56 protein-coding genes, 9 tRNA genes and 2 pseudogenes (2 of these 67 cut by a window edge) are annotated in these 57671 nt (G+C 43.4%); 8 read left to right on the top strand and 59 right to left on the bottom strand.

Going from position 1 to position 57671, the window contains the following annotated elements; all coding sequences use genetic code 11:
- Positions 1 to 619, bottom strand: the 5' portion of a protein-coding gene (locus tag AB5213_RS07665) for a YncE family protein (RefSeq protein ID WP_008372774.1). The gene continues 572 nt to the left of window position 1, outside the view; only the first 619 of its 1191 coding nucleotides appear in the window; the start codon lies at positions 617 to 619; the stop codon falls past the left edge of the window.
- Complete coding sequence (locus tag AB5213_RS07660; protein ID WP_022220144.1) at positions 612 to 1487, bottom strand: YitT family protein; 876 nt, start codon at positions 1485 to 1487, stop codon at positions 612 to 614. Before AB5213_RS07660 ends, AB5213_RS07665 begins: the two co-directional genes overlap by 8 nt.
- Positions 1488 to 1681: 194 nt before the next feature.
- On the opposite strand from AB5213_RS07660, the gene AB5213_RS07655 reads away from it, so the two are divergent.
- Entirely contained in the window at positions 1682 to 2401 is a 720-nt protein-coding gene (locus AB5213_RS07655) for an NAD-dependent protein deacylase (protein WP_022220145.1), read from the top strand.
- A 64-nt stretch (positions 2402 to 2465) separates the two neighbouring features.
- On the opposite strand, the gene AB5213_RS07650 is transcribed toward AB5213_RS07655, so the two are convergent.
- The 46 genes from AB5213_RS07650 to murB form a co-directional block, all read right to left on the bottom strand.
- Positions 2466 to 2906: a MarR family winged helix-turn-helix transcriptional regulator gene (locus tag AB5213_RS07650; protein WP_008372762.1), complete on the bottom strand. Its 441-nt coding sequence runs from the start codon at positions 2904 to 2906 to the stop codon at positions 2466 to 2468.
- Positions 2907 to 2945: 39 nt separating this feature from the next.
- A complete protein-coding gene (locus AB5213_RS07645; protein ID WP_368276563.1) occupies positions 2946 to 4016 on the bottom strand; it encodes an NAD(P)H-dependent flavin oxidoreductase in 1071 nt (356 codons plus the stop codon).
- A 19-nt stretch (positions 4017 to 4035) separates the two neighbouring features.
- On the bottom strand, positions 4036 to 5718 hold the full coding sequence (locus AB5213_RS07640; protein WP_055261816.1) for an acetyl-CoA carboxylase carboxyl transferase subunit: 1683 nt from the start codon (positions 5716 to 5718) through the stop codon (positions 4036 to 4038).
- Positions 5719 to 5759: 41 nt separating this feature from the next.
- Positions 5760 to 7115: an acetyl-CoA carboxylase biotin carboxylase subunit gene (locus tag AB5213_RS07635; protein ID WP_173685663.1), complete on the bottom strand. Its 1356-nt coding sequence runs from the start codon at positions 7113 to 7115 to the stop codon at positions 5760 to 5762.
- The gene (gene fabZ, locus AB5213_RS07630; protein WP_008372752.1) at positions 7108 to 7554 is read right to left on the bottom strand and encodes a 3-hydroxyacyl-ACP dehydratase FabZ; all 447 of its coding nucleotides are present in this window, start codon (positions 7552 to 7554) and stop codon (positions 7108 to 7110) included. The genes AB5213_RS07635 and fabZ overlap by 8 nt, the downstream gene beginning before the upstream one ends.
- 20 nt (positions 7555 to 7574) lie before the next feature.
- The gene (gene accB, locus AB5213_RS07625; RefSeq protein WP_117557683.1) at positions 7575 to 8042 is read right to left on the bottom strand and encodes an acetyl-CoA carboxylase biotin carboxyl carrier protein; all 468 of its coding nucleotides are present in this window, start codon (positions 8040 to 8042) and stop codon (positions 7575 to 7577) included.
- A gap of 10 nt (positions 8043 to 8052) precedes the next feature.
- Positions 8053 to 9291 (bottom strand): beta-ketoacyl-ACP synthase II, encoded by a 1239-nt coding sequence (gene fabF / locus AB5213_RS07620; RefSeq protein WP_173685664.1) that lies wholly within the window; start codon positions 9289 to 9291, stop codon positions 8053 to 8055.
- A gap of 609 nt (positions 9292 to 9900) precedes the next feature.
- Positions 9901 to 10656, bottom strand: a complete 756-nt coding sequence (gene fabG / locus AB5213_RS07615; protein WP_368276562.1) for a 3-oxoacyl-[acyl-carrier-protein] reductase — start codon at positions 10654 to 10656, stop codon at positions 9901 to 9903.
- A gap of 27 nt (positions 10657 to 10683) precedes the next feature.
- On the bottom strand, positions 10684 to 11604 hold the full coding sequence (fabD, locus tag AB5213_RS07610) for an ACP S-malonyltransferase (protein WP_173685665.1): 921 nt from the start codon (positions 11602 to 11604) through the stop codon (positions 10684 to 10686).
- Entirely contained in the window at positions 11597 to 12535 is a 939-nt protein-coding gene (gene fabK, locus AB5213_RS07605; protein WP_008372744.1) for an enoyl-[acyl-carrier-protein] reductase FabK, read from the bottom strand. The genes fabD and fabK overlap by 8 nt, the downstream gene beginning before the upstream one ends.
- A gap of 35 nt (positions 12536 to 12570) precedes the next feature.
- Positions 12571 to 12795 carry an acyl carrier protein gene (locus AB5213_RS07600; RefSeq protein WP_008372743.1) on the bottom strand — a complete coding sequence of 75 codons (225 nt, stop codon included), beginning with the start codon at positions 12793 to 12795 and terminating at the stop codon, positions 12571 to 12573.
- A 36-nt stretch (positions 12796 to 12831) separates the two neighbouring features.
- Complete coding sequence (locus tag AB5213_RS07595; RefSeq protein ID WP_022220152.1) at positions 12832 to 13794, bottom strand: beta-ketoacyl-ACP synthase III; 963 nt, start codon at positions 13792 to 13794, stop codon at positions 12832 to 12834.
- A 285-nt stretch (positions 13795 to 14079) separates the two neighbouring features.
- A complete protein-coding gene (locus AB5213_RS07590; protein WP_173685666.1) occupies positions 14080 to 15054 on the bottom strand; it encodes a bile acid:sodium symporter family protein in 975 nt (324 codons plus the stop codon).
- Between the two features lie 3 nt (positions 15055 to 15057).
- Positions 15058 to 15897, bottom strand: coding sequence for a pantoate--beta-alanine ligase (gene panC, locus AB5213_RS07585; protein ID WP_347006683.1), 840 nt, complete (start codon positions 15895 to 15897; stop codon positions 15058 to 15060).
- A gap of 80 nt (positions 15898 to 15977) precedes the next feature.
- Positions 15978 to 16373 carry an aspartate 1-decarboxylase gene (gene panD, locus AB5213_RS07580; RefSeq protein ID WP_055156306.1) on the bottom strand — a complete coding sequence of 132 codons (396 nt, stop codon included), beginning with the start codon at positions 16371 to 16373 and terminating at the stop codon, positions 15978 to 15980.
- A 636-nt stretch (positions 16374 to 17009) separates the two neighbouring features.
- A tRNA-Leu gene (locus AB5213_RS07575) sits at positions 17010 to 17092 on the bottom strand.
- A gap of 89 nt (positions 17093 to 17181) precedes the next feature.
- Positions 17182 to 17655: an LURP-one-related/scramblase family protein gene (locus AB5213_RS07570; RefSeq protein ID WP_173692717.1), complete on the bottom strand. Its 474-nt coding sequence runs from the start codon at positions 17653 to 17655 to the stop codon at positions 17182 to 17184.
- A 9-nt stretch (positions 17656 to 17664) separates the two neighbouring features.
- Entirely contained in the window at positions 17665 to 18210 is a 546-nt protein-coding gene (locus tag AB5213_RS07565; RefSeq protein ID WP_055156301.1) for a histidine phosphatase family protein, read from the bottom strand.
- Positions 18210 to 19130, bottom strand: a complete 921-nt coding sequence (locus AB5213_RS07560; protein WP_347006682.1) for a glycosyltransferase — start codon at positions 19128 to 19130, stop codon at positions 18210 to 18212. The genes AB5213_RS07565 and AB5213_RS07560 overlap by 1 nt, the downstream gene beginning before the upstream one ends.
- Before the next feature lie 120 nt (positions 19131 to 19250).
- Entirely contained in the window at positions 19251 to 20795 is a 1545-nt protein-coding gene (locus AB5213_RS07555; protein ID WP_243273493.1) for an MATE family efflux transporter, read from the bottom strand.
- Between the two features lie 45 nt (positions 20796 to 20840).
- Positions 20841 to 21026, bottom strand: coding sequence for a DUF6472 family protein (locus AB5213_RS07550; protein WP_008372704.1), 186 nt, complete (start codon positions 21024 to 21026; stop codon positions 20841 to 20843).
- A 79-nt stretch (positions 21027 to 21105) separates the two neighbouring features.
- The gene (locus AB5213_RS07545; protein ID WP_195435034.1) at positions 21106 to 22062 is read right to left on the bottom strand and encodes a DMT family transporter; all 957 of its coding nucleotides are present in this window, start codon (positions 22060 to 22062) and stop codon (positions 21106 to 21108) included.
- A gap of 17 nt (positions 22063 to 22079) precedes the next feature.
- Complete coding sequence (locus AB5213_RS07540; RefSeq protein WP_347006681.1) at positions 22080 to 23246, bottom strand: MBL fold metallo-hydrolase; 1167 nt, start codon at positions 23244 to 23246, stop codon at positions 22080 to 22082.
- A gap of 216 nt (positions 23247 to 23462) precedes the next feature.
- Entirely contained in the window at positions 23463 to 24146 is a 684-nt protein-coding gene (locus AB5213_RS07535; protein ID WP_347006680.1) for a PHP domain-containing protein, read from the bottom strand.
- A 103-nt stretch (positions 24147 to 24249) separates the two neighbouring features.
- Positions 24250 to 25485 carry a glycosyltransferase family 4 protein gene (locus tag AB5213_RS07530; protein WP_347006679.1) on the bottom strand — a complete coding sequence of 412 codons (1236 nt, stop codon included), beginning with the start codon at positions 25483 to 25485 and terminating at the stop codon, positions 24250 to 24252.
- A gap of 467 nt (positions 25486 to 25952) precedes the next feature.
- Positions 25953 to 26033, bottom strand: a tRNA-Leu gene (locus AB5213_RS07525).
- Between the two features lie 39 nt (positions 26034 to 26072).
- Positions 26073 to 26145, bottom strand: a tRNA-Lys gene (locus tag AB5213_RS07520).
- A 4-nt stretch (positions 26146 to 26149) separates the two neighbouring features.
- Positions 26150 to 26221, bottom strand: a tRNA-Gln gene (locus tag AB5213_RS07515).
- Positions 26222 to 26421: 200 nt separating this feature from the next.
- A tRNA-His gene (locus tag AB5213_RS07510) sits at positions 26422 to 26495 on the bottom strand.
- An 8-nt stretch (positions 26496 to 26503) separates the two neighbouring features.
- A tRNA-Arg gene (locus AB5213_RS07505) sits at positions 26504 to 26577 on the bottom strand.
- Positions 26578 to 26599: 22 nt separating this feature from the next.
- Positions 26600 to 26670: transfer RNA gene (locus AB5213_RS07500), tRNA-Gly, on the bottom strand.
- 8 nt (positions 26671 to 26678) lie between these two features.
- Positions 26679 to 26753 (bottom strand) — tRNA-Pro (locus AB5213_RS07495).
- 167 nt (positions 26754 to 26920) lie between these two features.
- On the bottom strand, positions 26921 to 27403 hold the full coding sequence (locus AB5213_RS07490) for a metallophosphoesterase (protein ID WP_347006678.1): 483 nt from the start codon (positions 27401 to 27403) through the stop codon (positions 26921 to 26923).
- Positions 27400 to 28005 carry an RdgB/HAM1 family non-canonical purine NTP pyrophosphatase gene (gene rdgB / locus AB5213_RS07485; RefSeq protein ID WP_055156289.1) on the bottom strand — a complete coding sequence of 202 codons (606 nt, stop codon included), beginning with the start codon at positions 28003 to 28005 and terminating at the stop codon, positions 27400 to 27402. Before rdgB ends, AB5213_RS07490 begins: the two co-directional genes overlap by 4 nt.
- A gap of 19 nt (positions 28006 to 28024) precedes the next feature.
- A complete protein-coding gene (locus AB5213_RS07480; protein WP_022219968.1) occupies positions 28025 to 29185 on the bottom strand; it encodes a class I SAM-dependent RNA methyltransferase in 1161 nt (386 codons plus the stop codon).
- Positions 29186 to 29363: 178 nt separating this feature from the next.
- Positions 29364 to 29597 (bottom strand): hypothetical protein, encoded by a 234-nt coding sequence (locus AB5213_RS07475; RefSeq protein ID WP_022219969.1) that lies wholly within the window; start codon positions 29595 to 29597, stop codon positions 29364 to 29366.
- A 319-nt stretch (positions 29598 to 29916) separates the two neighbouring features.
- Positions 29917 to 30372: a DUF1700 domain-containing protein gene (locus tag AB5213_RS07470; RefSeq protein WP_055156286.1), complete on the bottom strand. Its 456-nt coding sequence runs from the start codon at positions 30370 to 30372 to the stop codon at positions 29917 to 29919.
- 455 nt (positions 30373 to 30827) lie between these two features.
- A complete protein-coding gene (locus tag AB5213_RS07465) occupies positions 30828 to 32942 on the bottom strand; it encodes a glutamine synthetase III (RefSeq protein ID WP_173686526.1) in 2115 nt (704 codons plus the stop codon).
- 205 nt (positions 32943 to 33147) lie between these two features.
- The gene (locus AB5213_RS07460; RefSeq protein WP_022219973.1) at positions 33148 to 35268 is read right to left on the bottom strand and encodes a glutamine synthetase III; all 2121 of its coding nucleotides are present in this window, start codon (positions 35266 to 35268) and stop codon (positions 33148 to 33150) included.
- 152 nt (positions 35269 to 35420) lie between these two features.
- Positions 35421 to 36287, bottom strand: a complete 867-nt coding sequence (gene fba / locus AB5213_RS07455) for a class II fructose-1,6-bisphosphate aldolase (RefSeq protein ID WP_022219974.1) — start codon at positions 36285 to 36287, stop codon at positions 35421 to 35423.
- 40 nt (positions 36288 to 36327) lie between these two features.
- Positions 36328 to 36399, bottom strand: a tRNA-Glu gene (locus tag AB5213_RS07450).
- Between the two features lie 86 nt (positions 36400 to 36485).
- Positions 36486 to 37382 carry a diacylglycerol kinase family protein gene (locus AB5213_RS07445; RefSeq protein ID WP_022219975.1) on the bottom strand — a complete coding sequence of 299 codons (897 nt, stop codon included), beginning with the start codon at positions 37380 to 37382 and terminating at the stop codon, positions 36486 to 36488.
- 121 nt (positions 37383 to 37503) lie between these two features.
- Positions 37504 to 37767 (bottom strand): HPr family phosphocarrier protein, encoded by a 264-nt coding sequence (locus AB5213_RS07440; protein WP_008372676.1) that lies wholly within the window; start codon positions 37765 to 37767, stop codon positions 37504 to 37506.
- Positions 37764 to 38723: a DNA-binding protein WhiA gene (whiA, locus tag AB5213_RS07435; RefSeq protein ID WP_022219976.1), complete on the bottom strand. Its 960-nt coding sequence runs from the start codon at positions 38721 to 38723 to the stop codon at positions 37764 to 37766. Before whiA ends, AB5213_RS07440 begins: the two co-directional genes overlap by 4 nt.
- Before the next feature lie 8 nt (positions 38724 to 38731).
- Positions 38732 to 39613, bottom strand: a complete 882-nt coding sequence (gene rapZ / locus AB5213_RS07430) for an RNase adapter RapZ (RefSeq protein ID WP_347006677.1) — start codon at positions 39611 to 39613, stop codon at positions 38732 to 38734.
- A gap of 2 nt (positions 39614 to 39615) precedes the next feature.
- On the bottom strand, positions 39616 to 40527 hold the full coding sequence (gene murB / locus AB5213_RS07425) for a UDP-N-acetylmuramate dehydrogenase (protein ID WP_195413059.1): 912 nt from the start codon (positions 40525 to 40527) through the stop codon (positions 39616 to 39618).
- 287 nt (positions 40528 to 40814) lie between these two features.
- On the opposite strand from murB, the gene AB5213_RS07420 reads away from it, so the two are divergent.
- Together AB5213_RS07420 and pckA are read left to right on the top strand one after the other, a co-directional pair.
- Positions 40815 to 42107, top strand: coding sequence for an HlyC/CorC family transporter (locus AB5213_RS07420; RefSeq protein WP_022219978.1), 1293 nt, complete (start codon positions 40815 to 40817; stop codon positions 42105 to 42107).
- 286 nt (positions 42108 to 42393) lie between these two features.
- Positions 42394 to 43998, top strand: a complete 1605-nt coding sequence (pckA, locus tag AB5213_RS07415; RefSeq protein WP_008372665.1) for a phosphoenolpyruvate carboxykinase (ATP) — start codon at positions 42394 to 42396, stop codon at positions 43996 to 43998.
- Positions 43999 to 44543: 545 nt separating this feature from the next.
- On the opposite strand, the gene AB5213_RS07410 is transcribed toward pckA, so the two are convergent.
- Positions 44544 to 45233 carry a hypothetical protein gene (locus AB5213_RS07410; RefSeq protein WP_347006676.1) on the bottom strand — a complete coding sequence of 230 codons (690 nt, stop codon included), beginning with the start codon at positions 45231 to 45233 and terminating at the stop codon, positions 44544 to 44546.
- Positions 45234 to 45416: 183 nt separating this feature from the next.
- Positions 45417 to 45542 carry a hypothetical protein gene (locus tag AB5213_RS07405; RefSeq protein ID WP_008372661.1) on the bottom strand — a complete coding sequence of 42 codons (126 nt, stop codon included), beginning with the start codon at positions 45540 to 45542 and terminating at the stop codon, positions 45417 to 45419.
- A 193-nt stretch (positions 45543 to 45735) separates the two neighbouring features.
- On the opposite strand from AB5213_RS07405, the gene AB5213_RS07400 reads away from it, so the two are divergent.
- Together AB5213_RS07400 and AB5213_RS07395 are read left to right on the top strand one after the other, a co-directional pair.
- Positions 45736 to 46734 (top strand): N-acetylmuramoyl-L-alanine amidase, encoded by a 999-nt coding sequence (locus AB5213_RS07400; protein ID WP_347006675.1) that lies wholly within the window; start codon positions 45736 to 45738, stop codon positions 46732 to 46734.
- 171 nt (positions 46735 to 46905) lie between these two features.
- Entirely contained in the window at positions 46906 to 47841 is a 936-nt protein-coding gene (locus AB5213_RS07395; RefSeq protein ID WP_173692427.1) for an Rpn family recombination-promoting nuclease/putative transposase, read from the top strand.
- A 161-nt stretch (positions 47842 to 48002) separates the two neighbouring features.
- Here the strand turns inward: AB5213_RS07395 and AB5213_RS07390 are convergent, their stop codons facing one another.
- From AB5213_RS07390 to AB5213_RS07380, 3 genes are all read right to left on the bottom strand, one after another.
- The gene (locus AB5213_RS07390; protein ID WP_055249476.1) at positions 48003 to 49652 is read right to left on the bottom strand and encodes a glycoside hydrolase family 43 protein; all 1650 of its coding nucleotides are present in this window, start codon (positions 49650 to 49652) and stop codon (positions 48003 to 48005) included.
- Positions 49653 to 49724: 72 nt separating this feature from the next.
- Complete coding sequence (locus AB5213_RS07385) at positions 49725 to 50891, bottom strand: glycoside hydrolase family 5 protein (protein WP_055249474.1); 1167 nt, start codon at positions 50889 to 50891, stop codon at positions 49725 to 49727.
- 72 nt (positions 50892 to 50963) lie between these two features.
- A complete protein-coding gene (locus AB5213_RS07380) occupies positions 50964 to 52334 on the bottom strand; it encodes an MFS transporter (RefSeq protein ID WP_347006674.1) in 1371 nt (456 codons plus the stop codon).
- A gap of 221 nt (positions 52335 to 52555) precedes the next feature.
- Here AB5213_RS07380 and AB5213_RS07375 point away from each other — a divergent pair, with 221 nt between their 5' ends.
- Positions 52556 to 53467 carry an AraC family transcriptional regulator gene (locus tag AB5213_RS07375; RefSeq protein WP_008372649.1) on the top strand — a complete coding sequence of 304 codons (912 nt, stop codon included), beginning with the start codon at positions 52556 to 52558 and terminating at the stop codon, positions 53465 to 53467.
- Positions 53468 to 53596: 129 nt separating this feature from the next.
- Here AB5213_RS07375 and eda read toward each other — a convergent pair.
- Positions 53597 to 54007: pseudogene (gene eda, locus AB5213_RS07370) on the bottom strand (bifunctional 4-hydroxy-2-oxoglutarate aldolase/2-dehydro-3-deoxy-phosphogluconate aldolase); the annotation flags it as partial.
- A 46-nt stretch (positions 54008 to 54053) separates the two neighbouring features.
- Between eda and AB5213_RS07365 the strand changes: the two are divergent.
- Positions 54054 to 54218: pseudogene (locus AB5213_RS07365) on the top strand (IS110 family transposase); the annotation flags it as partial.
- 352 nt (positions 54219 to 54570) lie between these two features.
- Here the strand turns inward: AB5213_RS07365 and AB5213_RS07360 are convergent.
- The 5 genes from AB5213_RS07360 to AB5213_RS07340 form a co-directional block, all read right to left on the bottom strand.
- Positions 54571 to 55368, bottom strand: a complete 798-nt coding sequence (locus tag AB5213_RS07360; protein WP_347006673.1) for a YhfC family glutamic-type intramembrane protease — start codon at positions 55366 to 55368, stop codon at positions 54571 to 54573.
- Positions 55369 to 55387: 19 nt separating this feature from the next.
- Positions 55388 to 55690: a hypothetical protein gene (locus AB5213_RS07355; protein ID WP_008372645.1), complete on the bottom strand. Its 303-nt coding sequence runs from the start codon at positions 55688 to 55690 to the stop codon at positions 55388 to 55390.
- A 9-nt stretch (positions 55691 to 55699) separates the two neighbouring features.
- Positions 55700 to 55906: a helix-turn-helix transcriptional regulator gene (locus AB5213_RS07350; RefSeq protein ID WP_003865061.1), complete on the bottom strand. Its 207-nt coding sequence runs from the start codon at positions 55904 to 55906 to the stop codon at positions 55700 to 55702.
- Positions 55903 to 56232: a DUF6442 family protein gene (locus AB5213_RS07345; protein ID WP_005608366.1), complete on the bottom strand. Its 330-nt coding sequence runs from the start codon at positions 56230 to 56232 to the stop codon at positions 55903 to 55905. The genes AB5213_RS07350 and AB5213_RS07345 overlap by 4 nt, the downstream gene beginning before the upstream one ends.
- Positions 56233 to 56446: 214 nt before the next feature.
- A complete protein-coding gene (locus AB5213_RS07340; protein WP_008372643.1) occupies positions 56447 to 56893 on the bottom strand; it encodes a GntR family transcriptional regulator in 447 nt (148 codons plus the stop codon).
- Positions 56894 to 57050: 157 nt separating this feature from the next.
- Here AB5213_RS07340 and AB5213_RS07335 point away from each other — a divergent pair, with 157 nt between their 5' ends.
- Positions 57051 to 57671: the 5' portion of an HAD family hydrolase gene (locus AB5213_RS07335; protein WP_008372640.1), read on the top strand. The gene runs 162 nt beyond the window's last position; the window shows 621 of its 783 coding nt (coding positions 1–621); its start codon is at positions 57051 to 57053; the stop codon falls past the right edge of the window.

Raw genomic sequence — 57671 nt, 5'->3', positions numbered from 1 at the left:
TTGCCTGCGCCCAGGTGGAACCCTGTCCTGTCACCCACAGGATCTGGTTCATCGTATCGTATGCCATTCCGCCCACATGGGCTTTGGTGTTCAGCACAATCTCTTTCACAAACCGTCTGCTTTCTTTGTCGATCACATAGATCACCGAATCATGTGCCTTTGTCTTACAATAAGCACTGACCAGAATATAATCCTCTGTAAATGCAAGTCCCTGTGGTGTCATGGATGTGCAGACTTCTGCTTCTCCGTCCCCTTTTACTTTCAGCGTCCTTGTTGACTTCAGTCCAGGCACAACATAAGTCCCGTAGTCATTGTCCACTTCGGCTTCATCGCACGCGTACTTATAAACAGTCTGGTTGCGCTTCAGCGTTTTCAGATACTGCTCCATCGTATAAACGGAATCCGTATTCGTCACCTTCCGGTTTGTCTCCGGCTCCACCTCGGCTCTGTACTGAAATGCGTAATACCAGTAGCTTCCTCCGATAATTCCCACAACCAGAAGAATACTGATGATACTGCGGATATGCCCAAACATGGTCTTCTTTTTCCGGACCTTTTTCTTCTTTGTTTTTTTCTCTTCCTGTCTTACTTCCTCATTCTCAAGCTCTTGTTTATTCATTCATGCCCACTTCGTTTTTATATACTTTCTGTGTTGAAAATCCCCGTCCTCTGACCTCATTTACATTGCCAATGATCATAAATGCCTGCGGATCTGTCTCCTGCACGATCTGGTTCAGCCGCATCAATTCACGGTTAGACACAACGGTAAGGATCATCGGCTGATCCTTTCTCAAATAACCGGTCTGCGTGTAGACCAGTGTAGTTCCTCGGTCAAGCTTCTCCTGGATCAGATGGTTCAGCTTCTCATACTCTCCGGAAATGATCTTGACCTGTGTTCTGGTCGATCCCATCAGAAGCACTTTATCCAGCATCACCGTGTAAATCAATACCAGAAGGATACCATAGATGATCTCTTCTTTATTGGTAAATACCATCTGGAAGATCAGAATCGCAAAATCAAATACATAGAGCATAACAGATACCGGAAGTCCGAATTTCTTATTCAGTACCAGCGGCGGGATATCCATACCTCCTGTTGATGCTCCGCATCTTATAACAACTCCGATTCCAAGTCCGATCATCAGACCTCCACAGATCGTTGAAAGCATCTTATCGTCTGTGACGTTCTGTAATACCGGAACATTCTCCAGTATTCCCAGAATGATCGGATAATAAAACGTACTGACCAGTGTAGTAAGTGCAAATTTCATACCAAGCACTGCAGCCCCCAGAAGAAACATCAGTGTGTTGAAGATCAGTACAAATGTATGGATCTGTAATCCAAAATAATGATTCACGGCAATTCCAAGCCCCGTGGTCCCTCCGGTAATGATATCATTCGGCAGGATAAACATTACAATTGCAAGTGCATATACTGTATTCCCCAATAAAATCAGACACAGATTCCTCATATTTGACATTTTCATATTACGCTCTCCTTGACATATGTATTTTGTCTGCAGATTTCCCCAATTTTCCACAATCCAATACTTTATAGTATACTCGGTGCATGTTTTTGGGACAAGGAATTTTTTTATTTTATTCTCTTTTTTCGTTTCATTTGGTATACTGTGATTAAAAAGACAGGTTTTGATTTTCCAGGAAAAGAGGTTATCAAATTATGGACAAGATCAGACAGTTACAGGACATGATTAACGAGAGCAACCGAATCGTCTTTTTCGGCGGTGCCGGCGTCTCTACCGAGAGTAATATTCCGGACTTCAGGAGTGCAGACGGACTCTACAAACAAAAGTACCGCTACTCACCGGAGCAGATTGTAAGCCACAGCTTTTTCATGCAGCATACGGAAGAATTTTATGATTTTTATAAAGAGAAAATGATGTTCCTTGATGCGAAACCAAATAAAGCACATCTGAAGCTTGCCGAGCTGGAAGCCGCCGGAAAGCTGACCGCCGTTATCACACAGAATATCGACGGACTCCACCAGGCTGCCGGAAGCAAAAATGTACTGGAGCTTCATGGAAGTATCCACCGCAATTACTGCATGCGTTGCAAAAAGCAGTACAGTGCACGTTTTGTAAAAGAATCGAAAGGAATCCCAACCTGCGATTGCGGCGGAACTATCCGCCCGGATGTAGTTCTCTACGAAGAAGGACTGGATAATCAGATTATCCAGAAAAGTATCCGCGCCATCTCAGAAGCAGATATGCTGATCATCGGCGGTACTTCTCTTGTAGTCTACCCTGCTGCCGGATTTATCGATTATTTCCACGGCAAATATCTGGTACTCATCAACAAGGATGCAACTGCCCGTGATGTAGGCGCAACTCTGACGATCCATGAGCCGATCGGAGAAGTATTAGACCGGATCCATGTATAGCCGGAGAATCCAAAAATCCTCTGCCTGCCCTTTCTAATGAAAGAGTGACAGAGGATTTTTCATTTTAACCGTTATACGTCTTAAAAAACTGATACAGATTGTCCAGTGCCTTTGTCAGAACCGGAATCTCTTCTTCATCCAGCGTCTCAACAACAGCTTCTACCATCTTCTTATGAAAATTCGCATGATGATGATATGCCTTCTCCCCTTTTTCCGTCAGCTGGATATTGACGATCCTCCGGTCTTCTTCGCTCCGGTGGCGGACTGCATACTTTTTATTGACCAGACTGTTCATCGAAGTTGTCAGTGATCCGACCGTGATTCCGAGCTTCTTCGCGATCGTGGACATATTATTCCCGGTCCCAAGTCCGATTGCTTCAATAATATGCATATCGTTATTCGTCAGATCCTTGAATTCTTCTGTGATCACTGCCTTTTCTTCTAATTCCCATATATCATTAAAAAGATGTACCAATATCTTATTGATGCTTTCGTATGCGTCCAATTCCCCTTCTTCTCCTTGCTGTGTCTTTTTCTAGTTCAATTATACACAGTCACCTAACAAAGAATCAATCACTTCTTTCACAGTTTCTATTTTTTCTGCTTTCCACACATCCGCTCCGCAGAACAGAAGTGCCTCCCCAATCTCACCTTTTGCCGCTTTGATCAGCGCTTCCGTGATACAGTATGGCACTTCCGCCGGGTTACAGTTTTTCAGACACCCAAGACATCTCTTAGGCTTCACCCTCTCTCCTGCCATTACATGACTGATAAATGGATTCTTAATTGCCCTTCCCGGCATTCCAACCGGACTTTTCACCAGAATGACATCCTCTTTCTTCGCATTCAGATAACTCTGCTTGTAACTAAGATCCGCATCGCACTCCCATGTCGTGACAAATCTTGTTGCCGCCTGGACTGCATCTGCTCCTAATGAAAAGGCATGCTCTGCCGCATCTTTATCCGAAATTCCTCCGGCTACTGCCACCGGGATATGCACCTGATATTTTTGGGCGTACCTTCTGACCACTGCCATGATCCTCTCGATTTCATTATCATAGCTTTCCTGTGTGTAAGTTTCCAGCTGCTCCCGGTCAAACCCCAGATGTCCTCCGGCTTTGGGGCCCTCGATCACAACCAGGTCTGCGGTTCTGGAAAATTTTTTATCCCAGTATTTTAAGATAACTTTCGCCGATTTTTCAGTCGATACGATCGGAGCGATCTTGGTACTGCTGCCCTCCACAAGTCCCGGCAGCTCGATTGGAAGCCCTGCCCCGGATACGATCAGATCTGCTCCGGCGTCCACTGCTGCTTTCACATGCTCGTCATAATCCTTCAGTGCAACCATGATATTAAATCCGATCACGCCATCCGGAGCCGTCTCTCTTGCTCTTTGAAATTCAGATCCAATTGCACGGATATTTGCCGCCCTTGTATTCGTTTCAAAATCCGGTTCACGAAATCCGATCTGTGCGGTTGAGATGATCCCGACTCCACCTTCTTTTGCAACCGCTCCGGCAAGCTGCCCAAGGCTCACACCGACTCCCATTCCCCCTTGAATGACCGGTCTTTTTACTTTCAAATCACCAATCACAAGTTCCGGTAATCCTTTCATTTTTCTTCTCCTCTTTCTATTACATCCTGCGGAATCTGTCATACCGCTTTTCGGTAAGTTCTTCCTTTGTCATTGCACCATATTTTTTCAAAAAAATACTGATATAATCATCCATCGGATCTGTCACTTCTGTAAATGTTTCCAGATTGAAGTTTTCCGGCTCCGGAATCACCCGTTCTACGATACCGGCTTTCAGGAGACGATCTGCTGTCAGCTTCATCACACCTGCCGCCTCTTTTGCGCGGCTGCTGTCCTTCCACAGGATACTTGCAAATCCTTCCGGCGAAAGAATGGAGTAAATCGAATTTTCAAGAAGCCACACTTCATCTGAAGTTGCCATCGCAAGAGCTCCCCCGCTTCCACCTTCTCCGATCACAACTGACAGGATCGGAACCTGAAGATTTGACATCTCAAATAAATTTCTTGCGATTGCCTCACCCTGTCCTCTCTCTTCTGCTTCCAGCCCACAGAACGCTCCCGGCGTATCTACAAAACAGATGACCGGACGGTTAAATTTCTCTGCCTGTTTCATCAGACGAAGGGCTTTGCGGTATCCGTCCGGTGACGGCATTCCAAAGTTACGCTCGATATTTTCTTTTGTCGTGCGACCCTTTGCCTGCGCGATCACCGTCACCGGCATTCCGTGAAATCTTGCAATCCCGCCAATGATCGCCTTATCATCCTGGTAATAACGGTCTCCATGAAATTCCATAAAATCTGTAAATAATTCTTCAATGTACTCCGCACCTACCGGACGAGCCTTGTCTCTGGATAACTGCACCCGTTCCCATGGTGTCAGATTCCTCTGTACCGCCTGTGTTTCCTTTTCTTCTACTTCTGGCAAATCGTATGTACCCTGCTTATGCATTGCTACAATTTCCGCCAGTGTCTCCCTAAGACGCGGACGCTCCACAATCTGATCCACAAATCCGTGCTCCTGAAGAAATTCTGCCCTCTGGAATCCTTTCGGAAGCTTCTGCCCTATGGTCTGTTCAATCACACGCGGACCCGCAAAACCGATCAGCGCCCCCGGCTCGGCAAGAATGATATCTCCAAGCATGGCAAAACTTGCCGTTACCCCGCCGGTTGTCGGATCGGTCAGCACACTTACATATAAACAGCCTGCATCATGGTGTCTTTTCAGTGCCGCTGAAGTCTTTGCCATCTGCATCAGAGAGTGGATCCCCTCCTGCATTCTGGCGCCTCCTGAACAGGCAAATATAATAATCGGAATCCTCTCACTGGTTGCCTTTTCTACTGCACGGGTAATCTTTTCGCCGACCACCTTTCCCATGCTCGCCATCATAAACCGCCCGTCACAGACTGCAAGAACTACTTCATTTCCCGCGATCCTTGCTTTTCCGGTTACAACCGCCTCATCAAGCCCGGTCTTTTCCTGCAGTGCTTCTACCTTTTCTTCATAGCCTTTATAATGCAGCGGATTTCCTGAAGTCAGTCCCTTGTCCCACTCTTCAAAGGTGCCCGCATCTGCTACCATTTCAATCCGGTGCATCGCATGCACACGGAAATAATTCTGACATTTTGGACAAATATAATATCCATTCTTCACATCTTCTGTCAGAATGGCAGATTTGCAAACGTTACATTTTTTCAGAAGTCCCTCCGGAACTTCCGGTGCCATATGGGCAGGCTTTCCTTCGCCAAGAGATATATACCCTCTTCTGCTTGTTTTTTTAAACATATTTGACAGTTTCAAATTGCTTTACCTCCGCTTTTGTAGAGCTAACCTTGCCGATTCTTTGCTTCTTTTTCGGCAATAAATTCAATATCAAAATCTCCTGCCTGATACTTTGAATCATGCAAAATATCATATTGATAATCCACATTGGTATCAATGCCTTCTATAATTACCTCACCAAGTGCACTCTGCATCTTCCGGATCGCTTCAGTACGGTTCTTTGCAAATACGATCAGCTTTGCCAGCATATTATCATAATATGGCGGTACGGTGTATCCACTGTAAATTGCTGAATCAATCCGCACACCCTTTCCTCCCGGAAGGTACATATCGGTGATCGTTCCCGGACACGGACGGAAATTCTTTTCCGGATTTTCCGCATTGATCCTGCACTCAATGGCATGACCGGTCAGTTTTACATCTTCCTGCGTAAAGGAAAGCCGCTGACCGTCTGCGATCCGGATCTGTTCCTTGATCAGATCGATCCCCGTCACCCATTCTGTGACCGGATGCTCCACCTGGATTCTGGTATTCATTTCCATAAAATAAAATTTTCCACTCTTTTCCAGCAGAAATTCAATGGTTCCTGCATTTTCGTAATGCGCTGCCTTTGCCGCTTTTACTGCTGCTTCGCCCATTCTCCGGCGAAGCTCATCCGAAATCACGGCACATGGGGATTCTTCGATCATCTTCTGATGATTTCTCTGCACCGAACAGTCCCGTTCTCCTAAATGCACCACATTTCCATACTTATCCGCCATGATCTGAAATTCAATGTGCTTCGGATGCTGCACAAAATGCTCGATGTACATAGTGTCATCTCCAAAAGCTGCCTTGGTCTCTTTCTGTGCAGTACGGAATGCCATGTCAAATCCGGCTTCATTTTCCGCCACACGCATTCCTTTTCCGCCTCCGCCGAGAGCCGCCTTTACGATCACCGGATAGCCGATCTCTCTTGCAACTTCTTTTCCTTTTTCTGCATCATAAATCGCTTCCCGGCTTCCCGGAATGATCGGAACCCCGGCATTTGCCATGGTATTTCTCGCCTCGGATTTATTTCCAAGCCTGCTGATCACTTTCGAATCCGGTCCAATAAAAATGATGTTGCACTTCTCACAAAGCTCTGCAAATTTCGTATTTTCAGAAAGGAAACCAAATCCCGGATGGATCGCATCTGCTCCCGACACGATGGTCGCGCTGATGATCTGCTCCATATTCAGATAGCTTTCCGAAGATGGTGCAGGTCCAATACAGATTGCTTCATCTGCAAGCTGTGTATGCAATGCTTCTTTATCTGCTTCTGAATAAACTGCAACCGTCTCGATCCCCATTTCCCGGCAGGCACGGATGATCCGAACTGCGATCTCTCCACGGTTTGCGATCAATACTTTCTTAATCATCTGTTTCCGCCTTCCCGATCATCAGAGACAACTCTGCCTTTACTGCAACTTCTCCATCCACTGATGCAACAGCTTCTCCGATTACCAGTGGTCCCTTCTGACGAATAATTCTTGCTTCCAGTTTTAACTTGTCACCCGGAACAACTTTTCTGCGGAACTTGCAGTTCTTAATCCCACCAAAATAACCGAGCTTTCCTTTATTTTCTTCCTGCATCAGAACCGCTACTGCACCGACCTGCGCCAGTGCTTCTACGATCAGCACTCCCGGCATCACCGGCTCCTGTGGAAAATGTCCGGCAAAAAAGTCCTCTCTGTAAGTCACACATTTATAGCCAACTGCATATTCCCCCGGCTCGTAATCTTCGATATAATCTACCAGCAAAAACGGATGTCTGTGCGGAATGATTTTCTGAATTTCCTTGATTCCCAAATGTTTCATGCTTTTCGCCCTCCATCCAGCTATGCGATTCGGAATAACGGCTGTCCGTATTCCACAGTTTCTCCATTTTTCACGAGTACTTCCGATACCACACCGTCAAAATCACACTCAATATCATTCATCAGCTTCATCGCCTCTACGATGGCAACCGTCTGTCCTTTTGCCACATGATCGCCAACTGCCACAAATGGTGCTGCCTCTTCCGACGGTGCTGCATAAAAGGTTCCAACCAGAGGGGATTTGATCAGCTGCCCTTCTGCTTCTTTCCCTTTTTCCGGTCCATCCTCCGACTTCAGTGCCGATACTGCATTACTCTGCGCTCCTGGCACGTTTTGTACTGTCGTCAGCTGTGCTGCCCCTGTACTGACAACCATCTGTTCTTTTTCTTTCTGTATTTTCAATTTCACACCGTTTTCTTCATACTGAAATCCTGTCAGGTCCGAATCTGAAACGGTCTGAATCAGTTTTACCAGATTTTCTAATTCCATCCTTCTACCTCTATCCTTCATACTTCTTCAAAAGAAGGGTTGCATTGTGTCCGCCAAATCCAAGGGAATTGGTGAGCGCACATTTGATCTCTTTTTCGACCGGTGCGCCAACTGCATAGTTCAGATCACATTCTTCATCACATTCCCTTGTTCCAACGGTCTGATGGATAAATCCATCCTGAATAGATTTTACAGTAACGATACACTCTACCGCACCTGCCGCACCAAGAAGATGACCGATCATGGATTTCGTTGAATTCACAACCACATCCTTTGCCGCATCGCCGAATGCTTTCTTAATCGCATAGGTTTCAAACAGATCATTGTGGTGCGTGCTGGTTCCGTGTGCATTAATGTACTGCACTTCTTCCGGCGTCACGCTGCCCTCTTCCATCGCAAGCTCCATCGCCTTTGCCGCACCGCTTCCGTCTTCTGCCGGGGAAGTGATATGGTAAGCATCTCCGGTTGCCCCGTAACCTGCAAGCTCTGCGTAAATCTTTGCGCCTCTTGCTCTCGCATGCTCCAGCTCTTCCAGAACCACCACACCGGCTCCTTCTCCAAGAACAAACCCACTTCTGTCTTTATCAAATGGAATTGATGCACGCAGTGGATCTTCTCTGGTAGTAAGTGCGGTAAGTGCGGTAAATCCGGCAATCCCCGTCGGACAGATACAGCTTTCCGTACCACCTGCAAACATTACGTCCGCATCTCCGTACTGAATGGCACGAAGCGCATCCCCGATACAATTGGTTCCCGTTGCACATGCTGTAACGACATTTGTGCACTTTCCTTTAAGCCCAAGCTGGATCGATACATTTCCGGCTGCCATATTGGAAATCATCATCGGAACCATCAGTGGTGCTACCCTTCCCGGTCCCTTTTCCAGGATTGTCGTGTACTGTTTCTCGATCTGCTGCAGGCTTCCAATTCCTGAACCGATGATCACGCCACAACGGTACGGATCCTCTTTTTCAATTTCAAATCCCGCATCCGCACACGCTTCCTTCGCCGCTGCAACCGCATACTGGGAAAATGTTTCCATTCTCTTCGATGCCTTGAAATCCATCCGTTTCTTTGCAACAAAGTCCTTGACTTCCGCTGCGATCTTCACTTTATATTCGGTTGTATCAAATTTTGTGATCGGACCGATTCCTACGGTTCCATTTTTGATACCGTTCCAGAATTCTTCTACTGTATTACCAATCGGGGTAATCGCTCCAAGCCCCGTAATAACAACTCTGCGCTTCATATTGCCTCCTTTGGTGGAAAATGCGGGAAATGTAGGTTGTGTTCGACTCTGCACAAATATTCCTGTCGGCATTCAAGTTGTGCAAACCATTCCGATGAGCCTCCGAAACCAAGGATTATGTCAGCAAAGGCTTCCATAATCCTTTGAGTCTCCTCTCCATTGCACAAAATAGAATGCCGACAGGAATATTTGTGCAGAGCCGGACTCAAGTCTACTGGCTAAAACGCGTTTTCCACGAAACGTTTTTGGTGTGTTGTTGACTGTTTCATTTTTTGATAAAATTTATCATCTTATAAGTATTTTTAGGTTATTAATCCTATCCCTCAAAATGCGAGTTAAAACCAATTTCTTCCCCTCCGCGATCCGCACTTGGTATATTGAACTACTTCAAGGATGTAAAATGGTTTTCTCGACAAAGTTGAATGACAAACTGTACAAAAGATGTCATTCAAATTCATTTTTCGAGCAATGGAGATGAGACTCAAAGGATTGTGGAAGCCTTTGCTGACACAATCCTTGTTTTAGGAGGCTCATCGGAATGGTTTGCGAGTCTGAATTTGAAGGACATCTTTTGTACAGTTTGTCCCTCAACCTTCTCTGCAACCATTTTTACATCACCATCCCCCCATCGACCTGCAGAACCTGCCCCGTAATGTAACTCGCATGCTCAGACGCCAGAAACGCCACTGCCTTCGCGACATCTTCTGGCTGTCCCATTCTGGCAAGAGGGATCTGACCTCTCATTTCTTCTTTGAGCTTATCGGAAAGAACCTCTGTCATCTCCGTTTCAATGAAGCCCGGTGCAACCGCATTAACCGTGATTCCGCGGGATGCCAGTTCTTTTGCCGCAGATTTGGTCATTCCAATAATTCCTGCTTTAGATGCAGCATAGTTTACCTGACCGGCATTTCCGCTGATTCCAACTACAGATGCAAGATTGATGATCTTTCCGCTTCTCTGCTTCATCATCTGTCTGGATGCAAAACGGATGCAATGGAAAGTTCCTTTCAGATTGACATCAATGACATCGGAGAAATCTTCTTCACTCATACGCATCAGCAGACCATCCTTTGTGATCCCTGCATTATTTACCAGAATATCGATTCTTCCAAACTGCTCGATCACTGCTTTTATAAATGCTTCACATCCCTCGTAATCTGCCACATTGCACTGCATACACTGGGCACATCCACCCTTTTCTACAATTTCATGTTTTACTTCATCTGCTTTTGCTTCAGAACCATTGTAATTGATCACAACTGTTGCTCCCTGTGCAGCCAGCTCCTTCGCAATTGCCTTTCCAATTCCATGGGACGCGCCGGTAACCACCGCGATCTGTCCTTCCAAATTTGCTCTGTCTGTCATATGCTTTTCCTTTCCATTGCCTGTTTTTTACACCAGTTCAGCAATTACTTTTTCCATATCTTCCCAGGTTCCGATATTATATACTTTGACACCTTTGTCGATACGCCGCATAAATCCGGCGAGTGTTTTTCCCGGTCCGATTTCCACAAAAGTGTCTACACCATCTTCAATCATAGTTCTCACACTTTCTTCCCATCGTACCGGTGAAGAAATCTGTTTTGCAAGAAGTGCCTTTGTCTCTTTGATATCCGTCACATATTTTGCCGTAACATTCGTCACATAAGGAATGGCAAGTGGTTCAAAATTTCTCTTCTCCATTTCCTTCGCAAGCTCTTCGCCTGCACTTTCCAGCATCTTTGAGTGGAACGGACCACTTACATTTAACAGAACCGCCCTTTTTGCTCCGGCTGCTTTTAAAGACTCTGCTGCCTTTTCTACCGCTGCGGTCTTTCCTGTAATTACAATCTGTCCCGGACAGTTATAATTTGCCACAGACGCACCCGAAATTTCTTCCGTCACTTTTTCAACCGTTTCTCCATCCAGTCCCAGGATTGCCGCCATGGCTCCTTCACCTGTCGGAACGGTATTCTGCATCAGAATCCCTCTTTTTCTCACAAGAGAAATGGCGTCTTTCGGCTGCATGCCTCCCGCTGCGCTGATCGCACAGTACTCTCCAAGGCTGAGCCCGGCTGTCACATCCGGTGTAAGACCTCTCTTTTCAATCTCGGCTGTCATTGCAAGACAGGCTGTTACCATGGCTGCCTGAGTGTATTCTGTCTGATCCAGCTGCTCATTTTCTTCAAAGCAAAGCTTTGTCATATCAAGTCCCAGCTCTGCTGTTGCTGTATCAAAAATCTCTTTTGCAAGTTCACTGTTTTCATAAAAATCTTTTCCCATACCGCACTTCTGCGCGCCCTGTCCCGGGAAAATGAATGCTGTTTTATTCATAAAATCCTTTGCCTCCAATCAGTGCATCCGTCTCACTTACCAGCTTTTGGATCAGGTCTTTACAGCTCATGATCTCTTTTACCATGGCTGCACTCTGTCCCGCCATTACGCTTCCGTTTGTCACATCTCCGTCTACAACGGCCTTTCTTAAGCCTCCAAGTGTAAGGTGCTCAAGTTCTTCAAAGGATGCACCGTTTTTCTCAAGGTCCAGATATTTTTTCGTCATTTGGTTGCGAAGTGCTCTTACCGGATGTCCTGTGCTTCTTCCGGTTACTCTGGAATCAATGTCCTTCGCTTTGATGATCGCATTTTTATAATTTTCATGTACGATAGATTCTTCGGTCGCAACAAAATGGGTTCCCATCTGTACGGCTTTTGCTCCCAGCATAAATGCTGCCGCAATTCCTCTTCCATCTGCGATTCCTCCGGCTGCGATTACCGGAATCTTCACTGCGTCTACAATCTGTGGAACCAGTACCATAGTCGTATTTTCTCCGATGTGTCCTCCGGATTCACATCCTTCCGCAACAACTGCATCTGCCCCGCACCGTTCCATTCTTCTTGCAAGTGCAACGGATGCAACCACCGGAATGACTTTAATTCCTGCTTCTTTCCACATTTTCATATATTTTTCCGGGCTTCCGGCGCCTGTCGTTACAACCTTTACGCCTTCTTCCGCTACTACTTTTGCCACGTCCTCTGCATAAGGACTTATCAGCATGATATTTACTCCAAATGGTTTATCAGTCAGCTTTTTTGCTTCTCTGATCTGTTCACGTACCCACTCAGCCGGGGCGCTTGCAGCCCCGATGAGCCCAAGCCCGCCGGCATTTGATACGCCGGCCGCAAGATGATACTCAGCAACCCAGGCCATTCCGCCCTGGATGATCGGATACTCGATTCCAAGTAATTCGGTTACTTCTGTTTTCATATTACAACCTCTTTCTGTCTGTGTTTTTGCGATTCTTATTTTTTCAGTCCTTCGATGTATGTTACAACACTTCCGATTGTCTTGAGATCACCGATTGCTTCCGTATCGATTTCCACACCAAATTCATCTTCAAATGTCATAACCATATCCATCAGATCAAGGGAATCTGCTCCAAGAGATTCAAAAGTTGTCTCCTCTGTGAGGTCTGCTGCGTTTACGTCAAGTCCTTCTGCTACGATTTCTTTTACTTTTTCTAACATGTTCTTAGTCTCCTTATTGTTTGATTATTTTTATATTTACCACTCTATGAGTGTGGCTCCCCAGGTGAGTCCGGCACCGAAGCCGCAGAGAACAATCTTCTGTCCTTTGTGGAAGCGACCGGTTTTGTTCAGTTCATCCAGGAGGATTGGGATGCTGGCGGATGATGTATTACCGTATTCTTCAATGTTGACCGGGAATTTTGCAAGGTCTGTTTTCATCCGTTTTGCCACAGATTCGATGATCCGTAAGTTTGCCTGATGCAGAACGAAAAGATCAATATCTTTCTCGGTCAGATCTGCTTTTTGCAGAAGTTCTCCGATGACTTCCGGCACTTTTTTTACGGCAAATTTGAAAACTGCCTGTCCATCCATGGATACATAAGTCTGTTTTTCATTTTCTTTGTCCTGCCAGTTTTTCTGCTGACGGCTTTCGCAGGCAAGTACCTGTCCTTTTGCTCCGTCAGAATGGGTAACTGCCGGAAAGATTTCACCTTCTTCTGCACAGATCACGGCTGCTCCTGCCCCGTCACCAAAAAGAATGCAGCTTCCTCTGTCTTTCCAGTTGACAATTCCGGATAGGGTTTCACTTCCGATCACCAGAATGTTCTGATACATTCCGGCTGCTATGTAAGCCTGCGCAGTATTGTAGGCATACACAAAACCGCTGCATGCGGCACTGATGTCGAAACAGGTTGCATTTACTGCTCCCAGCTCTTTCTGGACTTCGCAGGCAGTGCTTGGGATCACGGTGTTTGGCGTGATTGTAGATACCAGGATCAGATCCAGATCGTCTGCATTTAATTTTGCATCTGTAAGTGCATTTTTTGCCGCTTTTATCGCCATGCTGACTGTTGTATCTTCTTCTGCAATATGTCTGCGCACAATTCCGGTCCGTTCACGGATCCATTCATCATTCGTCTCCACAAACTTCGCGAGATCATTGTTGTCGTAATAATGCTCCGGTATATAAGAACCGGTACCGCATATCCTTCCTCTCATGGTTGTTCTCTCCATTTATTTTTGTTTTAAAATCTTTTTCGTTTAAAATATTTTTATATTCAAACTATTTGATAATATAACATAATCGGAATGATTTGACAAGAGGGAAATTTTTTTGTTTGACGCGAGGGGCAAATGAATGGAAAAAAAGAGTTCCTGTTCTCTTCTTTTCCATTTATCTGCCATTCAAATCGGTACAAAAATGACGTGCTTTAGTCTCTGTATTTTCTGTTCTGAGTACAAAAAATCCTGCGGTTTTGCCAATTCAAAATCGCAGGATTTTTCTTATTCTGTAACTTCCTGATATGCCTCTTTCGTCTGTTCTCCGCTCCGGCGGATCCCTGCAAACAAAGATCCGGATATATTATGCCATACACTGAAGATCGCCCCCGGAAGGGTTGCCAGTGGATTTGCCACGAAATTGGCAGTTGCAAGGGAGATTGCAAGTCCACTGTTCTGCATTCCGACTTCGATGGCAATGGCAGTTGCCTTATCGTACTCAATATGTAAAATTTTCGCTGCGCCAAGTCCGATTCCCATTCCGCAGAGATTGTGAAGCATCACAACTCCGAGAACCAGAAGTCCGCAGCTTAAGATTTTTTCTGCATTGACGGCTACAATTCCGCTGATGATCATTACGATCGATACAACTGAGATCAGTGGCAGAATCTCTGATATTTTCTGGATCTGCTTCCCCCAGACCCAGTTGATCAGAATTCCCAGAAGTACCGGAACCAGAACAACCTTTACTACAGAAATTACCATTGCCCAGAAGGATACCTCTACCCAGGCTCCGGCGAGTACATACACCAGAAGTGGTGTTACAATCGGTGCCGCAAGAGTTGATGTGATCGTCATTCCGACAGAAAGCGCCACATCACCTCCGGCAATATAGGTGATCACATTGCTTGCCGTTCCACCCGGGCAGCAACCAACCAGGATCACGCCAAGTGCCAGATCTGTCGGCAGCTGCATCAGCTGACACAGGATCCACGCGATCACCGGCATGATCGTGTACTGTGCGACGAATCCGATCAGGATTTCTTTTGGTCTGGAAAAGACTCTTTTGAAATCGTCCATTTTGATCGTAAGCCCCATGCCGAACATGGCAACTCCGAGAAATACAGAAGTGTAGCTCGTTGTCCACGCAAAACCGTCACGCCAGAAGAATGCAATGACGGAAAAACAGATAATGATGACCCCGATATATTTTGTAAGAAAAGAGCTGACCTTTCCCACTTTTTTCATTCTGTTCTCCATAGGCTATACCTCATAGCTGAAATTGTCGATTAGCCTTGTTTTTCCAATATAAACTGCCATGGCAACCAGAACATCTTTTTCCACACTCTCGACCGGCTGCATATCCAGTGCATCTACCATGGATACATAGTCGATCTTTGCAAGCGGCTCTGCTTCGATCACTGCGCGCATCTTTGACAGAATTTCTTCTGCCTTAATTCCCTTGCAGATCGCCTCCTGACCGGTTTTAACGGCTCTTGAAAGGCACAGTGCAGCCTTTCTCTCTTCTGCGCTTAAATAGGTATTTCTGGATGATTTGGCAAGTCCGTCTTCCTCACGGATGATTGGGCAGCCTACGATCTGGATATCAAAATTCAAATCCTGCACCATCTTGCGGATGATTGCAAGCTGCTGTGCATCCTTCTGTCCAAAATAAGCTCTGTCCGGTGCTACAATATTGAATAATTTGGAAACAACCGTACATACCCCTTTAAAATGGATCGGTCTTGTCTTTCCGCAAAGGGTATCAGATAACATATCAATACTTACGTAAGCATGTGGATCATGATACATATCCTTCGGTTCCGGATGGAAGATCAGATCTGCTCCAAGGCTCTCACAAAGCTCACTGTCACGTTCAAAATCTCTCGGGTATGCTTCCAGGTCTTCTGTCGGTCCGAACTGTGTCGGATTGACAAAATCGGATACCACAACGATATCGTTTTCCTCACGGCATCTCCTTATCAGGCTTGCATGCCCTTCATGTAAGAATCCCATGGTCGGTACAAGACCTATGGTTTTTCCTTCTTTTTTCCAGTTCTTAACTAATTTTCTTGTCTCTTCGACTGTTGTTGTTACCTGCATGATAATTCTCCTCTTTATAATAAATTCGGAGATAGCCTCTTGTTCTGAATTCAACAAATTTCATTTTGTTTTTAGATTCCTTATTTTTCCTGGTCTTTCAACAACCCATGTTTTTCATAATTTGTCACACGGCTGATCTTATTTTCATCATCCACGAAAACAACTTTTGGTTTATGTTCTTTGGCTTCTTCTGCCTCATAATTTGCATAACACATGATAATAACCTTATCACCTGTACTTACACATCTTGCCGCAGCGCCATTTAAGCAGATCATTCCGCTTCCACGCTTACCACAGATCGTATAAGTTTCAAATCGGCTTCCGTTATTCACGTCCACGATCTGAACCTTCTCATATTCCATAATTCCTGCTGCCTCCAGCAGTTCCTCATCAACGGTAATACTTCCCACGTAATCTAATTCTGCCTGTACTACCGTAGCACGATGAATCTTTCCTTTTAGCATCTCAACTGTCATGTCTTACTCCTTTTCTGTCCGGAAACACAAAAATAAGCATAAACATAGAGTGTAACCATGCTTTTTTCCATAATTCCAAATTATTATATGAAAAAAGCATCATCAAGGTATACTTCTCCCTGCAAATGCTTCTGCTATTCTTCGTATTCCCTGAGTCTTATTTTACCTCTTAATAAATATAAGCTCCTTCTCCGTCACCTGTTGACGGAAACGATTTCGATATGAAATTGTTGTGATTCAGTCAGAGTATAGTTTTGTAGTTTTCAAATACTACCTCCGCGGATATTATTGCACCTTGACAAGAGATTGTCAATCCAATGTTCTCATGTATTTAATTCAAGACATCTGTGCGGAAGATGGGGCGCAACTCGTCCGGTGGACGAGTGCTTTGCGCCGACCGTAGCGGAGCGAAGACCTGGACCCTGGGTTCAGGGATCGCTTCGGTACAATAAAAGAAAACCTTAAGCAAATCATCCGAGGTTTCTTTTATTATGCGGAAGATGGGGCGCAGCTCGTCCGGTGGACGAGTGCTTTGCGCCGACCGTAGCGGAGCGAAGACCTAAACTCTGGGTTCAGGGATCGCTTCGGTACAATAAAAGAAAACCTCAGGTGAATCACCTGAGGTTTCTTTTATTATGCGGAAGATGGGACTTGAACCCACACGCCCTTGCGAGCACTAGAACCTGAATCTAGCTCGTCTGCCATTCCGACACTTCCGCGTCAACAAAAAGAATCTTATCACATACCAACCGGTTTGGCAAGTGTTTTTTATATTTTTTTAACTTTTTTTACATTTCATTAAATTACATCAATTATTTTGAATGCAGTTTGCCGCATCAATTGTAATTACCAGAAGAAGTCCCATCAATTCATCTGCCGGATTTGCAAAATCCAGTACATAAGTATCTCCCCAGTGGAGTAATTCTTTTGTAATATGTACCACAGGACTGCATGCTTCATAGATATCATAATTCCATCCTATGAAATCTCCTTCTACATGCCATCCATTAAACTCAACATCATACTTCGGTCGAAACAATGTAAAACGCTTTTCAATCCGTCCAAGTGTCTGCCCATTCACTTCAATTTCAAACACTGGAAGTAATGACATCACTTTTTCTTTAATCAACCCGAGTTCGTTCCCTGCCATATCATATACATGCAGCCGGTGTCCAAGCGACAAAAACTCTGCTTTTACAAAATACTTCGCATTTTCATTCTCATCATAAACATCATATGAATCTGTCCATGAAAAAACTCTCTGCTTAACAAGTAATTTCATACGCTACTCCTACTCCGGAAATTCATACTTCCTCAATTCGCAGTTCTTAATTCCAAATGCCGCAAACTCTTCATTCGTCATATCATAAAAATAAGACTGGATTACTCTGGAAATTCCATTATGTGCAACCAGTAGATAAACCTTATCATCCGCTTCTTTCCGAATGTCATCCAGAAGATTGTAAATCCTCTGGCACAGATGAAGCATTGTCTCCCCGCCTTCAAAATGATTGATAAAGTTCTGTTTTGCCTTTTTGAACTCCTCCCCATTTCTCGGAGTGGACTCATATTTTCCAAAATTCTGCTCCTTCAGGCGCATCTCCTCACGCATCGGAATCCCTGTCACCTCCGAAATATGGCGCGCGGTCTCCTTCGCCCGGACAAGTGGCGAATACAGGATCTCGTCAATCTTTACGCCCTCTTCCTTAATCTTTCTTCCAAGCTCCATTGCCTGCTCATGTCCAAGCTCTGTCAGCTCGATATCTGTCGCACCACAGATTTTATTTTCCACATTCCATACAGTCTGTCCATGTCTTGTAAAATAAAAATGTCCCATTATTCTTTCTCCCAGTACGCTTTATTTGCCGAACATTTCCGGACAACTCCCTCCGGTAATCGTTCGTAGTTTCTTCCAAGCTGATATGCCAGATAACGAACAATGCTGCGTGTCAGCACTTCGCCCAGGTATTCCTCCATATGATTCTGTCTAAGTAGCGCCGAGGTTACACGTACCAGCCGCACTCCTTCTTTACCCGGTTTTGTATTTTCGAGCATCTCCGGATGCTCCGCATGCGCAACCCCGATATCAAAGTTACGCTTCCAGAGTTCGCGCAGATTGTCATTGCGATAATACAGGATCTCAGCCTCTGGCGCATAAACCGTCTGCCAGCCCTTTTCCAGAAGTCTTCTCGCCGCAAGCATGTCCTCTCCGGCGATCATCCTCTTTCCAAAGCCTTCTGTCTCCAGATACGCACTTCTTCTGTACGCTGCGCATACATTAGAATTAAAAAATGTCCGGATCCCAAGCTTTCCGGTATCTTCCAAAGACTTTGTCATACCTTTCGGCGGATAGTTAAACTGTCTCACACAACACTCGATCGGACTGCATTCATCATCTGTCATATGCCTTCCATACACGACCGCCGTCCGCTCCTCTTTAAACGGTTCTGTCAGCTTCTCTACCAGATATCGGTTCTGTGGTATCGCCGTCTGTACCATAAAAATCACAATATCCGAATCCAGTTCCCGTAAGATCGCATCTCTGCTTCCTGCCCGGTCATATTCCTCCTTTGGAGTATATCGGACCTCAATTCTTTTATCCATATAGATTTCCGGGATTTCCCTATCAATCGGATTCTCATAAAGAACTTCAAGCAAAATTCTGTCCGGCATTACACTCTGTCTCAATAATCTCTCTATACTCATTTTCAGTCGTCCATCTGGTCGGAAGACTGGAATTACAATCGCTATGTTCACATCATCATCTCATTTCGTTTTTTTCACTAATCAGTATATACAAAATTCTTTTCTGAATCAATCCCAACCTATTCCCTGTTAATAAAAAAGACAGTTCCCATAAAAGAACCGTCTTTCTCATCAGCTCAGCGCTGCACTTTCTTCTTTTTTCTTCTTATCCATCACAGAAAGTTCCTTAAGCTCCCTCACCATGAAATATCCGCAGACGATTGCTGCTGCCGCATCTGCAATTGGTCCGGCATACATAACCCCGTCAATTCCCATAAACAATGGAAAGATCACGATCAGCGGCAATAAAAAGAGAATCTGTCTTGTCAGGGACATAAATACACCCAGCTGCGATTTTCCGATGGAGTTGAAAAAGTTCGATGTAACCGGCTGGATTCCATTGATAAGCGTAAGGAACATATAGATCCGGAAATACCGCTCTGAAAACTGAAAATACAGCTCACTTCCCGAACCAAATACGCTGATGATCTGTCTCGGGAATACCTGGAAACAGAAAAATGCAATTCCGGAAAGAACGGTTGCAGTTCCAAGTGCGAGCAGGTAGCTTTTCCGTACCCGTTCATACTTCTCTGCGCCATAGTTGAAGCCGATAATCGGCTGGATTCCCTGGGAAATTCCGATAACAAATGACATAAAGATCATATTTACTTTTGTAATGATCCCGGCACAGGCAAGCGGAATGTCACCGCCATATACAGACTGTGCTCCATAATGCGACAATGTATTATTCAGTACGATCTGTACGATCGTCATTGCAATCTGGTTAAAGCAGGCACTGGCACCGAATTTGAAAATATTCTCGATATGTCTTCCCGTCATATGGAAACTTTCCTTTGTAAGCCGGATCGTTTTAAAATGGAACATATACCGCAGACTGATGCAGAACGAAACGATCTGTCCTATGATCGTAGCAAGTGCTGCGCCCCTCATTCCCATATGCAGCCCAAAAATAAAAATCGGATCCAGAATTGTATTTACAATAGCACCCACCAGCATAGATGTCATCGAATACCGCGGACTTCCATCCGCAAGGATCAGCTTACTCATCCCCGTATTTGCGATCAGAAATGGAAAGCCAATTGCCGTGATCCGTGTATATTCCTGTGCATACGGAAGTACCTCCGATGTGGCACCGAAGAATTTCAGCATCGGAGTCAGAAAAATCGTCGTTACTGCAAAAAGTGCAATCCCGAAAATTGCCATCAGGCAAATTCCATTTCCCGCATACTCTGCAGATTCTTTTTCTTCTCCTGCACCAAGCTTCAATGAAAAATTGGTCGCACTGCCGATTCCAAGCAGCAGTGAGATTGCCGTACAGGAAGTAGAAAGCGGAAACGCAATATTCGTTGCTGCATTTCCCAGCATTCCCACACCCTGACCAATGAAAATCTGATCTACAATATTGTAAAGAGCTGTTACCAGCATGGAAATAATGCATGGAATCGCAAATCCGACCAGTAGTTTTGATTCCTTTTCATACCCAAGCGGATTGTCCTGTTCATTCACTGTATTTGCCTTTTTATCTCTCACCTTTATAGCCTCCTCCAGATGTTCATATATAAATGCCGCTGTCTCACTTAGTATCATCGTTCCATTTATCCGCTCCGCAGCTTCTCCTCTTGGAACAAGTACAAATTCATCTATTACCTGACACATTACAAAATTCTGCGTTTTTTATACTTCTACTCCATCATCTACAATTTACATCTGTTTTCTGACGACTCTGTATTCATCTCCAGATCTGTAGTAAGGACACTGATAATGCTGATCCGTCAGAAACCGCATCATCTCATCCTCATCCAGGTCTCTGTCACACGTGTAACATTCATATTCATCATCGTAAATATAAAATGTACAGGTGTCACAACAGCTCGCTGTATTTGCCATAACCTGCCTCCTGTTATTTCTTTTCCTGTTCAAAAATCGGTATCAGCTGCAGGTGTCCTCCTTTAAAACAGGTTCCATCTTAGTTCATTCCTTTTTCTTTTTCTCCCACCGGCTTCGCCCAGTTGACAATCAGGATTCCGATAGAAACCAGCACCAGTGCGATCAGGTCTTTCATTCCGAATACATTTCCCTCACGCAAAATAATCGCGGAAAGGATCACCCCGAATACCGGATTCGTAAATCCGAAGATCGATACCTTGGATACCGGATTGTATTTCAACAGGATTCCCCACAGCGTGTATGCAACTGCAGAAATCAGCGCCATATAGATCAGAAGAATCATTGCCGGCATACTTGCCGTATGGATTCTTCCACCCATCACGAATCCGATCAGGATCATCACGAGCCCGCCTGCAGTAAACTGATATCCGCTTAACATCACCGGATCAGATTTGGCTGAATACTTCTTGATCAGTACAGAAGATAATGCATAAGCGATCGCAGAGATAAAAATAAATCCATCTCCGGTCAGATTAAAGCTCATATCCACATTGCTTCCGCTCAGATTGATCAGAACCACCCCTGCAAATCCGACGATACATCCGAGCACTTTTTTCTGATCCAGTTTCTCCTGATGAAAGATCAGGCTTGAAACAAGGATTGCAAGGAATACATTGGATGCCTCAACGATCGATCCTTTGACTCCGGTCGTATGTGCAAGTCCTACATAAAAGAAAAAATACTGGGCCACCGTCTGTAAAAGACAGATTTTTCCGATTCTCGGAAGATCTCCCTTCCCCGCTTTCAGAAAACGTCCCTGCAGGATCGATCCAAACAAAATAACCATAATGCCTGCAATCGTAAAGCGGCACCCCGCAAACAGGATCTGCGTGGCGGTATCGGCTGAATCGATCTGAAACAGCCGGTAGCCAACCTTGATACAAGGAAAAGCACTTCCCCATAACGCACAGCAGACCATTGCAAGAAGACATACCACCCAGGTTTTCCTCATTGTAGTCTCTTTTAACTTTATCATCTCATTCTTTCCGTTTCTTAAGCAAGCAGTTCATCTGCAAGTTCTTCCATTGCAGTTACATCTGCATCTTTCATCGTAGATTTGATCGTAACCGTCTTTTCGCAGAGAGTGATCTTCTTCATCTTTTCTACATAACCTTTCATCACGCGTGCTGCTGTCGGAGCCCAGGAACCATTCTCGATAATTGCGATCTTACGGTTCTGGTAGTTCTTATTGGTCAGTTTGTTCAGGAAAGTCTCCATGCACGGGAACACACTTGCATCATAGGAAGCTGCTGCAAGAACCAGCTTGTCATAGCGGAATGCATCCTCGATTGCCTCTGCCATATCATCTCTGGAAAGGTCAGTGATCGCTACCTTCTTTGCACCTTTGGCTTCCAGGATCTCTTTCATCTTCTCTGCTGCCTTCTTGGTATTGCCATGGATCGATGCATAAGCAACCAGTACCCCGTCATCTTCCGGTTCATAGCTGCTCCATGTCATGTATTTTCCGATATAGTATCCCAGATTTTCTTTCAGGATCGGTCCATGAAGCGGGCAGATCGTCTGAATGTCCAGAGTCGCTGCTTTTTTCAGAAGCGCCTGTACCTGTGCACCGTATTTGCCTACGATATTGAAGTAGTATCTTCTTGCTTCACAAGCCCAGTCCTCATCTGCATCCAGCGCACCGAATTTACCAAATCCATCTGCTGAGAACAGAATCTTCTCAGACTTTTCGTATTCGACCATAACTTCCGGCCAGTGAACCATCGGAGCCATAAAGAACTGAAGGGTATGGCTTCCAAGGGAAAGTTCTTCACCTTCTTTTACCGCAACTGCACGGTCTGCCAGATCTGCGATTTCAAAGAACTGTGGAAGCATTGCAATAGCTTTTGCACTTGCCACGATCTTGGCTTCCGGATATTTGTCTGCAAATTCTTTGATGCTTCCGGCATGATCCGGTTCCAGATGAGATACAACCAGATAATCCGGTGTTCTTCCATCCAGCACCCTCTCCAGATTCTCTTTCCATTCGTCTGTCTTTCTCGTATCAATCGTATCCATAACTGCGATCTTCTCGTCCAGGATCACATAAGAGTTGTAGGATACTCCGTTTGGAACGATGTACTGGCTCTCAAAGAGATCCAGATCCTTATCATCTGCTCCGATATATTTTACTGCATCTGAAATTACTATGTCTTTCATGTTAGTTCCTCCTTGTAATTGGTGATTGAAAAGATACTCAAGCACGTAGTGTCTTTTATTCGGCAGGAAGTTCCTACGGAATTTCCTGTTAAATAAGAAAGCTGGAAATATTACATTCCAGCCCTCTTAATTTCCACTCTTAATAATACTATGGAAATAACACACTTTCAATAAAAAAAGCGTTTAATTTTTTCATATCTGTTCTCATTTTTTACGTTAACCGGCACACACCATCTGTTCCTGCTCGTAAATGTGAAACGGTGCATCAATCGGATTTTTCATATCCCAGAGATAATATCCACCCTCTTTATAATACACCGGAAGAGTCTCGCATCGTTTTACACTCCGGATCAGTTCCTGTACCGAACGGATCTCTCTTGGAAAATACGTTGCATAAATTCCCAGCTTCTCCGGCACATGGCAATCACTTGATCCAACTGTTGCAAGTCCAAGCTCAGCCGCATATTCTGCCGCCTTTCGATTTGCCTCATAAAGTGTGCTGCCGTTCAGCACTTCGATTCCATCAAGTCCCTTTACAATCTTCAGGTTCTCTTCCAGTCCCCTGTTATTATTGCGGAATGGATGGACACTGAAACACATACCGCCCTGTGCCTGTACCAGATCTACAAACTCCTGTGCCGGGATTCTCTCTTTTGGATAATCCTCAATTCCAAATGCTACAATGTCTCCCTGCAGGGAATAAAATTCAATCCCGACAAAAATCGGAAATCCTGTTTTCTCCGAATACTCTGCCGCAAATTCCTTCAGTCCCATACTGTCATGATCCGTAATACAGATCCCATCAAGTCCTCTGCGCTTTGCGATCTCTACCATGTTCTCCAATCTTAAAAAGCTGTCCCCTGAATAACGCATCTCATGCATATGCATATCAATTATCAACTGTTAATAACCTCCTGTTAAAATGCCTTTTCATTTCTCTTTTCTTCATTTTAACATGTTGTTTTACAAAAAAATAATTGATAATTTACATGCAGAAATTCAATTATAGGTTTTTCCGATAAACACTCTGTTGCTCAAATATCTGCATAAGATGCACACAAAGTCCGTCCCACGAAATCTGCTCCAGATGCTCCTTTTCCGGCTTTGATCCAGGATATTTTGCGATCCCTTCAATGGCTCCGGCAAGTTTCTTTTCAAATACCGGAAGTTCTTCTTCCACAGGTTCATCTTCATTCACTCTTTTTGGCGGCTCTACAAAAACCACACCATTATCCGGAAGATTCTGATCAATCCAATTCCTGATCCCCGGAAGATCTGTACAGATCACATAGGTACCACATGCCAGAGCCTCAATGATCACAAGTGGAAGACCTTCATAAAAAGATGGCAGTACAAACACATCACTCTGATTCATCTTCTTCGCCAACTCCTGCTGTGTGATCTTCCCGGCAAAGGTAACTGCAAACGGACACTTTTCGGCAAGCTCCCGGATTTCCTGATATTCGTCCTCATCCCCGGCACCTCCTGCCAGTTCCAGAGAAATAATAAGACCGGAATCCTTCAGATAATCCAACGAACGGATCAGACTTTTCACACCCTTTTTCTCTGAGATCTTTCCGGCAAAGATTAGTCTCAGCTCTTTTTCTTCTCCCTGTGAAGCCCCCATCTCCTGCCGGAAAACATCACTGTTATAGCCGGTTCCGATCACCCGTACCTTCTCTCTGATATGCTCCCCGTAAATTCCGCAAATCATCTCTTTCTGCTCCTCATGCAATGCAAAAATCCCATCCAGCGCAGGAATTCTCTGTAAAATGTATTCCCGGTTCTGTTCTGTCTTGCGGATCTGCCGCAGGTCGGATCCATGGGATACTCCATATACCTTTTTATCAGGAAACAGCTCTCTTACAATCGCTGTAAGGAGATACAGATGATGACACAGGATCACGTCCGGATCCAACTCCTCCACTGCCTTTTTCAGTACCTCGCCAAATGCGTTCCGGAACGTTTCTGTCATCTCCTCTGTCAGGTCTGAATACCTGGTACTCGGATAAGGCATCTCGTCCGACATTCCCGTGATCGGATACGGTAACTGCTCCGATTCAAAATATACCGGATAAAAGCTTACCCCCTCCGGAAGACATACCTGATCAGCTTTTGTAACTCCCGCGATCACTGACTGGGTGATTCCCTTTTTTTTAAATCCTCTGACCAGTTCCGTCAGATAGATACCGCTTCCGGTACTGTCCGGCTTCTGGGCTGTGACACTTAATATTTTCATTCTTTCGTCCCTCTTACTTTGTTAAAATTTCCCTGTTACATGTATTTATTGCCGCAATGTAATCAATAAAAGCGGTACTCACCGTTTATCATTTATCCATGCTTTAATTATTCTCCAGTTTCTTTTTCACCTGTTTTTTTAGAAGTTCTTCCTTTCATTGGATGAAAATGTTCCGAAAGGAGAATGTTTTTGAGGATTGCGAGAGTGCAAAGCACGTAGCAATCTGGTATCAAAGGGGCAAAATACCTTTGAACCCCAACATCTTCATATGATTATATTAACATATAGTTGGAATCTGTAAAAGAGACGATCTCGATCCGGATATTTTCAACAGAAATATCTAAATACTGCTTCTTCTTTTTCCGCTTTTTCCTTAAAATCCATAAAAAAAGCAAAAAAAGAAACCTTTTTGGTAAAGGTTCCTCTATTACTTCTATATATAACTGGTTTTGTTATGTTTAACTAAATGCGGATGACAGGACTTGAACCTGCACCTCGTAGAGACTAGATCCTAAGTCTAGCGCGTCTGCCAGTTCCGCCACATCCGCATTTTTTTAGTCCCACAGAAAACCATGGGACTAAATAAGTGAGCGTGCGGGGATTCGAACCCCGGACAACTTGATTAAAAGTCAAGTGCTCTACCACCTGAGCTACACGCCCGTAACTGGGCCAGCTGGATTCGAACCAGCGAGTGCAGGAGTCAAAGTCCTGTGCCTTACCGCTTGGCGATGACCCATTATCTTTATGTCTTAACATAGAATGCGCCATGGCACATTCCCGCGCCTGCGACAATCGCTTAACTTATGGCATCCCGTAATCTGCCAAAGCTCTCATATCCTGCCGGAGACTTTTATGATATCCACTCTTACAATGTCTATCATAAAAAAAATGCGAGCATTTCTGCTTGCCATTTCTTTCAAATATTATAAATTAAAGGGTGGATACAGGGATTCGAACCCTGGGCCTCCAGAGCCACAATCTGGCGCGCTAACCAACTGCGCTATACCCACCATATAAACGTGCTTGGAGGGATTCGAACCCCCGACCCACGGCTTAGAAGGCCGTTGCTCTATCCAACTGAGCTACAAACACACAACACTGGATTCTCAGTGTAAGCGGGTGATGGGAATCGAACCCACGTATCCAGCTTGGAAGGCTGGTGTTCTACCATTGAACTACACCCGCAGATCACATCGGGGTGACAGGATTCGAACCTGCGACCTCCTGGTCCCAAACCAGGCGCTCTAGCCAAGCTGAGCCACACCCCGTTGTTTATCTGTTTGTCATCTCCGTGACGACAAAAGTTATTATATTACAAGGTTTTCAAAAAGTCAACATGTTTTTTGAATTTTTTTAAAGAAATTTTTATTTTTCTTTTTCTTGTAAAAGACACGCATTTTTGCCCTTTTTTCAGCAGAAATACGTGCCACCTACTCTAATCCAGATAATGAATCGTAAACTCCGTATTCCCGTCCCGATCCATCTCCATAATAATATAACTGCCTTTTCTGCCTTCCTGCCGTGGAAATGCCAGACTGCCCGGATTCAGTACTGTAATATCACCAAACTTTTTCAGATACGGTCTGTGTGTATGACCAAACATCACGATATCTGCATTTCTCGATCTTCCCTCATCCAGGATCCGCTCTACACCAAGAGACACCGAATACTGGTGTCCATGTGCCATAAATGCTTTTTTCTTGCCAAAATAAATCTCCATCTCCCGGAGATTGCGTGAGAAGAAATCATTATTCCCAGCCAGTATATACGCCGGACATCCGCAGAATGCCTCAATATAGTCTTCTCCGCCCTCTGTATCCCCGAGATGCACCAGATAATCAATCTTTCCAGCTTCCATGATTGCCTGGTCAAATGCAGTATGTCTTCCATGTGTATCACTAATAATCAATACTCTCATAACTTTTTCTCCATGATCTGTCTCATCATCCGAAGCGCTTCTCCTCTGTGGCTGAGTTCATTCTTCTTTTCCGGTGCAAGCTCTGCCGAGGTGCAACCGTATTCCGGCAGGAAAAAGATCGGATCGTAGCCAAATCCATTTGCTCCGGCGATTTCGTAACCAATACATCCTTCCATCGTTCCACGGACAACCTCTTTGTCCCCGTTCGGGAATACTGCCGCCACCGCACAGACAAACCTTGCTGTACGCTGCTTGTCCGGTACGCCCTTCATTCTTGAAAGCAGGAGGCTGTTCTTGATATCATACGAAGTATTGGTTCCTGCATAGCGCGCAGAATAGATTCCCGGTTCTTTATTCAGATAATCGATTTCCAGTCCGGAATCATCTGCCAGCACAATCGCATCCATCGCCCTCACTTCCGGCAGCTCTGCGATCGCTGAGGCTTTGATCATCGCATTTTCCTCAAAGGACTTTCCATCCTCTACGATATCAATGTCAACCCCGGCTTCCTTCATAGAAAGGATCTCCATCCCCAGATCCCGCAAGATCTGGCGGATCTCTGTCATTTTATTCTTATTACCCGTTGCAAAAATAATTTTCATCTGTAAATTCTTCTTTCTCTTACTGTTTTGGTTCTTTTGGGCGTTTCGGTGGCTTCGGACCTAAGAACTGATAAAAATAGGTCTTCAGCATACCATTATATATCTTCCGGTTCTTATCTGCTTTTCTTCCGAAATAACGTTCTGCATCCTCGTAACTGGTGATCATATATGCAGACCAGCTATCCAGCTTTTTAAAACTCTCACCAAATTCTCTGTATAACTGCGGCAGATCCTTTTTATCCTCCAGTCGCTCGCCATACGGCGGATTTGTAATGATAAAGCCATACTTCTTCGGGTGGCTTAAATCCTTTACCGCTCTTTCCTGAAAATGGATCAGATGGTCAACGCCTGCATCTTTGGCATTCTGTCTTGCTGCTTTTACTGCCTCCGGATTCAGGTCATATCCCTGAATATCAACCTGTACCTTCCGGTCGATCACATCATTTGCCTCATCCATTGCATCATACCATGCCTTTTTCGGAATCAGGTTCACCCATTCTTCTGCTGTAAAGGAACGGTTCATCCCCGGTGCAATATTAGCTGCCATCAAAGCCGCTTCGATTGGAAATGTTCCACTTCCGCAGAAAGGGTCTACCAGGATCCGGTCCTTGTGCCACGGTGTCAGCATGATCAGTGCGGATGCCAATGTCTCTGTGATCGGTGCCTTTACGGTCATCTGACGATAACCTCTCTTATGTAAAGATACGCCGGAGGTATCTATCCCGATCGTCACGATATCTTTCATCAGAAATACACGGATCGGGTAAGCTGGTCCATCCTCCTGGAACCATTCTATCCCGTAGATCCGTCTCAGCCTTTCTACCATGGCTTTTTTCATGATCGACTGAATATCTGACGGACTGAACAGCTTACTCTTTACAGATGCAGCCTTCGTCACCCAGAATTTTCCGTTCTTCGGAATATAATTCTCCCACGGAAGTACTCTTGTTTTCTCAAATAATTCATCAAATGTCTCTGCTTTAAACGAACCAACCTTAAGAAGGATTCTTTCTGCTGTCCGAAGGAACACGTTCGCATCGCAAATCGCCTGTGCATCTCCCCAGAAGCATACTCTTCCGTCTTCTACTGTTGATATCTCATATCCTAAATCCAGCACTTCCCGCTTCAGAACAGCTTCCATTCCGAAATGGCAGGGTGCTATCAGCTCCATTTTTTCCATTCTTTTTCCTTTCTCTACTCTGCAATCTGTTATAAACTATATTACGTTTTTCGGTTGCCTTTTGTCAAGTAGTGCGCTTGTACCACAAATTTTTTAAGGAACCAGATTGCTACACCAAAAACAGAAAAGCAGCGGAATCCAAACCGCTGCTTTTCCATTCTTAACTGCTTTGCACTTTTTAATACTTATCACTTTCGTTATGGCAGGACTTTGAGCTGTCATATGCATTACGGTCTGATTCATATGCATTCTTTGCATTCCGGTTAGTCGTATTTTTACCGGATGCATTTTTATTGCCTGAATTTTTATTTGACTGATTCTTGCCGGAAGCATTTTCAGCATACGCATTCTTATTGGATCCATATGAATTTTTGTTTGTACTGTTTTCTGAAGCATTATAATTTTTTGCCATTGATAATTCCTCCTGACATTTTTTTGTACAAACATAGTATCTATCCTTTTCGTATTTTTATACATTTTTATTTTTATCTTGATTTTTAAATCGGTTTATATTATACTTTGTCGTGTAGAGATTTATTTTCTACAACCCCTTATTAATTATTTATACTCCCCTCAAACGCTCGATAGCTCCCCTATCGAGCGTTTAACGTTATATAACAGGCAGATCCTTTTTAAGTACTTGAACCTGCCATATAGAACATATAATCAAAAAGCCGGAGGCATAAGCTTCTTTTCATTGCAGAAGAATCTTATACATCCGGCTTTTTTAATTACCATCGCCTTCTCAGCATTCTGACCAGCAGTATGATCACCAGAAGAGGAATCAGTACCGGTGCGATCAGGCTTACAATCCCACTTATCACCGCAAAGATCACAACGATCACAGCCACAGCCACAAGAATCAGCAGAAGTCTCTTCCACCAGCTGTCCAGGCTCCACACATGGATATTGCTGCTTTCTTCTGTGCTGCTGTTGCCTCTGTAGGTCCTTCCATCCGAATCATAGATCACATCTTCTACACTTTCTTCTCTCTGCGCATCCACGATCGTCTTCGCAAGAATCCACGGATCTCCAAGTTCCGCCAGTACCTCACTCTCCGTTCTTCCTTTTCGGATCTCATCATCAATATACTGGCCGTAGTAGTTCAGATTCTCCTGCAGCACCTGTGGTGTCACACCGGAAGAAAGTTCAATTCTCAGTTTTTCAAGGAACTCTGCTTTCGTCATCTTTCTTTCTCCTCTATTCTCATCATTTCATTGTTTATAATTATATTCTGATGATACCAGGGTCAAAAGATCAGAAATCCAATGCAAGCTTGCTTGCAAGAGGATTTTTGACCTCTTGACCCGCCAAAAACATGAGTAAGTAGCCATTTTTCAAAGAAAAATGAGCGGATTACGAATGTTTTTGAGGATTGCGAGAGTGCAAAGCACGTAGCAATCTGGTATCAAAGGGGTCAAAATACCTTTTGACCCCAACATCATTCTGATACAAAAATGCGCCTGTGATCATTACCCGCAACATCTTCCCTGTATCACAGTGCACATCCCGCCGGAGGCTTTCTATATCCGGAAATAAATTTCCGGATATAGAAAAGAACCTCAGACTTAGAGTAGCATAATTTCTGCTTCTTTCCAAGTCTAAGGTCCTTAAATTTCTATAAGAATTTTATATGTATTTTCTAAACTTCAAATAAAAGATCTCCGTAAGAAGGCATTGGCCATACTTCTTTATCCACGATCATTTCCAGTTCATCTACCGGTGTACGGAGTCCTTCCATAGCCGGAACTACGCTGAAGTGATAGAATTCAGACTGTACTTTTCCTTCTTCTTTTCCTGCTGCTTCTTCTGTGACTGCTTCCAGTTTCTTAAGGGCAGCCTTTGTTTCTGTCAGAAGTCCTGAGATGTCAGCAAGCATTTCAGCCTGTACAGATGCATCTGCTCCGGCTTCTTTTACTGCAAGAACCGTATCTGCAAGCTCTTTTGTATATTTTACAACTGCAGGAATGATCTGTTTTGCAGCAATATCGATCATGGCCTTTGCTTCGATATTGATTGCCTTTGCATAGTTCTCGTATTTGATCTCTGCACGGGATTCCAGTTCTGCCTTGGTAAATACACTAAATTTTCCGAACAGTTCTACCGCTTTGTCAGTTGTCAGTGCCGGGATTGCTTCTACCATGGACTTGATATTCGGAAGTCCTCTCTTTTCTGCTTCAGCTACCCATTCGTCAGAATATCCGTTGCCGTTGAAGATAATTCTCTGATGATCTGTCAGATATTCTTTGATCAGGCTGTGTACAGCTGTATCAAAATCATCTGCTTTTTCCAGGACATCGCATGCCTCTGCAAATGCCTCTGCTACGATTGTATTCAGTACTACGTTTGGTCCTGCAATGGAATCGCGGGAACCTACCATACGGAATTCAAATTTATTTCCGGTAAATGCAAATGGTGAAGTTCGGTTTCTGTCGGTTGCATCCTTTGTAAGATCCGGAAGGGTTGTTACACCTGTTTGCAGCTTTCCACCATTCAGGCTGTGTGTTGCCTCACCTGTACTGAGAAGCTGTTCTACAACGTCCTGAAGCTGTTCTCCAAGGAAGATAGAGATGATTGCCGGCGGTGCTTCGTTTGCTCCAAGTCTGTGGTCATTTCCCGGATCGGCAGCCGATTCACGAAGCAGATCTGCGTGTACATCAACTGCTTTCAGGATACATGCCAGTACCAGAAGGAACTGTACATTTTCATGAGGTGTCTTTCCCGGATCCAGCATATTGATTCCGTCATCTGTTGTGATAGACCAGTTGTTATGCTTACCAGATCCGTTGACTCCTGCAAACGGTTTCTCGTGAAGCAGACATTTCAGTCCATGCTCGCATGCTACCTTTTTCAGTGTCTTCATGATGATCTGGTTGTGATCCACTGCAATATTGGCCTCTGCATAGATCGGTGCAAGTTCGTGCTGTGCAGGTGCCACTTCGTTGTGCTGTGTCTTCGCTGCAACGCCGAGTTTCCATAATTCTTCGTTGACATCTTTCATATAGGAAGCAACCCTCTGACGGATCGTTCCAAAGTAATGATCGTCAAGCTCCTGTCCTTTCGGCGGCATTGCTCCGAAAAGTGTACGTCCTGTGTAAATAAGGTCTTTTCTCTGTAAGAATTTCTTTGCATCAACAAGGAAGTATTCCTGCTCCGGTCCTACAGAAGGTGTTACTTTCTTTGATGTTGTATTTCCGAACAGACGAAGCAGTCTGATGGATTCTTTGTTGATTGCTTCCATAGATCTGAGAAGCGGTGTTTTTTCATCCAGTGCCTCACCTGTGTAAGAGCAGAATGCTGTCGGGATGCAAAGGATCGCTCCGGCTGCATCTTTTCTTACAAATGCCGGTGATGTACAATCCCATGCTGTATATCCTCTTGCTTCAAATGTAGCACGAAGTCCGCCTGACGGGAAAGAAGAAGCATCCGGCTCCCCTTTGATCAGTTCTTTTCCGGAAAAGCTCATCAGAACCTTTCCGCTTGGAAGCGGAGCTGAGATGAAGGAATCATGCTTTTCAGCAGTAACTCCTGTCAGTGGCTGGAACCAGTGTGTATAATGGGTTGCACCTTTTTCGATTGCCCATTCTTTCATCTCATGTGCAATTACATCTGCTGTCTCAAGATCCAGCTCTTTTCCTTCTTCAATTGTCTGTTTTAATTTTTTGTATACTTTTTTCGGAAGTCTCTCCTGCATTACTGCATCGTTAAAAACATCTTCGCCAAAAATTTCTGCCACGCTTAACCATCCACTACTCATAATTACCTTCCTTTCTCTAACGCAAAAAAACGAGGAAGCTCCACTTTGTGGAACTTCCTCGTTCATTGTGATCTCTGTTATTTAAGATATATTTACGATACTCTTTTTTCTTTCAAATTTCAAGACCAATTTTTTAATTTGTGTATATTTTCACAAAACTTCATAAGTTTTCAACTTCTTTTTCAACACTTATACCAGTCACTTCTTAGACCTCGAACAGCAGATCTCCGTAAGAAGGCATCGGCCACATATTCTTGTTGACGATCATTTCCAGTTCATCCACTGGTTTTCTTAAAGCTTCCATTGCCGGTACAACTTTCTGCATGAAGAAGAATGCCTGTTCTTTTCCTTCTGTCTCCGGTACTTCTGCCACAACAGTTTCCAGTGCTCTGAGTGCTTCTTTTGTGTCTTTCAAAAGATCAGCCGACTGTACAAGAAGCTCTTCCTGTACACCTGTATATGCTGCAGCGCTTGCCTGTTTTACCTGGTTGATCGAATTAGCCAGCGAAGTTACATATTGGATCACAGCCGGGATAATATGCTTGCTTGCGATATCGATCATGGAACGTGCTTCAATGTTGATTGCCTTTGAGTATGCCTCATATTTGATCTCTGCACGGGATTCCAGTTCTGCACGGCTGAATACATCGAATTTTTCAAACATTTCAACCGCATTGTCATATGTCAGACATTCAATAGACTCTACCATGGTCTTAATATTCGGAAGTCCTCTTCTTTCGGCTTCCTTCACCCACTCATCAGAATATCCGTTGCCATTGAATACAATTCTCTGATGTTTGGATGCATATTCCTTGATCAGATCATGGACTGCAAGATCAAAATCTTCTGCTTTTTCGAGTACATCGCAGGCATCAGAGAAGGACTCAGCCACGATTGTATTTAATACTACGTTCGGTGCTGCCACCGAGTCTCTGGATCCTACCATACGGAACTCAAATTTATTTCCTGTAAATGCGAATGGTGAAGTACGGTTTCTGTCAGTTGCATCCTTTGCAAAATCCGGGAGCGTACTTACACCGGTATGTAATTTGCCGCCTTTTAAGCTGTGTGCAGCTTCTCCGGTATCAATAAGCTGTGCAAGCACGTCTTCAAGCTGTTCTCCGAGGTATGCGGAAATAATTGCCGGCGGTGCTTCATTTGCTCCAAGTCTGTGATCGTTTCCTACGTCAGAAGCAGATTCACGGAGCAGGTCTGCATGCAGGTCTACTGCACGGAGAATACAGGTCAGAACCAGAAGGAACTGAATATTATCATGAGGTGTCTTTCCCGGATCCAGAATGTTGATCCCATCATCTGTAACCAGTGACCAGTTATTATGCTTTCCGGAACCATTTACACCTTCAAACGGCTTTTCGTGTAACAGGCATTGAAGATTATGGCGATATGCCACTTTCTTCAGCGTCTCCATGATCAGCTGATTATGGTCAACTGCTACGTTGCACTGTGCATAGATCGGCGCAAGCTCATGCTGTCCAGGTGCCACTTCGTTGTGCTGTGTCTTTGCAGCTACACCCATCTTCCAGAGTTCTTCATTGACATCAGTCATAAATGCTGCAATTCTCTCACGGATCGCACCAAAATAATGATCATCCAGTTCCTGTCCCTTCGGAGGATTTGCTCCGAATAATGTACGTCCTGTAAATACAAGATCCTTTCTCTTAAGATATTTTTCTCTGTCTACCAGGAAATATTCCTGCTCAACTCCAACAGATGGTGTAACCTTTTGGGACGTTGTGTTTCCAAAAAGACGCAGAAGACGGATGGATTGTTTGTTGATTGCTTCCATAGAGCGAAGAAGAGGTGTCTTCTGATCCAATGCTTCTCCGGTATAGGAACAAAATGCTGTCGGTATATATAAAATCGATCTTTTCCCATCCGGACTCTTTTTAACAAATGCAGGCGATGTACAATCCCACGCTGTATAACCTCTTGCTTCAAATGTGGAACGCAGTCCTCCTGACGGGAAGGAAGATGCATCCGGTTCTCCTTTGATCAGCTCTTTTCCCGAAAACTCCATCAGGATCTTTCCATCTGACTTCGGTGCTGAAATAAACGAATCATGCTTTTCAGCTGTTGCTCCTGTAAGAGGCTGGAACCAGTGCGAATAGTGAGTGGCACCCTTTTCAATCGCCCACTCTTTCATCTCATGTGCAATAACGTCTGCTGTTGCAGCCTGAAGCTCTTTACCTTCTTCTATCGTCTTTTTCAGCTCTTTGTAAGTCTTCTTCGGAAGTCTTTCCTGCATAACAGCATCATTGAAGACGTTTTCTCCAAATATTTCTGCTACACTAATCCATTCGCTCATCCCATGTACCTCTCTTTTCTACTACTCATTTTCTACTACTCATACAAAACGGTCGTTTTTTGATTCAAATAAAGGAGTCTTGCACTCACGCAAAACTCCTTTTATACCGTTTTCTTCGGACGCCTTTGTCCATGATATTATCAAAAATCAGACTATTCAGCTTTTCCGTCAGAACCGAACAGAATCATTTTCTCTTTTACTTTTTCAACGATTGCATCTGCACCCGGTTTCAGAAGTTTACGTGGATCGTATCCTTTTCCTTCAAGATCCTTTCCTGCTTCAATGTATTTGCGAGTAGCTTCTGCGAATACCAGCTGACATTCTGTATTAACATTGATCTTAGAAACTCCAAGGTCAATTGCTTTCTTAATCATATCATCCGGAATTCCTGTACCTCCGTGAAGTACGAGCGGAAGTTCTCCTGTGAGCTCCTGAACTGCTGCAAGAGTCTCAAAGCTGAGTCCTTTCCAGTTTGCCGGATATTTTCCATGAATGTTACCGATACCTGCTGCAAGGAAATCAACGCCAAGGTCTGCAATCATCTTGCATTCCTTAGGATCTGCGCATTCGCCCATTCCTACAACACCGTCTTCTTCTCCACCGATAGAACCAACTTCTGCTTCGATAGAAAGTCCTTTTCCATGGCAAAGTTTAACAAGTTCTGTAGTCTTCTCAATGTTTTCTTCGATCGGATAATGAGATCCGTCAAACATAACTGATGAGAATCCTGCATCTATACATTTCAGGCAGCCTTCATAGCTACCATGATCAAGATGAAGTGCAACCGGAACCGAAATGTCCATTTCTTTGATCATTCCATTTACCATTCCTACAACTGTTCTGTATCCAGCCATGTACTTTCCTGCGCCTTCAGACACACCAAGAATAACCGGTGATCTTAATTCCTCAGCTGCAGTCAGAACTGCTTTAGTCCATTCAAGATCGTTGATATTAAACTGTCCTACTGCATAATGACCTGCTTTTGCTTTTTTTAACATCTCTGTTGCTGAAACTAACATTTTGTATTCCTCCACTTCTCTGTTAAAGGCTTTTATAGGCTGACCCCCAGGGGAATCGAACCCCTGATTCGACCGTGAGAGGGTCGCGTCTTGACCGCTTGACCAGGGGGCCAGATGTATGTTCATTAGCTGTCTGGCTAACTCACTTGCTTAGTATAACGTACTTCTTTTCATTTGACAAGACCTTTTTTTATTTTTTTACTGTTCCTCTTCCGGAACTACGATTTTAAGAGCCTGTTTCGCGTTCTTGATGCAGACACTGTCGTGTTCCCCACCGAACTCTCCATCCAGCGTCCATGGGATCTCTTCCACTGATTCAAAATGAATCTCACCTGTCTTAAATGAATAAATGTGCTTCGTATTGATCTGGCTGCTCAGAAGCGCCCCAATGATCTCCTGAAGCGCGAGCGGGTTCTTCGGTGTCCGGATCAGGGTAACCTCAAATTCTCCGTCATCAAAAACCACATTCTTCCCGATCATATTACGGAAACCACCAACAGATCTGGAATTCGTCACCATACCATAAATAAATTCGTCCTCAATCGTTTCTCCGTCATGTGTCACTTTTAATTTATATGACGGGATATCAAAAATTCTGGTTGCTCCTTCCAGCACATACGCCAGATGTCCCAGAACATTCTTCATTTCCTGCTTTGTCTCATAAGATACATCCGTGAAGAGTCCGAATGCTGCAATGTACACGAACACATCTCCGTTAAACCGTCCGATATCACAGGGAAATTCTTTCCCCCCTGCAGCTGTACTTGCCGCCTGGAGAAGATTCTTCGGGATATGGAGACTGCTCGCAAAGTCGTTGGTCGTTCCTGTCGGGATGTAACCGACCGGAATCTTTTTTTCTCTCTTCATCATTCCGGTTACGACCTCATCAAGTGTTCCGTCACCACCACTGCAGATCACACGGTCATACTCCTCTGTAAATGTCTTTACTTTATAATAAGCGTCTTTATATTTCTGCGTCGGATATACAACCACTTCATATCCTGCTTTTACAATAATGTCAATAATATCAGAAAGCTTCGGTTTTAAAAGTCCCTTTCCTGCATTCGGATTATAAATAAACAATGCTTTTTTCATACGTCCGTCCTCCTGTTATCTGTTCTTTTCTCTATACGGGCTGTCCCCACAGCTCCTTACGGATACATGCATTATAGCATAAAGAGCCTGCTTTCGGCAGACTCTTCAAAGTTTTATGCAATTATCTGTTCTTAACGTTCACAAGAAACCTTTCGATACCAGCTGCTGCTTCCTTTTCATCTGTTCCGTTCGCAACAACGGTGATTTCCTCTCCCGGCATCAGTGTCAGACTCATCATCCCCATAATGCTCTTTGCATTGACTTGCTTCTGGTCAACTTCGATATATACCGAACTTGAATACTGACTAGCTTCCTGAACAAGAAGTGCAATCGGTCTGGCGTCTAATCCCTCGGACAATTGAATCTTAACAGGTTTTTTGATCATAATGTTCCTCCTTGCTTAGCCCTTATCTCTTCCGCCATTTCACTTAACTTGCGCAATCTGTGGTTCACTCCGGACTTGCCTACCGGATTTTGCAGAAGTGCGCCTAACTCTTTTAAAGATGCCTCCGGATATGTAAGTCTTGTAAGGGCCATGTCCTTCAATCCTTCCGGCAGCTTATCGAGTCCTTTTGTTTCCTCAATATACCTTATATCGTCAATCTGCTTTACAGCAGCGGAAACCGTTTTATTGATATTCGCAGTCTCGCAGTTCACTTTTCGATTCACCGTATTCCTCATATCTTTCAATATACGGATATTCTCCAACTCCATCAGTGACTGATGTGCCTCCATCACATTCAGCACATCCACGATCTGAGCTCCTTCTTTCAGATAAACCACAAATGATTTCTTCCTTGATACAATCTTTGCGTCCAGAGCAAAGCATCTCATTATCTTCTGAATCTGCTGCGCTTTCCCCATCGAAGCACAGACAATTTCAAAATGATAGGACTTCTCCGGGTCGCTCATGGATCCCGATGCAAGAAAAACGCCACGCAGGAAAGACCGCTTACAGCAAGTCTCCTGAATCACGACATTCTTTACTACAGAAAGCTCTTCTTCCACGTCTCCATAAGGATTGAGCAGTTTTGCCGCCTGAAGCACCCTGATAGCATCTTCGTGTTTTTTTACAACTATATAATAGTAGCTGCTGCCTTTTTCCCGGTTCACCCGAATAGCGATATCAACCACTATATTAAACGTTCTTCTCAATAAAGTAAAGCTTTTTCTTGCAACTGCCAGATTTTCCGTATGAATCTTAAGTGCTGCATGACCTCTGCTGTCGATCATGACAGCCCCACACATGCTGATGATCGCTGCAAGTTCTGCAATCTGGCAATGTCTTGCAGGACTTAGCTGACGCGATATTTCTTCTTTAATATTTCCAGAAAAAGACATACTATCACCTATTTTGCTTTCGTAATTGCATCTTTCTCGATATCACGATGCTCTTTTCTTACACCGTACTCTTTCTCTGCCACAGACAGCCGTTCATACAACTCATTGGCAAGTGTCACGGAGCGGTGTTTTCCGCCGGTACATCCGATTGCGATCACAAGCTGGTTCTTTCCTTCTGCAACATAGTTCGGAATCAGAAACTCAACCATGTCGACCAGCTTCTTCAGGAATTCTTTTGAAGTATCGTTATTCATCACGTAATCCCTGACCGGCTTGTCATTGCCACTCTGCGGGCGAAGTTCATCAATATAATACGGATTCGGAAGGAATCTGACATCAAATACCAGGTCTGCATCACTCGGAATTCCATATTTAAATCCGAAAGATAACACAGTAATGTACAGATTCTTGTATTCTTTATTCTCGGCAAAAATACGGTTCAGTTCACTGCGCAGCTCCCTGGTCAGCATCCGGCTTGTATCCAGGATATAATCTGCCCTTTCTTTTAAAAAGGCAATTTTCTTACGTTCTTTGGCAATCCCGTTCTCAATTCTGCCGCCCTTTGAGAGTGGGTGGTTCCTTCTTGTCTCTTTATATCTTTTCACCAGTGTATCATCATTCGATTCAAGGAAAAGAATCTCCAGTGGTATCTTGGCTTTTTCAAGTTCGTCCAGAACCTGGTCCAATGCACGCAGATTCTGTCCACTGCGAATATCAAGTCCCAGAGCGATTTTCGTGATCTCACCATTTGGAACGATCAAAAGTTCTGTCAGTTTTGTCATTAAAGGAATTGGCATATTATCCACACAGAAATATCCCATGTCTTCCATCATTTTCAAAGTTGTACTTTTCCCCGCTCCGGACATTCCCGTTACAATTACGAATCTCATCCCTAAAATTCTCCTATTTGTTTCACTTCCGGTTCCATCGTAACACCGGTATCTTCTTTCACTTTCGCTGTTACCTGCCGGATCAGCTCCATCACATCAGCCGCCGTCGCATTTCCTTTATTGATCACAAATCCACTGTGTTTTTCAGAAACCTGTGCTCCACCTACTGTAAATCCTTTCAGACCACTGTCCTGGATCAGTTTTCCTGCAAAATATCCTTCCGGACGCTTAAAGGTGCTGCCTGCACTCGGATACTCCAGCGGCTGCTTCGATACCCGCTTCTGACGGAGGTCATCCATCTGCGCTTTTATTTCTTCTTTTTTGCCTTCTGTAAGCGAAATCACGGCACCCAAAACGATATATCTTTTCTCCGGGATAATACTTGTACGGTATCCGAGTCCCAGTTCTTCTGCCGGAAGCTCCATGATCTCGCCCTCTTCTGTCATAACCCTGACACTCGTCAGTACATCCTTCATCTCTCCGCCATACGCGCCGGCGTTCATCACAACCGCTCCGCCAAGCGTTCCCGGGATACCTGCTGCGAACTCAAATCCGGTCAGTGCTGCATCAAGTGCTGCATTTGCAATCTGCGCAAGCGAACATCCTGCCTGCGCCGTGATCTGATTTCCTTCTACCTGAAATGTTCCCATACTCTTATAAAGCTGGATGATCGCTCCTCTGAAGCCTTTGTCTCCAACCAGAAGGTTGCTTCCATTTCCTACTATATATATAGGTATCGAAAATTCCCGGCACACCCGAATTGTCTCTGCCAGTTCCTTTTCATTCGATGGCATGATAAAATAATCTGCCGGACCACCGATCCGGAAGGTTGTATGCTTCTTCATCGGTTCATCCTTCTGTATTTTGGCTGCATCGACCACATTATACAAACATGTCTCAAAATTCTGTTCCATTCTCTTCTCCTAGTATCTATAAATATTCTATGCCATTCTTCTTTTTTTATTTAACAGGAAATTGCCATTGGACCTCCTGCCAAATAGAAGTTACTACGTGCCAAAGCACGTTTTAATATCATCCTCATATGACGTAAGTGCAAAAATAAATTTTGACACTTACATCATATGATACACCAAAAAATATGCAAGTTCAACGCGCTCTTGCAAAATTAAGTGAAATGCGATATAGTAAGGCATAACATAGAAATTTTATCAATATTTTCAAAAAGGAGTGATTTTTAACTGTGGACTCGAGTGTCTCGCAAATACTTATTTTGCTAGTCCTGCTGCTCTTATCCGGCATATTTTCGTCAGCCGAGACAGCACTTACAACCTACAACAAAATCCGGATGCGTGCCCTTGCAGACGAGGGTAACAAGCGTGCCAGCACCGTACTTGCCGTAACTGAGAATTCAGGTAAAATGCTTAGCGCGATCCTCATCGGCAACAACATTGTTAATACTGCGGTAGCTTCCCTTGCCACCACAATCGCATACCGCCTTGGTGGAACCGCCGTCGCGATCGCAAGTGGGCTTATGACGCTTCTCATCATCCTTTTCGGAGAGATTACTCCGAAGACGATGGCAACCATCCATGCTGAGAAGATGTCTCTTTTCTACGCACCGGTTATCAATATTTTCATGAAGATCATGACTCCGTTTATCTTCATTGTAAACGGTCTCTCCACCGGTCTTCTGATGCTTCTTCGCATCGATCCGAATGCCAAAGACAATACCATGACCGAAGCTGAACTCCGAAGTGTGGTGAATGTCAGCCATCAGGACGGCGTGATCGAATCAGATGAAAAAGAGATGATCTACAATGTGTTTGATCTCGGTGATGCCATTGCCAAAGACGTCATGGTTCCCCGTGTCAACGTAACTTTTGCTGATATTGACAGCAGTTACGACGAACTGATCGACCTGTTCCGGGAAGACAAATTCACCCGTCTTCCGGTTTACCAGGAGACAAAAGATAATGTTGTCGGAACGATCAATATGAAAGATCTTCTTCTTTATGACAGTAAGAAAAGTGAGTTCCAGATTAAAGATATTCTCCGTGAAGCCTACTTCACTTATGAATACAAGAGCATTTCCGAGCTTCTTGTTGAAATGCGCCAGGCCTCTTTCAATATCGCAATTGTCCTGGATGAATACGGTGAAACATCCGGTCTGATCACCCTGGAAGATATCCTTGAAGAGATTGTTGGCGAAATCCACGATGAATATGATGAGAATGAAGAAGAAAATATCAAAGCGGTAGGCAAACACGAATATATTATTGAAGGTTCTACCAATCTTGACGATCTCAATGATTCCCTGGATCTGAATCTGGAATCGGAAGATTATGATTCTCTCGGAGGCTTTATCATCGAAAAGCTGGATCGTCTTCCCAAAGCCGGTGACTCTGTTTCCACCGAAGACGGAATCCGTATGGTCGTAGAAAAGCTCGATAAAAACCGGATTGAGACAGTTCATCTGTATCTTCCGGAGAATTACCGCGAACATACGTCTGACTCGTTGGAAACTGACGACTAAGCAGACCTCCCGGGAAGAAATCCTGACAGATTTTTTCTTTATATTTTGCAGAATATACAATTATTTCAGGGCAGCCCAAAGTGGACTGCCTTTTTCTTTTTTGGATTTCGTTATTTTTTAAACAATTTTTTTAAGAAATATTGGTTTTTTATTGATTTTATTACGTAATTATGTATAATTATGGTAAATGGGTGAAGAATTTTACTTCATCAGATGATAAAATCTGCGCTCACAGCTTTTATCATTTAACCATTTAACTAGAATTAGGAGAAAGAGGTTAATTGCAATGGCAGAAATCAATTTAAGCAAGTATGGTATTACTGGAACAACAGAAATCGTGCACAACCCTTCTTACGAATTACTGTTTGAAGAAGAAACAAAAGCAGGTCTTGAGGGATTTGAAAAAGGTCAGGTCAGCGAACTTGGTGCTGTGAACGTAATGACAGGTGTATACACCGGACGTTCCCCTAAAGACAAATTCATCGTAGTTGATGAAAACTCTAAAGACACTGTATGGTGGACTTCAGACGAATATAAGAATGACAACCATCCGGCTTCACAGGAAGCATGGGAAGCTGTAAAGGAGATCGCCAAGAAAGAACTTTCTAACAAGAAACTTTATGTTGTAGATGCATTCTGCGGCGCTAACAAAGATACACGTATGGCAATCCGTTTCATCGTTGAAGTTGCTTGGCAGGCTCATTTTGTAACAAACATGTTCATCAAACCAACAGCTGAAGAACTTGAGAACTTCGAACCAGACTTTGTAGTATACAACGCTTCTAAAGCAAAAGTTGAAAACTACAAAGAACTTGGACTTAACTCTGAAACAGCCGTTTTATTCAATATCACAAGCAAAGAACAGGTTATCGTTAATACATGGTACGGCGGAGAGATGAAGAAAGGTATGTTCTCTATGATGAACTACTACCTCCCACTTAAGGGAATCGCTGCTATGCACTGCTCAGCAAACACTGATCTGAACGGCGAAAACACAGCTATCTTCTTCGGTCTTTCAGGAACAGGTAAAACTACACTTTCTACAGACCCGAAGCGTCTCCTCATCGGTGATGACGAACACGGCTGGGATGACAACGGAGTATTCAACTTTGAAGGTGGATGCTACGCTAAGGTTATCAACCTTGACAAAGAATCTGAACCAGATATCTACAACGCAATCAGACGTGACGCTCTTCTTGAGAACGTAACTCTTGATGCTGAAGGAAAAATTGATTTTGCTGATAAGAGTGTAACAGAAAATACACGTGTATCTTATCCGATTAACCACATTGAAAATATTGTACGTCCGGTTTCTTCTGCACCGGCAGCTAAGAATGTAATCTTCCTGTCTGCAGACGCTTTCGGAGTACTTCCACCGGTATCTGTACTGACTCCGGAACAGACACAGTACTACTTCCTGTCTGGATTCACAGCTAAGCTTGCCGGTACAGAACGTGGAATCACAGAACCGACACCAACATTCTCTGCTTGCTTCGGACAGGCATTCCTTGAACTGCATCCGACAAAATATGCAGAAGAACTTGTTAAGAAGATGGAAAAGAGCGGAGCAAAAGCTTACCTCGTTAACACAGGATGGAACGGAACAGGAAAACGTATCTCTATCAAGGATACTCGTGGTATCATCGATGCAATCCTGAACGGAGACATCTTAAATGCACCGACCAAGAAGATTCCTTACTTCAACTTCGAAGTACCTACAGAACTTCCGGGAGTTGATTCAGGAATCCTTGATCCTCGTGACACATATGCTGATGCTTCTGAATGGGAAGAAAAAGCTAAGGATCTTGCTGCAAGATTCGTTAAGAACTTCGCTAAATATGAAGGAAATGCTGCTGGTAAAGCACTTGTATCTGCTGGACCGCAGGCTTAAATGCGAAATTAGAAGATGGATGTGGGAGAGTTTCTCCTGCATCCATTTTTTTATGTATACGATGAGCCAAGTGCAGATTTGTGCTTGCACAAGGATCTGCATTTGGCGAATGTACATCATCGAGCTGTCAAGCGAGATGGTGTACAAAGTATACCAATCGAGTAGGCGTCAGCTTACTCGATTGTGCGAAGGGACGAAGGAGAGGCTGCAATAACCTCATCTGCTTCGTTGCACTGACCACTCCGATGAGCCTCTTAGGGCGAAAATTGTGTCAGCAATGGATTCCACAATTTTTGAGTCTCATCTCCGTAGTGCAAAATGTCAGCAGACGAGGTTATTGTAGCCTCTCCCTCTGGTTTTTCAAGACAAAACAGAATGGAATGATTTATAAGAAACAGAACCCACAGCCATCTTCGGGCTGTGGGTTCTGTTGACTGTTGAAGTTTGTTGGTTGCAGATATTCTTTTCGTACTTTTATAGTATGACGATAGTGTAATATCAACTACATGTATTTATGTAAAATAATTTTTTTCTGCAGTATATTTCTACTTCTCTTCCGGGGGAAGTTCTTCACCGGCTAATTTTAGGATGTTGCTGATCTCATCTTCGGTGATGCCGGCGAATTCTTCCAGCTCGTCTACGCTGACTTTTCGGCCGAGTTCATCGGAAAGTTTTTTGATCTGTTCGTCAAGGTCGTTGACTTTTTCTACCATGCGGTTATCTTGCTTTTTAGTCTCTTCCTGAGATTCAAGAAGTGCCTGCATGCTTTCTTTTGCCATACTTAAAAGGGCTTCGGTATCATCTGCATGGTCTTCCATGGCGAGCATGAGTCCCATGTTGCCTTCCTGGACGAGATCTCCGATGTAGATATCTGCCCTGTGCATCTCTTTTGCCATGGTGAGGATTGCCGGTAGGAGTTCTTTTAATGGATCCCCATCTCTTAATCCTTTCAGATCCTGCTCGTAAAGGTTTAAATAATCCTGTTCTTCCTGGGTATATCGGATCGGTTCTTCGGTGTTTTCTGCATTTTTGATCGAACCACCGACTTTGACGTAGCCTTTTACGATTACTTTCTTGGAAAGAAGATAATCAAATACAAGCTCCATCTGTTCTGCTGATAAATTGTCTTCTGCGAAGTAAGCTTCGACTGTGGCTTTGTCTGTGATGTTATTCTGGCTTTCACACAGGGTAAGGATCCCTGCAAGTTTTTCACGAAATTCTAATCTTTCTGCCATATTTTGATTCTCCCGATTCTATAATGTATGAATATTTTTTTCTTGTTCTTCCGGTCAAGAAAGACAAGAAACGTAATCAACAAACTAATGATTGCTTTCCTGTAGCATATCGCTACAGATTTATCATAACATTATATTTCCTACCTGACAATTTATTTTTCTGCAATCTGGTATCAAGAGCAACTAAATGCTTTTTGTCTGATTGTTTTGTTCGATATATTCAGCTATTTTTTCTAAGAGATATGTGCCGCCTGCTATGATTGTGGTGCCTCCGATGATTCCGATGATAAATGGTGCCATAACTGTCATTCCTTCTGTTTTTGTTTATGTGGGTTTCTTTTGACAGTTTTATTGTATTAAATCTACGGGTGCAGAACTATCATGGTTGGTTTAAATGTTTGTTAAATCAGCACGCAGCATATTTTTCTTAATCGATTTCTCATTTTCACTTTTCAGGATATCCGACATATATTATATAAAGTTCATTTTTTGAGGTATATCTATGCCTATATCTATCATGCTCGATGCCGGTCACGGAGGACGTGATCCGGGAGCTGTGTATAATGGTCGCCAGGAAAAGGATGATGTACTGAAGCTGGTGCTTGCGATCGGAGAAATTTTACAAAACAGCGGAATTGATGTGGAATACACACGGACAACGGATATTTATGAGACACCTTTCCAGAAAGCAACAGAGGCAAACGAAGCCGGTGTGGATTTCTTCATATCGATCCACCGGAATTCCAGTCCTCTTGCCAATCAGTACATGGGTGTGGAAAGCCTGATCTATAACCTTTCCGGTATCAAATATGAGATGGCGGAAAATATCAATGCACAGCTGGAGACAGTTGGGTTCAAGGATCTCGGAGTAAAGGCGCGCCCAAATCTGGTTGTCCTTCGCCGTACAAAAATGCCGGCGCTTCTGATCGAAGTCGGTTTTATCAATTCTGATTCTGACAACACTCTTTTCGATAAGAACTTCAATGATATTGCGCAGGCAATTGCAGATGGAATCCTGGATACGCTGGAAGAAAAAGGGCTCTGGAAACCAGAAGGCGCAAGAAACAGTTCGACCGCATCGGAATCCGGAAGGACTTCTTCTGACGCAGATACTTCTGATTCCGTTTCTCCTGCTGACGGTTCTGCAAAATCAGATGTTGGTACCCTGACAAATTCAGGCTCAGTCCCTGATTCTCCTTGTACGTCAGACTCTGCTCACATGAATCCGTCTGATGAAAATACAGACTCCGAATTTCCTAATTCTTCTCCATCTGTAACCTACAGTGTGCAGGTCGGTGCATTCCGAAATCCGGCGTATGCCAGACGGCTTCTTAATGAACTGACCGAAATGGATTTCCCTGCCCGGATTGATGACAGCAGCCAGTATGACCGGGTTCTGGTCGGTCAGTTCGATGTATTGAATGATGCTGCCATGATGGAACGAAGACTAAAACAGAGCGGATATCCAACTGTGATCGTGAGCTTTTCTGAAGAAGTCTGAATCTTTTTACTCGTTATTCTCAAAAAAGTTTTGAGTATAAAATAATATTTTCATGTCTTATCCCGGACACCAAAGATATTCCATTCAAAACGAAATTTTTCGAGATTGCTTTCAATAACAACGGGTTTTATACTTATATACCAAACACAAAAAACAAAGGAGGAAAATGATATGTCACCGAGAAACACAGCGAAAGCGGATATTGTCCTGAAAAATTTCTGGAAAGACAATGCGCATTTCGCAGATTTGTTCAATGCAGTCTTGTTTGACGGGGAACAAAAGCTGCACCCGGAAGATCTCAGGGAAGCTGATGTAGATCTTTCATCTGTCCTGAAATTCAACGGACATATAGAAACAATCCAGCGGCTGAGAGATGTCGTAAAAAAGACAGCCTATGGAATGGATTTTGTGATCTGGGGTATTGAAAACCAACAGAAAATCCACTATGCAATGCCACTAAGACATATGATAGAGGATGCACTTTCATACTTAAAAGAGTATAATGAAATTGCAAAAAAGAATCTGGATGAAAAGACCACAAATACAAAAGATGAATTTCTATCCAGATTCAAAAAAACAGACCGGCTGCATCCTGTAATCACTCTGTGCATTTATTACGGAGAAAAGGAATGGGACGGGGCAACCAGTTTGAAAGAAATGCTGGAACTGCCAGACTATCTTGAGAATCTTGTGCCCGATTATAAGATGAACCTATTACAGCTCAGAAACAGCGAAAATCTAAAATTCAAAAATAAAGATGTCCAGACAATATTTGATGTAAGCCGGTTGATTTATGGCAAAAATTATGGCAAAATTACAAGTATCTACAAAGATCAAAATCTTACAAATGAGTTAGGAATTGTAATTGGCGCAATCACCGGCTCGCAGGAACTGATAAACTATGCAGCGTCAGAAAAAGAAGGAGGTCAATTTAATATGTGTACAGCTTTAGATGAATTAATAGAATCCGGAAAAGAAAAACTGCTTACCGAAATGGTTGAAAAAAAACTTGCCAAAAATAAAACTCCAGACACGATAGCAGATGAACTGGAAACAGATATTTCCATAATCAATAACATTATCGAGAAAATTGAAAAAAGTGCATAATCAGCACATTATGGTTATTTTATCCATTACACCGTGTAAGTAATGAAAAATCTCATTTTCTAAAAAAGATCCTGTATAAAACCACTGCCTAAACAAGCTTTGATTTTAGCAGGATCTTTTTATCATCTCACAAAAACACACTTATATTTCTATCTCATCACTTATCTTGGCATCCCCTTCTCCTCATCCGCAACATACTCAAAGAAATCAAAGTCTGCATATTGTTTATGTAACACTCTGTCTGCACAGGTCATTCCCACAAATGTTCCTGTAAATTCTCCGTATTTGCAGTATTCATCTGAGAATTTCGTTGTGTCAAATGGTCCACCGATCTTCACATACTGTTCTCCGTCATAGCTCCACTCGAACCATGATTTTCTTCCATCAATATTCAATCTCAGATAGATCGGCACATCCGCTACCGGGATTCTGGTATTCAGCAGCTCTGTCTTAGTTCCATTCTCCAAGTGGATAATAGAAAGTGCACTCTGTCCCAGTGTCTGGCTGTAATATTTGCGGAGATTGATGTAATTCATGTTGTCATAATACATGATCAGTCCGGCGCTGTGCTGATGGGTTTCCGGCTTGAATTCCATCTTGGTCGTCACTTTCGCATATACGCTGGTCAATTTTCTTGCAAGGATGCTGACTTTATTCAGAGAGGTTCTGGATTCCTGTCCTCGGATTCTCACATACCCAGGACGGACCTTCACATCTGCAAATCTCTGTGGCATGATTCTTGGGGCATAATACCAGTTTCCAAGTTCATCTCCGTCGAAATCGTCAAAATCAGGAATCTGCGGTACCGGATATTCCGGGAGCTTGCTTTCTTCTACATATTCTTTTGCAAGATTATCATCGTCATACATGCGAAGCCATCCTTCTTCTGTCCATTTCATCTTCTGGATCGCAGTTTCTCGCCCGAGAGTACAACGAAGTTCCGGTGCAAATGGTCTGGCACAAAGATGTACCAGATAAACCTCTCCAAGTGGCGTTTCCACATAACTTCCGTGACCGGATTTCTGTAATACGCTCTCCGGATTATAGTACTTTGGTTTCAGATGATCCGGATCCTGTCTTTCGTAGGATACTCCCGGAACACTTGTCACGATTGGATTTGTCGGATCTCCCTCGTATGGTCCCCATACATTTTTTGCACGTCCCATGGTTACACAATGATTATATCCAGTTCCACCTTCCGCACACATAATATAATAATATCCATTTCTCTTGGTCAGATGTGGTGCTTCGATACAGCCGCGGTCGGTTCCTCCGTTCCAGATACGTTTCGGATAACCGATCACTTCCTTTTTCTCCGGTGAATATTCTACCATACAAATCGCACCCGGTTTTTCATAGCCTTCACGGGTTTCCCACTCCAGGGATACAACCCATTTTCTGCCATCATCGTCATGAAGCATGGAGGCATCAAATCCTGCTGAATGCAGATATACCGGCTTGCTCCATGGTCCTCGAATATCCTTTGCTGTAATCACAAAGTTGTCCACATCAAAATATCGCGCGTTCATGGAATTCATCACTCCATAAACCACATAGAACAGATCTTCCTGTTCACAATATGTCAGACAAGGTGCCCAGATTCCTTTTGCCGACGGAAGCTTTTTAAGATCCACTTCTTCGTCATCTGTCAGTACGTGTGTATATAGTTCCCAGTTTTTCATATCTTTTGAATGATAGACCGGAATTCCCGGCATCCATTCAAATGTTGATACTGCTATATAATAATCGTCCCCTTTTCTGCAAATACACGGGTCCGGATTGAAACCTTTAAAAATCGGATTATGAATCATGATCGTTCCTCCTATATGATCAAATGCCGGGATTTTTTGCCCCAACATCTAAATTATCATTTTATTTTTCCACTACACTCTCGGAAACCAGCCAAAATCTACACATCTTCCAAGATCCCAGCTGTCCCAACCGATCCATCCTTTATCATTGATCGTATCGGTCAATAGCTTATAACTCCAATAAAAATATCCGCTTCCTGTGTTCCATGCTTCAAGCTGCGCCTCAGCCACTGCCTGATAGATTTTCTTCTTCTCTTCTGCACTTACTGCACTTTCCACGTCTCCCTCCAAACCATTTAACACAGACTGTCCGCCTTTTGTATCCCAGCCACATGCCAGAGAGTTAAACAGACACCATTCTCCGCAGATAACCGGGAAATATTCTTCCATTTCCTGAATATCTTTTTGGTAAACCTCTTTAATATATTTTACATAGCCTTCAACTGTCTGTTCACAATTGTCCATCTCGGCCATCATCAAATACTGATGGGTGTCCAGAACTACATTTTTATATTTTTCTTCCTGCATGTAGCCCTTCCATTCCTTTATTGCAAATCCGTCATGGATGACTACATACTTTTCTTCCGGCATATATTCGCGAATCCTGTCATATGCATCCTTGTAAAACTCTTTGAGAAATGCAAAGGTTACCGGTGCAGATCCTTCTGCCATCTCAGGATCAAACGCAGGATATCTTTCCTGCATATTCATACTGTCCCACATATTTTCTGTAAGCGGTTCATTAATTACTTCTATTCCCCATAAGCCTTTTCTGTTTCCATAGCGTTTTGCCAGACGTTCCAGTACAGAAAGAATAAATTCCACTTCTTCCGGATGCTGTGCCCATTTGCATACACCACAGATTCCGCCGTTATCAAATCCGTTCTGTCCAAGGGGTGCCGTGTGCAGATCGATCAAAATCTGCAGTCCGTATGCTTCTGCCCAGTTAAATGCCTTATCCAGTTCTTCCACACATCCGATAAAAGGTTCTCTGTCTCCAAATATAAAGTACGGAACCGGAATACGGACTGCTTCCATTCCCATAGACTTGATTGTCACAAAATCACGTTCTGTAATGTATTCCGCGCGGTGGATCTTTATTCTTGCCTCATACACTTCTTTTGACAGCTGTCTCGGCAGATAATATTCATCTTCTGCAGTTGTCCCTGCAAATAATGCCGGGCTCATCCATTTTTCTAATACCAGCCAGTTTCCAAGATTGACTCCTTTGACTTTCATTCATCTTACCTCTCTTATCCGTTTATTCGTAAAGACATCTGCCTGCACAAATGCCTTTATCCTTCCTGTTTCTTATTTAGTCTGACGCGCCTTCAGATCTGCAATAATCTGTGGGAATTCTTTATCAAGCTTCCAGAATTTCATAATCAAAAGACCACATGCATAGACAGCAATCGGAATCCATACGAAGCAGACTTCGATTGAAAGGAGTGCGGATGCACTCTGAACAGCTGCGTCTCCTACATATCCGCCAATCTCCAGGATCATTCCAAGAAGTGCAGAACCAATACCATTTCCAATCTTATATCCAAAACTGCATGCACTGTTTACCAGTCCCTCAGTACGATACCCCGTCTTCCATTCACCATAATCAATCGTATCCGAAACCATAGCCCACATGGTTGTACCACCACACGCATTACCGATTCCACGGATAACACTGGAGACCACGATTCCTGCCATAGAGCCACCCGCGAAATTCAGAAGCAGCATTCCGATAATATCAAGTACCAGACCGATTGCAAATACATTTCTCTTACCAAGACGTTTTACCAGCATTGCAATGAAGAACATTGCAAGAATCTGTACTACATTGAAAATTCCGTTGATCGTTGACACCAGATTTCTGTCACCTAAAATATCTTTTGCATAGTAAACGGTTGCCCCACCATTTACAGAGTACATTAAGAAGAATAATGCAAGCATTCCGGTCATCATGATCCAGTATTTATTCTTAAATAAAGCTTTGATTCCTTCTTTAAACGGTACATCTTCTACCTTTCCGTCTTCCCCTGCCGATGCCGGTTTTACACGTTCTTTTGTTCCGAAGAAGTTGATCAGGAAAGCTGCAACGGCTACCAGACCGAATACGCAGAAGGTCTTTGTCCATGCAGAAGCATTATTTCCAAATGTTTCAACTAAAGGTAACGTAAATGTATTGATCGTCAGGGTTCCTGCAGTTGCCAGCAGGTTTCTGAAAATACTTAATACCGATCTTTCATATGGATCCTGTGTCATCAGTGCGTTCAATGCAGAATATGGTACATTGATTGCTGTATAAATAACGGTAGATACCAGATTATACGTAATAAAGACATAAACTAATTTCGGTGTTGCCGCCCAACTTGTCGGTACAGAAAAAAGTAAAATCCCTGAAATTGCAAATGGGATACACATACGAAGAAGCCATGGTCTTGCTTTACCGAATCTTGATTTTGTACGATCCACGATCACACCCATGATAATATCGCTGATACCATCGAAAATTCTCGACACCATCATGATGGTTCCAACAGCCAGTGCACTTACCTTTGCATAATCTGTATAATAAAACAGTAAGAAAGCTGACATCGCCGTATAAATAATATTGCATCCAAAATCCCCACATCCGTAGGAAAATCTTTCCACCACCTTTGAAAAGGTCAATTTGTTCTTTGAATTCATCTCTCTATTCCTCTTTCAGCATATTTTTTTCATCCGTTTTGTTCTTTGCGCACTGAACATCCTTTTGTTTACGCTATTATAGTATCATATCCCATCTGGTGTGAATAGGTCTTATCCTCTGCAAAATATAGGTCGATATTCTCTTTTTATTTCTCTAAAATTATGATATACTTGGCTTTAGTAAGATCAGTGTTTTCTAAAACAGGAAGGAAGAAAAATTTATGTCATCAACGCATTCTCCTCATCTGCTTTTCAGTCCCAAAAAGAAAAGCAACAGCAACGAAAACAATCATTCCTTCTCTTATGAAGTCATCTCTACTTTAGAATCAACGGGTGTCCATTTTCGAACCTCTATTGATCCCGGAAGCTATGTTCCGGCTCATTTACATCATGCAATAGAGATCATTTATCTATTAGAAGGAAATCTGACTGTCATCATGGAATCTTCTGTTCGTGAGTATCATGCCGGGGAGTGTATCCTGATCAATTCGGATATTATTCATTCTACAAAGTGTACCTCTCCGAACAAAGCAATTCTCTTTCAGATACCACTCTCCTTTCTTTCTCTGTATCTCCCGGATGCCGACCAGCTGGTATTCAATCTGGAAAACCCGGAAGAAAGTGCTGTCCGCCGGACAAAACTCGATATCTTCAAAGAGACGCTGGTTCAGATGCAGATTGCAAATGATATCCGTCCGGAAGGCTTTATCCTGCGTTTCAACAGTCTGCTCTTTGAAATTCTTTTCCAGCTATATCATAATTTCAGTATCCGTGTTGTTCATGGAAATCAGACACAGAGAGATAAAGACCGCGCAAGACTTGACACGATCTTAAATTACATCCGTCAAAACTATAAACAACATATCAGTATTGAGGAAATTGCAAATGTTGCCTATTTGCAATCCGGCTATTTTTGCCGTTTCTTTAAAAAATGTATGGGAATTACCTTTCTGGAATATCAGAACGAATTAAGACTTTCTTATATTTACCAGGATATTCTTTCGACTGATGATTCCATCAAAGATATTTTGGAGCGCCATGGATTTACAAATTATAAATTATTCCGCCGAATGTTCTTTGAACATTTCGAGATGACACCTACCGAGGTCAGGAAAAACAGAAATGCTACTTAATCAAAACAAAAAGAACAGAAAAGATTCTCAGATACCAAAATCTTTTCTGTTCTTTTTTGTATATTATAAAGGATAGATTAGTACCTCCTCAGAGGTCATGTGTCCCCCTTGATAAAAGGGCTCAGTTCATTAAGGGCGAATGCTCTTTGCCAGTTCTTTCGCTTCTTTTGTCAGATTACAGATTTTCTCGAATTCGCCGTTTTTGATCAGATCTGCTTTTACCATCCAGCTTCCGCCGCAGCAGATGATCTTGTCAAATCCCAGATAATCTTTCAGATTCTGTGTTCCGATTCCACCTGTCGGCATAAAACGAAGCTGATTGTATGGTGCTGCCATTGCTTTGATCATAGCCACTCCACCTGCAGGTTCTGCCGGGAAGAATTTAACTACTTTCAGTCCTCTTTTTACTGCCTGTGCCACTTCGGATGGTGTCACACATCCCGGGAAGATCGGAATTTCTTTTTCCAGACAGTAATTTACGATTTCAGTATCGAATCCAGGACTTACGATGAATTTTGCTCCTGCCTTAACAGCAGCATTTCTCATAGAATCCGTTTTCCTTGAGTTCCTCTAAGTTTTCTCCAAGCCTGTAAACGAACCTGTCTATCAGTTCCTTGATAGAAAACGCGCTGAAGGAAAACCATACCTTGTTTACATGACCGCTGGTACCAATAAATTCTTACGAATCTACTATGGCAAGGTTAAGGAGTGCTTACGCAACTTAGAGCAATCTCAAATCGAAGAGTCTTAAATATCAAACGATTATCACCTCCGTTAAGCTAGCCGTTTTGTATAGCCTATTTCTTGTGCCTATTTTTCAACTCTTAAATTTCTTCAAAAAGCACTTGACTTTTTATTAGTAGGCTTTCCTGCCGAAAATATAAAAACCACAGAGAAGATACATTAATCCTTATTTGTGTCATTTCTCGTGGCGAAAATCGGGGTTAATATCCCTTTCTAAGCCTTTCAAAAAAGCACATAAGTTATTTGTACTAACCTGTGGTTATGTATTGAATTATGGGTTTTGGGTAACAAAAAACACCGTATTTCTACGGTGCGTTCTGTCAGATATATTCTGTTTTATGATAGCAGAAAACTGGAATTCACAGTTCTTCCATCCTTCCCATCTTCAGCGCCATAACAAGAGTTCCGGCTGCCATCACAAAGACACCAATTTCAATCACATAGATGGGAAGAAGCGCCGGACCTGCCACGGCAAAGAAGTCCACGATAAAATGAATCCCATATGCAAGAACCGCTGTAAAAGCCGCTGTCCTGCATTTGCCTGCCTTTACCGCCCGGTAGATCAGCAGTGACAACCCGATATGCAGAATGATGGCACTGATTCTTTCGATTCCGCTTACAAAAAAGAGTGGTGCCGGTGTTGTCCATAGGGCCGACAGCTGTGACACGGTCTGGTTTGCAGACTCAGCAGGAAGTGCCGCCAGCGTATTCTGCATAGCTCCGCTGTTGATCATCAGCATGGACACAAGATTGCTGATTCCGGAGAGTCCTCCGATCAGAATGGCCTCCACACCGCCATGCCCGATTCCATACATCAGTGCATTTGGAAAATCCAGCCATTTCTTCATCCAGAACTTCATGGCAATCATTCTTCCAGTCTCTTCAAAAACCGCTGCAGCCAAAGCCGCGTACACATAGTAAAGCCATGGCCTGCTCTGTGCGTTCAGTCCGCAGAACTGAATGACAAGAACATGCAGCTGCTGCTCCAACAGCATGGCAAACAGCAGATAGGTTCCTGCTCCGATAAAGAACGAGGAAATCCTTGCCTTAAGTTTCACCCTCCCTGCAATGAACAAAGCAATCGGTACCCCCATCGAGAGGACAACGGAGCAGATAACTCCCGCTATCGCCAGACCTGATATTGTGTTCAATTCCATCTTTATACCTCCCTGATTCTCAAAAAATTCCTTTATTGTATTTGAACTGTCCATACAATATAAAGCCTAATCCGACAATAACTGCTGGAAGAATGATATAATCTATAATTATTTCACTCCAAAACGAAACAATAAAACCTAATACAAGAGATATTCCTATAATCAGCGTTCCTGTGCCGACTGTTTTTCCATACTTTGGTATATCTTCTTCCTTTACTTTTCGCCTGTTATAAGAGTGAATTGTGCTGATATTGCCTTTGATATTTACAATTCCCAAAACAGATATGAACACTCCCAAAATCAACATTATAATATTTTCCATAATGACCTCCTAAAAATAGAATAGTTCCTCAAATTTTTTGTCCAATGCAATACAAAGAATTAGAGCCAATTTTGCAGTTGGATTAAACTGTCCTGTTTCAATAGAACTAATGGTATTTCTTGATACCCCTACCATTTCTGCAAGCTGAGCTTGAGAAAGATTTGCTTCTGTGCGAACTTCCTTTAAGTGATTTTTCAGTTGTAATTGTTCTTTCATATTCTCACCTCTAAAAGGTGGCTAACAAATCCAACAAATGCCAAAATGGAAAGCACAAAAAACAGAACAGTCAAGACCAAATCGCTCTTTCGCTTCATTTTGATAAAACGAACTAACCATTGTGTTGCAATAATGCTGAAGTATATAACCCACGGACTGTAAATCATAGTATGAGCAAGCACAGAAGATAACAGCGAAAGCAAACAACACACTAAAGCACCAACTCTGCTTGCGTGACTTCCGGCTTGATATACCACTTCCATTTCAGCCAAGTCCTTATTGCGATGTTCTTTTCTGCTTGCATTTAAGATTTCGTCCTTTTTCATAAAAACACCTCCACGCCAAGTTTTCTTTGCATATTTTAATTATACACATACCAAGTTTTCTTGTCAATAGAGTTCATAAAAAAGTTACAACCGATATAAGAGATAACTTTTCTACCACTTCGATTATACTCACGACTTAATGACTTCTTGAATACTTGCCGAAAAAGAAAAACTGCCATCGGTTTGACAGCAGTTCTTCTTCGGTTGGTATCAGTTAGGAATACACAATATCATTCAATACAATCTCATCGGCACAGGCTCGAATGTTATTCATCAATCCTATCCATCTCATCATATCCGTTGCTTTTCTGCACGCCCAGGTTACAATCTCCGGTTCGATCATCAGACGTACATCAAACAGATCCAGTGCCAACCGATAACGGTCCTCCATGTTTCCAAACCCGAGAACATCATTTTCCATATAAATGGTACTGATGACATAAGTTCCGTCTCCTCTGCGCACTTCCAGCACGCCTCTTGTGACCAGCCCTTTAACCGCCTCTCTTACCGTACTTCGTCCAACTTCAAATAATTCTGTCAGTTCACCTTCAGTAGGTATCCTCTCTCCTATTTTTACCGGTTTATCCAGAATATATTTCATCAGTCGATCCTCTGTCTTCTGTCCCAGTGTCCGTTTTACACCTTTTCCGCTTTGCTGCATTTCGTCACCTTCTGCTTATCCGCTTTCTCAAATTTTAGCATTTGTTTTTTCTCTTTTCAGCTCTGCATTGCCTGCCCTTCTCATTTTTGCTATACTGTCAATGTAGTTTTGCGCCATAGTTTCCGGCGTATCGTTATTTTGACTCAGGAGGAAATTTATGATCAAATTAGTTGCAAGTGATCTGGACGGCACTCTGCTTCACAACTATCAGCAGACTGTGCCGAAAGAAATATATGATACGATTAAAGCACTTCATGAAAAAGGAATCATCTTCACTGCCGCAAGCGGACGCCAGTATGCCAATATCCGCAGGCTTTTCGCTCCTCTCGGCTTCGACATTCCATATATCGCTGAAAATGGTTCCATGTGCGTCTATAAAGAAGAGATACTCGCCACCGGTCTGACTCCATCCAAAACCATCCGGCATATTCTGGATGCCCTGATGGAATACCGGAAGATCTATCACACCGGACACTGTATCCTTTCTGTAAAAGATACTTATTACAGCGACTCAACCGATGAACGTTTCATTGATTATATGGAAAATGATATGCATAACATCGTTACCTACGTGCCGGATCTGTATGCGATTAAAGAACCGATCATCAAAGCAGCCATCTGTGATTTTGGTGGCACAAAGAATCTGGAACCCTTCTTCCACAAAAGGATTGGGGATGAAATCCGCGTTGTAACTTCTGCGGATCACTGGATTGATTTTATTGCGCCAAATGCAAATAAAGGAACGGCACTGAAAGTTCTAATGGAAAAATTCGGGATC

This window comes from Coprococcus sp. RTP21204st1_G4_RTP21204_210225, assembly GCF_040915385.1.
Classification (GTDB): domain Bacteria; phylum Bacillota; class Clostridia; order Lachnospirales; family Lachnospiraceae; genus Allocoprococcus; species Allocoprococcus comes.
The sequence above is the reverse complement of the archived record's forward strand: the minus strand, read 5'-3'. Positions and strand labels throughout refer to the sequence as shown.

What these genes read in the sequence shown, in the direction of transcription:
- AB5213_RS07660 (WP_022220144.1), bottom strand. Translation starts at nt 1,487, where the DNA reads ATGAAAATGTCAAATATGAGGAATCTGTGTCTGATTTTATTGGGGAAT.
- AB5213_RS07655 (WP_022220145.1), top strand. Translation starts at nt 1,682, where the DNA reads ATGGACAAGATCAGACAGTTACAGGACATGATTAACGAGAGCAACCGA.
- AB5213_RS07645 (WP_368276563.1), bottom strand. Translation starts at nt 4,016, where the DNA reads ATGAAAGGATTACCGGAACTTGTGATTGGTGATTTGAAAGTAAAAAGA.
- AB5213_RS07640 (WP_055261816.1), bottom strand. Translation starts at nt 5,718, where the DNA reads ATGTTTAAAAAAACAAGCAGAAGAGGGTATATATCTCTTGGCGAAGGA.
- AB5213_RS07635 (WP_173685663.1), bottom strand. Translation starts at nt 7,115, where the DNA reads ATGATTAAGAAAGTATTGATCGCAAACCGTGGAGAGATCGCAGTTCGG.
- fabZ (WP_008372752.1), bottom strand. Translation starts at nt 7,554, where the DNA reads ATGAAACATTTGGGAATCAAGGAAATTCAGAAAATCATTCCGCACAGA.
- accB (WP_117557683.1), bottom strand. Translation starts at nt 8,042, where the DNA reads ATGGAATTAGAAAATCTGGTAAAACTGATTCAGACCGTTTCAGATTCG.
- fabF (WP_173685664.1), bottom strand. Translation starts at nt 9,291, where the DNA reads ATGAAGCGCAGAGTTGTTATTACGGGGCTTGGAGCGATTACCCCGATT.
- fabG (WP_368276562.1), bottom strand. Translation starts at nt 10,656, where the DNA reads ATGACAGACAGAGCAAATTTGGAAGGACAGATCGCGGTGGTTACCGGC.
- fabD (WP_173685665.1), bottom strand. Translation starts at nt 11,604, where the DNA reads ATGAATAAAACAGCATTCATTTTCCCGGGACAGGGCGCGCAGAAGTGC.
- fabK (WP_008372744.1), bottom strand. Translation starts at nt 12,535, where the DNA reads ATGAAAACAGAAGTAACCGAATTACTTGGAATCGAGTATCCGATCATC.
- AB5213_RS07600 (WP_008372743.1), bottom strand. Translation starts at nt 12,795, where the DNA reads ATGTTAGAAAAAGTAAAAGAAATCGTAGCAGAAGGACTTGACGTAAAC.
- AB5213_RS07595 (WP_022220152.1), bottom strand. Translation starts at nt 13,794, where the DNA reads ATGAGAGGAAGGATATGCGGTACCGGTTCTTATATACCGGAGCATTAT.
- AB5213_RS07590 (WP_173685666.1), bottom strand. Translation starts at nt 15,054, where the DNA reads ATGGAGAACAGAATGAAAAAAGTGGGAAAGGTCAGCTCTTTTCTTACA.
- panC (WP_347006683.1), bottom strand. Translation starts at nt 15,897, where the DNA reads ATGCAGGTAACAACAACAGTCGAAGAGACAAGAAAATTAGTTAAGAAC.
- panD (WP_055156306.1), bottom strand. Translation starts at nt 16,373, where the DNA reads ATGACAGTTGAGATGCTAAAAGGAAAGATTCATCGTGCTACGGTAGTA.
- AB5213_RS07570 (WP_173692717.1), bottom strand. Translation starts at nt 17,655, where the DNA reads ATGAAATTACTTGTTAAGCAGAGAGTTTTTTCATGGACAGATTCATAT.
- AB5213_RS07565 (WP_055156301.1), bottom strand. Translation starts at nt 18,210, where the DNA reads ATGGGACATTTTTATTTTACAAGACATGGACAGACTGTATGGAATGTG.
- AB5213_RS07555 (WP_243273493.1), bottom strand. Translation starts at nt 20,795, where the DNA reads ATGTGTCAGGTAATAGATGAATTTGTACTTGTTCCAAGAGGAGAAGCT.
- AB5213_RS07550 (WP_008372704.1), bottom strand. Translation starts at nt 21,026, where the DNA reads ATGGCAAATACAGCGAGCTGTTGTGACACCTGTACATTTTATATTTAC.
- AB5213_RS07545 (WP_195435034.1), bottom strand. Translation starts at nt 22,062, where the DNA reads ATGATAAAGTTAAAAGAGACTACAATGAGGAAAACCTGGGTGGTATGT.
- AB5213_RS07540 (WP_347006681.1), bottom strand. Translation starts at nt 23,246, where the DNA reads ATGAAAGACATAGTAATTTCAGATGCAGTAAAATATATCGGAGCAGAT.
- AB5213_RS07530 (WP_347006679.1), bottom strand. Translation starts at nt 25,485, where the DNA reads ATGAAAATATTAAGTGTCACAGCCCAGAAGCCGGACAGTACCGGAAGC.
- AB5213_RS07490 (WP_347006678.1), bottom strand. Translation starts at nt 27,403, where the DNA reads ATGAGAGTATTGATTATTAGTGATACACATGGAAGACATACTGCATTT.
- rdgB (WP_055156289.1), bottom strand. Translation starts at nt 28,005, where the DNA reads ATGAAAATTATTTTTGCAACGGGTAATAAGAATAAAATGACAGAGATC.
- AB5213_RS07480 (WP_022219968.1), bottom strand. Translation starts at nt 29,185, where the DNA reads ATGGAAAAAATGGAGCTGATAGCACCCTGCCATTTCGGAATGGAAGCT.
- AB5213_RS07475 (WP_022219969.1), bottom strand. Translation starts at nt 29,597, where the DNA reads ATGGCAAAAAATTATAATGCTTCAGAAAACAGTACAAACAAAAATTCA.
- AB5213_RS07470 (WP_055156286.1), bottom strand. Translation starts at nt 30,372, where the DNA reads ATGACGAAAGCAGAGTTCCTTGAAAAACTGAGAATTGAACTTTCTTCC.
- AB5213_RS07465 (WP_173686526.1), bottom strand. Translation starts at nt 32,942, where the DNA reads ATGAGTAGTGGATGGTTAAGCGTGGCAGAAATTTTTGGCGAAGATGTT.
- AB5213_RS07460 (WP_022219973.1), bottom strand. Translation starts at nt 35,268, where the DNA reads ATGAGCGAATGGATTAGTGTAGCAGAAATATTTGGAGAAAACGTCTTC.
- fba (WP_022219974.1), bottom strand. Translation starts at nt 36,287, where the DNA reads ATGTTAGTTTCAGCAACAGAGATGTTAAAAAAAGCAAAAGCAGGTCAT.
- AB5213_RS07445 (WP_022219975.1), bottom strand. Translation starts at nt 37,382, where the DNA reads ATGAAAAAAGCATTGTTTATTTATAATCCGAATGCAGGAAAGGGACTT.
- AB5213_RS07440 (WP_008372676.1), bottom strand. Translation starts at nt 37,767, where the DNA reads ATGATCAAAAAACCTGTTAAGATTCAATTGTCCGAGGGATTAGACGCC.
- whiA (WP_022219976.1), bottom strand. Translation starts at nt 38,723, where the DNA reads ATGTCTTTTTCTGGAAATATTAAAGAAGAAATATCGCGTCAGCTAAGT.
- rapZ (WP_347006677.1), bottom strand. Translation starts at nt 39,613, where the DNA reads ATGAGATTCGTAATTGTAACGGGAATGTCCGGAGCGGGGAAAAGTACA.
- murB (WP_195413059.1), bottom strand. Translation starts at nt 40,527, where the DNA reads ATGGAACAGAATTTTGAGACATGTTTGTATAATGTGGTCGATGCAGCC.
- pckA (WP_008372665.1), top strand. Translation starts at nt 42,394, where the DNA reads ATGGCAGAAATCAATTTAAGCAAGTATGGTATTACTGGAACAACAGAA.
- AB5213_RS07410 (WP_347006676.1), bottom strand. Translation starts at nt 45,233, where the DNA reads ATGGCAGAAAGATTAGAATTTCGTGAAAAACTTGCAGGGATCCTTACC.
- AB5213_RS07405 (WP_008372661.1), bottom strand. Translation starts at nt 45,542, where the DNA reads ATGACAGTTATGGCACCATTTATCATCGGAATCATCGGAGGCACCACA.
- AB5213_RS07400 (WP_347006675.1), top strand. Translation starts at nt 45,736, where the DNA reads ATGCCTATATCTATCATGCTCGATGCCGGTCACGGAGGACGTGATCCG.
- AB5213_RS07395 (WP_173692427.1), top strand. Translation starts at nt 46,906, where the DNA reads ATGTCACCGAGAAACACAGCGAAAGCGGATATTGTCCTGAAAAATTTC.
- AB5213_RS07390 (WP_055249476.1), bottom strand. Translation starts at nt 49,652, where the DNA reads ATGATTCATAATCCGATTTTTAAAGGTTTCAATCCGGACCCGTGTATT.
- AB5213_RS07385 (WP_055249474.1), bottom strand. Translation starts at nt 50,891, where the DNA reads ATGAAAGTCAAAGGAGTCAATCTTGGAAACTGGCTGGTATTAGAAAAA.
- AB5213_RS07380 (WP_347006674.1), bottom strand. Translation starts at nt 52,334, where the DNA reads ATGAATTCAAAGAACAAATTGACCTTTTCAAAGGTGGTGGAAAGATTT.
- AB5213_RS07375 (WP_008372649.1), top strand. Translation starts at nt 52,556, where the DNA reads ATGTCATCAACGCATTCTCCTCATCTGCTTTTCAGTCCCAAAAAGAAA.
- AB5213_RS07360 (WP_347006673.1), bottom strand. Translation starts at nt 55,368, where the DNA reads ATGGAATTGAACACAATATCAGGTCTGGCGATAGCGGGAGTTATCTGC.
- AB5213_RS07355 (WP_008372645.1), bottom strand. Translation starts at nt 55,690, where the DNA reads ATGGAAAATATTATAATGTTGATTTTGGGAGTGTTCATATCTGTTTTG.
- AB5213_RS07350 (WP_003865061.1), bottom strand. Translation starts at nt 55,906, where the DNA reads ATGAAAGAACAATTACAACTGAAAAATCACTTAAAGGAAGTTCGCACA.
- AB5213_RS07345 (WP_005608366.1), bottom strand. Translation starts at nt 56,232, where the DNA reads ATGAAAAAGGACGAAATCTTAAATGCAAGCAGAAAAGAACATCGCAAT.
- AB5213_RS07340 (WP_008372643.1), bottom strand. Translation starts at nt 56,893, where the DNA reads ATGCAGCAAAGCGGAAAAGGTGTAAAACGGACACTGGGACAGAAGACA.